Source organism: Acidovorax sp. GW101-11A03 (assembly GCF_059424825.1).
In genome coordinates this window covers 1-51,168 of sequence record NZ_JBWKZU010000039.1, presented here as the reverse complement: position 1 = coordinate 51,168, position 51,168 = coordinate 1, and the positions used below count along the sequence as shown (strand labels likewise).

The 51,168-nt window shown below is 66.4% G+C and carries 43 protein-coding genes; 26 read left to right on the top strand and 17 right to left on the bottom strand.

Annotation, left to right across the window (positions count from 1 at the left end; genetic code table 11):
- The first annotated feature begins 183 nt into the window (after positions 1-183).
- From AC07Z7_RS16540 to AC07Z7_RS16525, 4 genes are all read left to right on the top strand, one after another.
- Positions 184-1,986 carry a hypothetical protein gene (locus tag AC07Z7_RS16540; protein ID WP_494766936.1) on the top strand — a complete coding sequence of 601 codons (1,803 nt, stop codon included), beginning with the start codon at positions 184-186 and terminating at the stop codon, positions 1,984-1,986.
- 70 nt (positions 1,987-2,056) lie between these two features.
- A complete protein-coding gene (gene yghU, locus AC07Z7_RS16535) occupies positions 2,057-2,956 on the top strand; it encodes a glutathione-dependent disulfide-bond oxidoreductase (protein WP_494766935.1) in 900 nt (299 codons plus the stop codon).
- A 22-nt stretch (positions 2,957-2,978) separates the two neighbouring features.
- Entirely contained in the window at positions 2,979-3,611 is a 633-nt protein-coding gene (locus tag AC07Z7_RS16530) for a glutathione S-transferase family protein (protein ID WP_494766934.1), read from the top strand.
- Positions 3,612-3,680: 69 nt separating this feature from the next.
- A complete protein-coding gene (locus AC07Z7_RS16525; RefSeq protein ID WP_094285429.1) occupies positions 3,681-4,607 on the top strand; it encodes a LysR family transcriptional regulator in 927 nt (308 codons plus the stop codon).
- A 27-nt stretch (positions 4,608-4,634) separates the two neighbouring features.
- Here the strand turns inward: AC07Z7_RS16525 and AC07Z7_RS16520 are convergent, their stop codons facing one another.
- The gene (locus AC07Z7_RS16520; RefSeq protein ID WP_494766933.1) at positions 4,635-5,849 is read right to left on the bottom strand and encodes a D-amino acid dehydrogenase; all 1,215 of its coding nucleotides are present in this window, start codon (positions 5,847-5,849) and stop codon (positions 4,635-4,637) included.
- 329 nt (positions 5,850-6,178) lie between these two features.
- Between AC07Z7_RS16520 and AC07Z7_RS16515 the strand changes: the two genes are divergently transcribed.
- On the top strand, positions 6,179-7,069 hold the full coding sequence (locus AC07Z7_RS16515; protein ID WP_494766932.1) for an amino acid ABC transporter substrate-binding protein: 891 nt from the start codon (positions 6,179-6,181) through the stop codon (positions 7,067-7,069).
- 12 nt (positions 7,070-7,081) lie between these two features.
- Positions 7,082-7,870, top strand: coding sequence for an aspartate/glutamate racemase family protein (locus AC07Z7_RS16510; protein ID WP_494766931.1), 789 nt, complete (start codon positions 7,082-7,084; stop codon positions 7,868-7,870).
- Between the two features lie 66 nt (positions 7,871-7,936).
- Here AC07Z7_RS16510 and AC07Z7_RS16505 read toward each other — a convergent pair whose 3' ends face one another.
- Entirely contained in the window at positions 7,937-10,327 is a 2,391-nt protein-coding gene (locus tag AC07Z7_RS16505) for a sensor domain-containing diguanylate cyclase (protein ID WP_494766930.1), read from the bottom strand.
- 288 nt (positions 10,328-10,615) lie between these two features.
- On the opposite strand from AC07Z7_RS16505, the gene AC07Z7_RS16500 reads away from it, so the two are divergent.
- The 3 genes from AC07Z7_RS16500 to arsA all read left to right on the top strand — a co-directional run bounded on the left by AC07Z7_RS16500 (position 10,616) and on the right by arsA (position 14,391).
- Positions 10,616-11,512 (top strand): dienelactone hydrolase family protein, encoded by an 897-nt coding sequence (locus AC07Z7_RS16500; RefSeq protein WP_063461260.1) that lies wholly within the window; start codon positions 10,616-10,618, stop codon positions 11,510-11,512.
- A gap of 145 nt (positions 11,513-11,657) precedes the next feature.
- Complete coding sequence (locus AC07Z7_RS16495) at positions 11,658-12,512, top strand: ZIP family metal transporter (RefSeq protein WP_494766929.1); 855 nt, start codon at positions 11,658-11,660, stop codon at positions 12,510-12,512.
- Positions 12,513-12,564: 52 nt separating this feature from the next.
- Positions 12,565-14,391 (top strand): arsenical pump-driving ATPase, encoded by a 1,827-nt coding sequence (gene arsA, locus AC07Z7_RS16490; RefSeq protein ID WP_494766928.1) that lies wholly within the window; start codon positions 12,565-12,567, stop codon positions 14,389-14,391.
- A 58-nt stretch (positions 14,392-14,449) separates the two neighbouring features.
- Here arsA and AC07Z7_RS16485 read toward each other — a convergent pair whose 3' ends face one another.
- Both AC07Z7_RS16485 and AC07Z7_RS16480 read right to left on the bottom strand, forming a co-directional pair.
- Positions 14,450-15,199, bottom strand: a complete 750-nt coding sequence (locus AC07Z7_RS16485) for a LytR/AlgR family response regulator transcription factor (RefSeq protein ID WP_094285438.1) — start codon at positions 15,197-15,199, stop codon at positions 14,450-14,452.
- Complete coding sequence (locus AC07Z7_RS16480) at positions 15,196-16,464, bottom strand: sensor histidine kinase (RefSeq protein WP_494766927.1); 1,269 nt, start codon at positions 16,462-16,464, stop codon at positions 15,196-15,198. Before AC07Z7_RS16480 ends, AC07Z7_RS16485 begins: the two co-directional genes overlap by 4 nt.
- Positions 16,465-16,516: 52 nt before the next feature.
- On the opposite strand from AC07Z7_RS16480, the gene argH reads away from it, so the two are divergent.
- The 3 genes from argH to AC07Z7_RS16465 all read left to right on the top strand — a co-directional run bounded on the left by argH (position 16,517) and on the right by AC07Z7_RS16465 (position 20,715).
- The gene (argH, locus tag AC07Z7_RS16475) at positions 16,517-17,989 is read left to right on the top strand and encodes an argininosuccinate lyase (protein ID WP_494766926.1); all 1,473 of its coding nucleotides are present in this window, start codon (positions 16,517-16,519) and stop codon (positions 17,987-17,989) included.
- A 176-nt stretch (positions 17,990-18,165) separates the two neighbouring features.
- Entirely contained in the window at positions 18,166-19,158 is a 993-nt protein-coding gene (locus AC07Z7_RS16470) for a Bug family tripartite tricarboxylate transporter substrate binding protein (RefSeq protein ID WP_494766925.1), read from the top strand.
- A gap of 117 nt (positions 19,159-19,275) precedes the next feature.
- On the top strand, positions 19,276-20,715 hold the full coding sequence (locus AC07Z7_RS16465) for a diguanylate cyclase domain-containing protein (RefSeq protein WP_094285442.1): 1,440 nt from the start codon (positions 19,276-19,278) through the stop codon (positions 20,713-20,715).
- A gap of 48 nt (positions 20,716-20,763) precedes the next feature.
- Here AC07Z7_RS16465 and AC07Z7_RS16460 read toward each other — a convergent pair whose 3' ends face one another.
- Entirely contained in the window at positions 20,764-21,372 is a 609-nt protein-coding gene (locus AC07Z7_RS16460) for a hypothetical protein (protein WP_494766924.1), read from the bottom strand.
- Positions 21,373-21,649: 277 nt separating this feature from the next.
- On the opposite strand from AC07Z7_RS16460, the gene AC07Z7_RS16455 reads away from it, so the two are divergent.
- The 6 genes from AC07Z7_RS16455 to AC07Z7_RS16430 all read left to right on the top strand — a co-directional run bounded on the left by AC07Z7_RS16455 (position 21,650) and on the right by AC07Z7_RS16430 (position 34,505).
- The gene (locus AC07Z7_RS16455; RefSeq protein ID WP_494766923.1) at positions 21,650-27,634 is read left to right on the top strand and encodes an alpha-2-macroglobulin family protein; all 5,985 of its coding nucleotides are present in this window, start codon (positions 21,650-21,652) and stop codon (positions 27,632-27,634) included.
- Between the two features lie 52 nt (positions 27,635-27,686).
- The gene (locus AC07Z7_RS16450; protein WP_063461250.1) at positions 27,687-28,055 is read left to right on the top strand and encodes a hypothetical protein; all 369 of its coding nucleotides are present in this window, start codon (positions 27,687-27,689) and stop codon (positions 28,053-28,055) included.
- Positions 28,048-28,404 (top strand): hypothetical protein, encoded by a 357-nt coding sequence (locus tag AC07Z7_RS16445; protein WP_494766922.1) that lies wholly within the window; start codon positions 28,048-28,050, stop codon positions 28,402-28,404. Before AC07Z7_RS16450 ends, AC07Z7_RS16445 begins: the two co-directional genes overlap by 8 nt.
- A gap of 22 nt (positions 28,405-28,426) precedes the next feature.
- Entirely contained in the window at positions 28,427-30,748 is a 2,322-nt protein-coding gene (gene pbpC, locus AC07Z7_RS16440) for a penicillin-binding protein 1C (RefSeq protein WP_494766937.1), read from the top strand.
- An 84-nt stretch (positions 30,749-30,832) separates the two neighbouring features.
- Positions 30,833-33,115 carry a bifunctional diguanylate cyclase/phosphodiesterase gene (locus tag AC07Z7_RS16435; protein ID WP_494766921.1) on the top strand — a complete coding sequence of 761 codons (2,283 nt, stop codon included), beginning with the start codon at positions 30,833-30,835 and terminating at the stop codon, positions 33,113-33,115.
- 223 nt (positions 33,116-33,338) lie between these two features.
- Entirely contained in the window at positions 33,339-34,505 is a 1,167-nt protein-coding gene (locus AC07Z7_RS16430) for an alpha-hydroxy acid oxidase (RefSeq protein ID WP_494766920.1), read from the top strand.
- Between the two features lie 15 nt (positions 34,506-34,520).
- Here AC07Z7_RS16430 and AC07Z7_RS16425 read toward each other — a convergent pair whose 3' ends face one another.
- Positions 34,521-34,871, bottom strand: coding sequence for a c-type cytochrome (locus tag AC07Z7_RS16425; protein WP_494766919.1), 351 nt, complete (start codon positions 34,869-34,871; stop codon positions 34,521-34,523).
- Positions 34,872-35,174: 303 nt separating this feature from the next.
- Between AC07Z7_RS16425 and AC07Z7_RS16420 the strand changes: the two genes are divergently transcribed.
- The 5 genes from AC07Z7_RS16420 to AC07Z7_RS16400 all read left to right on the top strand — a co-directional run bounded on the left by AC07Z7_RS16420 (position 35,175) and on the right by AC07Z7_RS16400 (position 38,875).
- A complete protein-coding gene (locus AC07Z7_RS16420; protein WP_094285447.1) occupies positions 35,175-35,750 on the top strand; it encodes an RNA polymerase sigma factor in 576 nt (191 codons plus the stop codon).
- Positions 35,751-35,760: 10 nt separating this feature from the next.
- Positions 35,761-36,564: an anti-sigma factor gene (locus AC07Z7_RS16415; RefSeq protein ID WP_252657744.1), complete on the top strand. Its 804-nt coding sequence runs from the start codon at positions 35,761-35,763 to the stop codon at positions 36,562-36,564.
- Positions 36,565-36,689: 125 nt separating this feature from the next.
- On the top strand, positions 36,690-37,628 hold the full coding sequence (locus AC07Z7_RS16410; RefSeq protein WP_494766918.1) for a DUF3034 family protein: 939 nt from the start codon (positions 36,690-36,692) through the stop codon (positions 37,626-37,628).
- A 14-nt stretch (positions 37,629-37,642) separates the two neighbouring features.
- Complete coding sequence (locus AC07Z7_RS16405; protein WP_094285450.1) at positions 37,643-38,113, top strand: group I truncated hemoglobin; 471 nt, start codon at positions 37,643-37,645, stop codon at positions 38,111-38,113.
- Between the two features lie 6 nt (positions 38,114-38,119).
- Positions 38,120-38,875, top strand: coding sequence for a cupredoxin domain-containing protein (locus AC07Z7_RS16400; protein WP_494766917.1), 756 nt, complete (start codon positions 38,120-38,122; stop codon positions 38,873-38,875).
- Positions 38,876-38,952: 77 nt separating this feature from the next.
- Here AC07Z7_RS16400 and AC07Z7_RS16395 read toward each other — a convergent pair whose 3' ends face one another.
- From AC07Z7_RS16395 to AC07Z7_RS16360, 8 genes are all read right to left on the bottom strand, one after another.
- Positions 38,953-39,951: a c-type cytochrome gene (locus AC07Z7_RS16395; RefSeq protein ID WP_494766916.1), complete on the bottom strand. Its 999-nt coding sequence runs from the start codon at positions 39,949-39,951 to the stop codon at positions 38,953-38,955.
- A gap of 172 nt (positions 39,952-40,123) precedes the next feature.
- Positions 40,124-41,200 (bottom strand): ABC transporter substrate-binding protein, encoded by a 1,077-nt coding sequence (locus AC07Z7_RS16390; protein WP_494766915.1) that lies wholly within the window; start codon positions 41,198-41,200, stop codon positions 40,124-40,126.
- Positions 41,201-41,248: 48 nt separating this feature from the next.
- Positions 41,249-42,421: an NAD(P)/FAD-dependent oxidoreductase gene (locus AC07Z7_RS16385; RefSeq protein WP_494766914.1), complete on the bottom strand. Its 1,173-nt coding sequence runs from the start codon at positions 42,419-42,421 to the stop codon at positions 41,249-41,251.
- Positions 42,418-43,821, bottom strand: coding sequence for an FAD/NAD(P)-dependent oxidoreductase (locus AC07Z7_RS16380; protein ID WP_494766913.1), 1,404 nt, complete (start codon positions 43,819-43,821; stop codon positions 42,418-42,420). Before AC07Z7_RS16380 ends, AC07Z7_RS16385 begins: the two co-directional genes overlap by 4 nt.
- Positions 43,818-44,114 carry a (2Fe-2S)-binding protein gene (locus tag AC07Z7_RS16375; protein WP_252657750.1) on the bottom strand — a complete coding sequence of 99 codons (297 nt, stop codon included), beginning with the start codon at positions 44,112-44,114 and terminating at the stop codon, positions 43,818-43,820. The genes AC07Z7_RS16380 and AC07Z7_RS16375 overlap by 4 nt, the downstream gene beginning before the upstream one ends.
- 14 nt (positions 44,115-44,128) lie before the next feature.
- The gene (locus tag AC07Z7_RS16370; protein ID WP_440112760.1) at positions 44,129-44,923 is read right to left on the bottom strand and encodes an ABC transporter permease; all 795 of its coding nucleotides are present in this window, start codon (positions 44,921-44,923) and stop codon (positions 44,129-44,131) included.
- Between the two features lie 5 nt (positions 44,924-44,928).
- A complete protein-coding gene (locus tag AC07Z7_RS16365; RefSeq protein ID WP_494766912.1) occupies positions 44,929-45,816 on the bottom strand; it encodes an ABC transporter permease in 888 nt (295 codons plus the stop codon).
- The gene (locus AC07Z7_RS16360) at positions 45,813-46,901 is read right to left on the bottom strand and encodes an ABC transporter ATP-binding protein (protein WP_494766911.1); all 1,089 of its coding nucleotides are present in this window, start codon (positions 46,899-46,901) and stop codon (positions 45,813-45,815) included. Before AC07Z7_RS16360 ends, AC07Z7_RS16365 begins: the two co-directional genes overlap by 4 nt.
- 321 nt (positions 46,902-47,222) lie before the next feature.
- Here AC07Z7_RS16360 and AC07Z7_RS16355 point away from each other — a divergent pair, with 321 nt between their 5' ends.
- The 3 genes from AC07Z7_RS16355 to AC07Z7_RS16345 all read left to right on the top strand — a co-directional run bounded on the left by AC07Z7_RS16355 (position 47,223) and on the right by AC07Z7_RS16345 (position 49,389).
- Positions 47,223-48,083: an IclR family transcriptional regulator gene (locus tag AC07Z7_RS16355; RefSeq protein ID WP_494766910.1), complete on the top strand. Its 861-nt coding sequence runs from the start codon at positions 47,223-47,225 to the stop codon at positions 48,081-48,083.
- 261 nt (positions 48,084-48,344) lie between these two features.
- Positions 48,345-48,731, top strand: a complete 387-nt coding sequence (locus AC07Z7_RS16350; protein ID WP_494766909.1) for a TipAS antibiotic-recognition domain-containing protein — start codon at positions 48,345-48,347, stop codon at positions 48,729-48,731.
- A gap of 76 nt (positions 48,732-48,807) precedes the next feature.
- On the top strand, positions 48,808-49,389 hold the full coding sequence (locus tag AC07Z7_RS16345) for a GNAT family N-acetyltransferase (RefSeq protein ID WP_494766908.1): 582 nt from the start codon (positions 48,808-48,810) through the stop codon (positions 49,387-49,389).
- A gap of 9 nt (positions 49,390-49,398) precedes the next feature.
- Here AC07Z7_RS16345 and AC07Z7_RS16340 read toward each other — a convergent pair whose 3' ends face one another.
- The 3 genes from AC07Z7_RS16340 to AC07Z7_RS16330 all read right to left on the bottom strand — a co-directional run.
- A complete protein-coding gene (locus AC07Z7_RS16340; RefSeq protein WP_494766907.1) occupies positions 49,399-50,085 on the bottom strand; it encodes a DUF4336 domain-containing protein in 687 nt (228 codons plus the stop codon).
- 212 nt (positions 50,086-50,297) lie between these two features.
- Positions 50,298-50,795, bottom strand: a complete 498-nt coding sequence (locus AC07Z7_RS16335) for a hypothetical protein (RefSeq protein WP_494766906.1) — start codon at positions 50,793-50,795, stop codon at positions 50,298-50,300.
- A 157-nt stretch (positions 50,796-50,952) separates the two neighbouring features.
- Positions 50,953-51,168: hypothetical protein (locus AC07Z7_RS16330; RefSeq protein ID WP_494766905.1), on the bottom strand; the 216-nt coding region annotated here is incomplete at its 5' end.

The following is a 51,168-nucleotide window of genomic DNA, read 5'->3' as shown; positions in this document are numbered from 1 at the left end:
ACGTAAGATACTCATTCACCTTCGCCAAATCGGTGAAGGCTCAGTGAGCCTCACACACGGAAACTCGGACAGGCCCGTTTTCGCCAAGTACGCTTTCCTCGCAAAGTTAGTTCTGGACAGCTGACCCACTCAACAGCAATGCATCCAGCCCTTCTAGATATTAATTTCTGAAGTGATTCGCTGATGTTTAAGAAAAAACAAACGCCCGCAGCCTCCCTTTCTGTCTCTGAGGCGCCACTAATTGCCTCTCATGCCAAAGCATCGCCGGTCAAGAATATCAAGCCCAAGGTACTTCTCATGGACCTTGATCGCTCAGTCCAAGCCGTTTTGGTTGATGCTGGCATAAACACTATCGCTGGTTCACTAGGGACTCCATTTCAAGTGGAGCCATCCTCGCGGTGGATTCCTGCGAGAAATTCATCGCAGCTTGCGGGCTACGCAGAACAAGAAATCATCTTCATCGACCTCAGCTTCGATGCGGCATCGAGCGCCGTGGGTGAGAAGTATTCCGCTGAGGATGTGACGGGAATTTGGATCGAATGCACTCGAGGCCTCATTGATTCACGGGCGGTGGCCGCAATGGAGGTGCGAGACGGCTTCAACCGCATAGTGTCCACCGGAGGCGTTGTCGTCGTATTCGCATCCCCCAAAACGGGGATGACGATGAGCTATGGAAAGACGCGCGGCAGTGTATTTCGGACTGAACAAGAGCTTTCCATTGATGAGTGGTCGTTCCTCTCCGACCTCGACTACATCCGCGTTGTCGAATCGCACGGCGAAGAGATCTCTATCTGTGAAGAGCGGACTCCATTGAGCAAAGCTCTCAGTGAGTATCTTCCCGACATGCGTTTCGAATGCACTCTCGTACCAAGATATGACGAAGAGAAATGGAGGGTGTTGGCGAAAAACAAGTTTGGCGAAACGGTTGCATTAGCGAGGACCTATTCGTCAAACGGTGCAGTTCTGATCCTGCCCCAAATGCAGCACAAAGCGGGGTTCATCAAGAGATTGTTGACGGACGCTTTTCCAGAAATGTTCCCTGGCCTTTTTCCAGGGGTCGAGAAAGGCCGATGGACTCACCTGCCCGAATATGAGCTGGTCAAAGTGACGAAGTTGCAAAGCGAACGCGATGAGCTTGTCAAGCTGCATGAATCCGAAATGGAACGTATCGCGGCAGATATTTCCGCCGCTCGTGCCGAAGAAGGATGGCTGCACGATCTTTTGACTCAGACCGGTGACCCTCTCGTAGAGGCGGTCGTGATTGCTCTGCGCGAGCTAGGTTTTCAATCTGTCGTGGATATGGACAAGATTCGCGACCGCGAAGGAAAGGCGCGCCGTGAGGACCTCCAAATACAAGATTGCAGTCCAACACTCGTCGTTGACATTAAAGGGATCAACAATTTCCCCGGAGACGAGGATGCAATGCAAGCGTTCAAGCATGCGACGCTGGTTATGCGCGAGCAAAAGAGGGTCGACGTGGTTGGGCTCTCAATCATCAACCATCAACGGCATCTCCCTCCCCTGCAGCGTGACAACTCCATGCCTTTCAGAAGAGAGTTGGTTGATGTCGCAGTTGAAAATTTCCAGGGCCTTCTGACAACCTGGGATCTCTACCGGATGGTAGTCAACAAGCGCAGGAATTCATGGAAACCGGATGACGTGAAACCGGTGCTCTACGGTCATGGTCGCCTTGAGCCTGTACCCAAACACTATTGTTTGCTTGGGCGAATTGCACAAGTCTGGTCTCATGCATTTGGTGTGGATATTGAAAATTCCTCAGTGAAAGTGGGCGACGCTATTGCCCTTGAGTTCGATATTTACTTTGAGGAGACATCCGTGGCCTCCTTACAGGTCGCCAACGCTTCGAAAGCCGAAGCGGTCATTGGAGACAAAACGGGAATCCCTTGGCCCACTTCATCTGCTCGACCAAAGGTCGGCATGCGAGTGTTTGTCATTAAGGCAGCAGCGTCAACGCATGTAAGTTAAACCGGTCGCCACCCTAATTCTGCAATTGCTGAGGTTGCTGTCAGCCTCCTTTTTTACGCTTGGAGTTCCGATGTCCACACTCACCCCCTACACCCCCCCTGCCATCTGGCAATGGAACAAAGAAAACGGCGGCCAGTTCGCCAGCATTAACCGCCCCATCGCCGGGGCTACACACGATAAAGAGTTGCCCCTAGGCAAGCACCCGCTGCAGCTCTACTCGCTGGGCACGCCCAATGGCGTGAAGGTGACTGTCATGCTGGAAGAGTTGCTGGCGCTGGGCCACAGCGGGGCGGAGTACGACGCGTGGCTGATCCGCATCAACGAGGGTGAGCAGTTCGGCAGTGGGTTCGTGTCTGTGAACCCCAACTCCAAAATTCCCGCGCTGCTGGATCGCACCGACCCTGCCAACCCCGTGCGCGTGTTCGAGTCCGGCGCCATCCTGATGTATCTGTCCGAGAAGTTCGGCAGCGCCTTTTTGCCGAAGGACGGTGCGGCGCGGGCCGAGTGCCTGTCGTGGCTGTTCTGGCAGATGGGCAGTGCGCCGTTTGTGGGGGGAGGGTTTGGGCATTTTTATGCCTACGCGCCGGTCAAGATCGAGTACGCGATCGACCGCTATGCGATGGAGGCCAAGCGCCAGCTCGATGTGCTGAACCAGCGCCTGGCCGTGACCGAGTACGTGGCGGGCGATGAGTACACGGTGGCCGATATGGCGATCTGGCCTTGGTACGGCCTGATGGTGAAGGGGCAGGCCTATAACGCAGGCGAGTTTTTGCAGGTGCATGAATACACGCATGTGGTGCGCTGGGCCGAGCAAATCGCCAAGCGTCCGGCGGTGCAGCGCGGGCGCAAGGTCAACCGCGTCAATGGCGACCCGGCCAGCCAACTGCGCGAGCGGCATGACGCCAGCGACTTTGACACCAAGACGCAGGACAAGGTCGAGGCGGCAGCAGCTTCTTCGCCTGCACGTTGAGTGTTTTCTGCAAGGCATCACCATGATCACTTTGTACGACTGCGCCACGGCGCCCAGCCCGCGCCGGGCGCGCATCCTGCTGGCAGAAAAGGGTGTGGCCCACGACACCGTGCAGGTGGACCTGCGCAATGGCGAGCAACTGGGCGAGGCGTATCGCCAGATCAACCCGCAGTGCACGGTACCTGCGTTGCGCACGGAAGACGGTTTGCTGCTGACCGACAACGCTGCGATCACGGCGTATCTCGAAGCGCGCTACCCGCAGCCCGCACTGCTGGGCGAAACGCCCGCAGAAAAGGCCGAGATTGCGAGCTGGAACTGGCGCATGGAGTTCGAGGGCCTGTTGGCCATTGCCGAGGCGCTGCGCAACAGCGCGCCCGCCATGGCCAACCGGGCCTTGCCCGGCACAGTGGACTACCCGCAGATCCCGGCCCTGGCCGAGCGCGGGCTGGTGCGCGTGGGGCAGTTTTTCAATCTGTTGAATGATCGATTGGCAGGCCGCGACTTCATTGCCACCGACCGCTTCAGCGTGGCCGACATCACGGCCGTGGTGGCCGTGGACTTTGCGCGGGTGGTCAAGCACAAGCCCAGCGAGCAGCACCCGCACTTGCTGCGCTGGCGTGCGGTCATGGCGCAGCGGCCGTCGATGTCGCTCTAATCCCCGTTTTAGTCGCAATGGGTGGATGCAAGGATTGCGCATCGGGCCTGTTCCTTGCATTGTTATTTGATGCGCCTTCGCCACATAGAAGTTTTCAACGCCGTCATGCTCACCGGCAGCGTGAGCGCGGCAGCCCGCCTCATCAACGTCACGCAGCCTGCGGTCAGTCGCATCCTGGCGCATGCTGAATTGCAGCTGGGCTTTCCGCTGTTCCACCGGCTCAAGGGCAAGCTGGTGCCCACCACCGAGGCACAGACCCTGTACCCGCACATCGAGCGCCTGTTCACCCAGCTGGACGATGTCCAGCGCCTGGCCAACAGTCTCAAAAATGACCAACGTGAGGGCGAACTGCACATCCTGAGCGTGCTGGCACTGAGCTACGAGGTGCTGCCGCGCGCGCTGCGGTTCTTTCGGCAGAAGCACCCGGATGTGAAGGTCACCATTGACGCGCTGCACTCGCCCCAGATCGTCTCGGCCCTGGTGCTGCAGGAGGCGGATGTGGGCTTTGTGTTCAGCGCCATTGCCCACCCCGCGCTCACGCAAGAGCACCTGGCTGATGGGCGCATGGTGTGTGTGGCGCCTAAGGGCATGCTGGGTGCTGCGCTGGTGGCGGCGGGCGTGGTGCACCTGTCTGACCTGGCGGAGACGCCCGTGGTGCGGCTCGATGTGCGCGACCCCATCGGCACGGTGGTCAACCATGCCTGCCGTGAAGCGGGTGTGGGGCTGCAGACGGCGATCACGGTGCAGACCTACCACGCTGCGCTGGCATTGGCACACCACGGCCATGCGGTGGCGGTGGTGGACAGTTGCACGGCCGCATCGGCCGACCGCAGCAAGGTGGACGTGATGGCGCTGGCGCCCCACATTGCCGTGCCCATCAAGTCATTGCGCACCGTGAACCGGCCCAGCTCGCTGCTGGCCAGTGCCATGACGCAGTGCATGCGCCAGGCCGTGGGCGAGACCATGGCCTCTGTGGATTTGCCCGACGTGGAGTAGCGGGCAGGGTCGAGGCTGCGCGGTGGTTCAGGCGGGAGCCAGCAGCTCCGCGACCTGCGCGGCCGTGCCAAACGCCAGCGTGAAGCCCAGCGAGCCATGGCCCGTATTGAGCAGCAGGTTGGCGGGGCCGCTGGCGTGTGGGCCCACCACAGGCAGGCCGGTGGGCGTGGCGGGGCGCATGCCGGTCCAGGGGCGCAGTTCTTCAAACTGGCTGCAACCCGGGAACAAAGCGCGCGTGGCCTGGCACAGGCTTTCAATGCGTGCGGGTGGGATGCGGGCATCGTGCCCCACCAGCTCGGCCATACCAGCCACACGCAGCCGGTGGCCGATGCGTGCAAAGACCACCTTGCGGGCGGCGTCGGTCACGTTGACGCGGGGCACGGTTGCGGACGCTTCGGTGGTGTCGAGCGTGATGCTGTAGCCCTTGAGTGGATAGACCGGCAGGCGAAGCCCCAGCGTGCGGGCCACCGGGTGGCTGTGGCTGCCCAGGGCCAGCACAAACTGCCGTGCCTCTACCGCGCCGGCGCTGGTCCGCACGGCGGCGATGCGCCGGCCCTGGCGCACAAAGCCCTGTACCCGGGCGCCCAGCAGAAAGCGCACGCCGCGTGCGGCGAGCACGGCCTGCAGGCCCTGGCACAGCTTGAGGCAATCGGCTGCGCATTCGCTGGGGGTGTAGATGGCGCCCGCGATCCGGTGCTGGTAGTGCTGCAGGGCGGGTTCGATCTCGGCACAGCGCGCCGCCGACACGGCCTGCTGCTGGCTGCCCCAGGACCGCTGCAGCTCCATCTGCCGCTGGGCGGATGCCAGGCCTGCTTGCGTGTCGTACAGCACCAGCTTCCCGGTGCGGGAGAAGTCGCAGTCGATGGATTCGGACTGCAGCATGGCTTCAAGCCGGTGGCGGCTCAGCGCGGCCAGGGCCAGCAGGCGCTCGGTGCTGCGCTCGGACGTGTGTCGGTTGCAGGCGCGCAGAAACGCAAGGCCCCAGTGCCATTGGTGGGTGTCCCATTGCGGGCGCAGCTTGAGCGGGGAGCTGGGCGACAGCAACAGGCGGGGCAGCTGGCGCCAGATGCTGGCATCGGCCAGGGGCTGCACATAGCTGTAGCTGAGCTGGGCACCGTTGCCACCGCTGGCACCGGTGCCCGGCTGGGCCTGGTCGATGACGGTGACTTGCAGGCCGCGCTGCTGGAGTTCATACGCCGTGGCCAGGCCGACGATGCCTGCGCCCAATACACATACCTGCATCTTGTGGGGAATGGATGGTTGACTGATGGCAGGCCAATGTAGGGCGAGGGCTGCGCTTTGAACAATGCCAATGCCGTGCCTGCCTATGCCGGTAAGTTATGTGCTTCAGCCCCAGTCACCCCGGGCCTGCCCCTTGCATGCAGGCATGGCACAAATGGTGCGCACTGGGGCAATTTGGTGCAGTGTTGTGCACCGCAAAAGGGCCATAACTTTTCATCATGACGCACCCCCGCGAATGAATTGTTCAACGGCGCCGCGAGTTTTTACAGTGCCTCTGCGTTCTGCTTTTTCATTCACCCGTTTACCTGCTTTTTTGCAAAGGGATCCCCATGAAGCTCTCCGTCGTCACTTCTGCTGCCCTGGTGGCGGTCGGCCTGTTGGCCTGCACCGTGGCCAGTGCCGACACCCTCAAGAAGATTGCCGATACGGGCAAGATCACGCTGGCCTACCGCGAGTCGTCGGTGCCCTTCAGCTACCTGGCGGGCCCGGGCGTGCCCGTGGGGTTCTCGGTGGATATTTCCAACGCGGTGGTGGATGCGGTGAAGAAGCGCTTGAACAACCCGGCCATCAAGGTGGAGCTGCAGGCGGTGACCTCGCAGAACCGCATTCCGCTGCTGACCAACGGCACCATCGATCTGGAGTGTGGCTCCACCACCAACAACACGGCACGGGCCAAGGACGTGCAGTTCGCCATCAACCACTTCTACACCGGCACCCGGCTGCTGACCAAGAAGACCTCGGGTGTCAAAAACTACGCCGACCTGGCCAGGAAGAAGGTGGCCAGCACATCGGGCACCACCAATGCCCAGGTGATCCGCAAATACAGCCGCGACAACAACCTGGACCTGGACATCGTGCTGGGCAAGGACCATGACGACGCCGTGCTGCTGGTGGACAGTGGCCGGGCCGAGGCGTTTGCGATGGACGACATCCTGCTGTTTGGCCTGATGGGCAACCAGCGCAACCCGGCCGATTGGACGGTGGTGGGTGATTCGTTGCAGGTGGAGCCTTACGCCTGCATGCTGCGCAAGGACGACCCGCAGTTCCAGGCGCTGGTCAACGGCGTGATCGGCGGGATGATGAAGTCCGGCGAATTCGACAAGCTCTATACCAAGTGGTTCATGTCGCCCGTGCCGCCGCGCAACCAGAACCTGAACCTGGCCATGAGCAAGGAGCTGCGCGAGAACCTGGTGGCGCAGAGCGACAAGCCCGCCCAATAAGCCGGAGCGCGCATGTCTTTGGTGTCTGCAAGCCCCCCACACACACCGCAGGTGGTGGGCATTCTGGGCGGGATGGGCCCGGCTGCCGGGGCGGATTTTGTGCGCCTGTTCGTGCAGGCCTGCACAAAACGCATGGAGGTGCTGGGCATTCCGGTGCGTGATCAGGCCTACCCCGAGCACTGGCTGGCGCAGGTGCCCATCCCGGACCGCACGGCCGCGCTGAACGACACGCGCCCCGGCGCGCACCAGCCCGCAGACCCGATGCTGCAGGCCACCGGGCGGCTGGCTGCGCTGGGGGCGCGGGTGGTGGCGATTGCCTGCAACACAGCCCACGCGTGGCACGGCATCCTGCAGCAGCGGTTTCCGCAGATGGTGGTCTTGCACGGCGTGCAGGAGGTGGTGGCCGAGCTGTCGGCGCGCAAGGTGCAGGGCGTGGGGCTGCTGGCCACGCGCGGCGCCTACGACGCAGGCCTTTACCAGCGTGAGCTGGAGCGGGCGCACATTGCCTGCTCTGTGCCCGACGACCATGAACGCGAGCAGCTGATGCAGGGCATCTACGAGGGTGTGAAAGCGGGCAACTACCCGCTGGCGCGCCAGCGCTTTGAAGCCGTATCGATTGCGCTGCAGGAGCGCTACAGCGTGTCCACGCTGATCATGGGCTGTACCGAGATTCCGCTGGCGCTCTCGGAGCACCCCCGGCTGGAAGGGATCTCGCTGGTGAACCCCTCGGTGGTGCTGGCCTCGGCACTGGCCCGGCATGCCTACTGCGATACGCCCACCGAGGGCATTGCCCAGGCCTGAAGAGTTCCAGGCTGGGAGCCTTGAGAATCACTGCAGGCGGCGTGTCTCGCGCATTGGGCCCCAGTGTCAGCCCGCCTCGTCGAACACCTCCAGCCGGTTGCGGCCGCCATGTTTGGCGCGGTACAGGGCTGCGTCGGCGGCCTTCACCAGGCTGTCTGGCTGGGCTCCGGGGCGCGGCACCATGCTGGCTACGCCCGCGCTGAGCGTGACGATGGGCGCCGTGGGCGAGCGGGGATGCTGCAGGGCGGCTTCGCGCAGGCTGTCCATGCAGCGCTGGGCAGCCGTCACCGCGTCGGCCACGGTGGCGTCGGGTAGCAGCAGCACAAATTCTTCGCCGCCATAGCGGGCGGCAATTTCGTCTGCGCGGCGGATGTTGCCCTGCAGCAGCTGGGCCACGCGGCGCAGGCATTCATCGCCCGCCAGGTGGCCATAGTGGTCGTTGTAGAGCTTGAAATGGTCGATGTCGATCAGCACCACGGCCAGCGGCAGGTGGTGGCGGCCGCAGCGCATCCACTCGGCGGCCAGCCGTTCGTCAAAGCGGCGCCGGTTGCTGATGCCGGTCACGCCGTCGGTGGTGGACAGCAGGGCCAGCTTGGCGTTGGCAGCGGCCAGTTCCTGCTCCTTGCGCACCAGCTGGGTCACGTCGGTGCGCACACCGGCAATGCCGCCCTGGGGCGTGCGCCGTTCATCGGCCTGCAGCCAGCGGCCCTCGGGCAGGCGCTGCAGCACGGCCTGGTTGGCCGCGCGGTGGTCAGCCACGCGCTGGGCGACCCATTTCTCTTCGTTGCCCACGGCGTCCAGGTACTGGCCCCGCTCGGCGCCATAACGAGCAATCTGCTCGAACGTGCTGCCCGGAACGATCACCGGCGCCGAGATGGGGTAGAGCCTGCGGTACTGTGTGTTGCACACCACCAGTCTGTCGTCGGCATCGAACAGCGCGAACCCTTCGGGCAGGGATTCCACCGCGTCCTGCAGCAGCTGGCGCGCCTGCTGTGCGGCCTCCTGGGCGCTCTCCAGGGCCTGGCGCTGCTCAATGAGGTCGGTGATGTCCAGGCGCACCGCCACCACGTAGTTCTCGGGGGTGCGGGTTTCGTAGATGTTGATCCAGCGCCCGTCGGCCAGGCGCTGCACCAGGGTGGACGTGCGGCTGCCGTGCTCGGACAGGCGCTCGGCGATCCAGGCTTCCTCGCGGCCCTGGGCCGAGGGGATCAGGCCCCGCTCCACCGAGTAGCGCAGGATGTCGGCAAAGCTCTTGCCAAGATGCTCTGCGTAGTTCATGTGCGGGTACATGCGTGAGAGCTGCTGGTTGAAAAGCACCAGGCGGTCCTGCTCGTCAAAGATCTCGATGCTCACGGGCAGTGCCTCGACCGCACGCTCCAGCAGCTGCCGGATGCGCTGGTTCTCTTGCCGGGCGGCATCGACCTTGTGGCGCTGCTCGATCAGGTCGCTGATGTCCAGACGCACCACCACCGTCATGCCCGAGGGCGTGCGGCTTTCGTGCATGTGCATCCAGGCTCCATTCGGGTAGTGGCGCACCTCCGGGCCGGGCCGGTGGCCACGAAGCGCCATTTCGTGCGCCAGCCACAGCTCTTCCTGGCCGCTGGCCTCCTGGGGGATGCCATGGCGCAGGCCCGCGCGCAGTAGCTCTTCGTAGGTCTTGCCCAGCGACTCCGCCACCGGCAGGTGCGGGCGCAGGCGTGCCATCTGGTCGTTGCACAGCACCAGGCGGTCGTTCTCGTCGTAGATTTCGAGCCCGGCGGGCATGGCATTGACGGCCTCGCGCAGGCTGCGTTCGGCGCGCTCGGCATCGTGCAGCGCCTGCTTGAGGGCGCGCTCCTTGTGCACAACATCGGTGATGTCGGCGCGCAGCACCACCACGCCGCCTCCTTCGGTGAGGCGTTCGGTGATCCGCATCCAGCGGTCGCCCTCGACCTCCTGCACTTCAGGCAGCTCGGGGGCGCGATGGCGGGCCATGCGGTGGGCAAGCCAGGTGTCCACGTCGGGCCGCGCGTCCACAATGTGGCCCGAGCGTGCGGCGCGGCGCAGCACATCCTCGAACAGCGTGCCGTATTCGACGGCCATCGAGGTGCCCGTGTTCACCTCGCGGTACTGGGCGTTGCACAGCACCAGGCGGTCGTCAGCGTCGTAGATGGCCAGTCCGTCCGGCAGGATGTCGAGCGTGGCCGACAGCTGGGTACTGGCGCGCCGGGCGGCTGCCTGGGCCTCGCTGGCCGTGGCGCGCAGTGCCAACACCTGCCGCACCAGCCACCATGACAGCAATGCGCTGGCCACCAGCCCGGCCCCGGCGGCCGTGGATGCAATGCGGGTTGCGAGGTCCATGGACCGGCTGGCCAGTGCCCAGGTCAGCAGGGCCAGGCCGCCAGCACCACAAACCCCCGCCACCAGCAACGCCAGCAGGTGTCCGCGCGGCAGGGTGGGTGGCGTGGTGCGGTGCATGCGGTGGGCAGTCGCGGCGAGGGGCTGAGGGGCTGGGCTACCTGGGGGGCACGGGGTGGGTTGGTGGGGGCGCACGCGGCAGGCGCCGGGCGGTTCGAAGAAAGTCTAGCAGTGCTGCCCCAATTTCGATACCCGAAAATGCCGCCCTGCGGTAAACCCCAGCGGGGCGGTTGGTGCAGCCCGCAGGCACGCCCCGGGGGCTGCCGCCAGGCGGCCTGCAAAACCCCGCAACAAGCCCTAGACTGCGGGGCTCGTCCCTTTCTTGGCCCCCCTTTTTCGGAGAACCCCATGCTCAATGACGACCTCCACACCGACGCCCATGCCCTGCTGCCGGGCCGCACCACCGATGCGGGCGCCACCCGCCGCACCGCGCTGCAGGCGGCGCTGGGTTTGGGCTACGCGGCTGCCGCCGCACCCATCATGGCCCAGACGGCCATTGCCACACCGGCCGATGGGCTGACGGCGGGCGAGGTGAGCTTCACGGTCAATGGCTTCAAGGTGCCCGCCTACCGCGCGGCACCAGCGGGCAAGACAGGCCTGCCGGTGGTGCTGGTGATCCAGGAAATTTTTGGTGTGCATGAATACATCGCCGACACCTGCCGCCGGTTCGCCAAGGCGGGCTACCTGGCCATTGCGCCCCAGCTGTACGCGCGCCAGGGCGACCCCTCGCAGTACACCGAGATCGCCAAGCTCATGGCCGAGGTGGTTTCCAAGGTACCCGACGCCCAGGTGATGGCCGACCTGGACGGCGCCGTGCAGTGGGCCGCCGCCAACGGTGGCGACGCTGCGCGGGTGGGCATCACCGGCTTTTGCTGGGGCGGCCGCATCACCTGGCTGTATGCCGCGCATGGCCCCGTCAAGGCCGGTGTGGCCTGGTACGGGCGCCTGGTGGGCCAGGCGAGCGAACTCACGCCCAAGCACCCTGTGGACATCGCCCCCATCCTCAAGGCGCCCGTGCTGGGTCTGTATGGTGAAAAAGACACCGGCATCCCCCTTGACACGGTTGATAAGATGAAAGCTGCCCTGGCCGGTGGCTCGCCGCAGGCCAAGGCATCGGAATTTGTGGTGTACCCCGACGCGCCCCATGCCTTCCATGCCGACTACCGCGCGAGTTATCGCAAGGAAGCGGCCGAGGATGGCTGGAAGCGCGCGCTGGCCTGGTTCAAGGCGCAGGGCGTGGTCTGACCCTCCTGTGCGACCTGATCCGGCCCTGTGCCGGTGGGCCGACTGCAGCCGCCCCCCAACGGGGGCGGCTTTTTTATCGCGATTTCGGGTGTGGTTTTTTGAAAGAAAATAGGCCCTGGCGCCTGTCTATAAAGCGCAATTAGCTATGACTTTGATAGCAATCATTCTGGCCACGCTGGCCGCAGGCATTGGCAGCGTGTGGCTGGCCGCACTGCTCATGCGGCTGGGCCTGGGCGGTCGGGCCGATGGTGTGGGCCCGCAACACCTGCTCAGCCTGGCGGCAGGGGCCCTGCTGGCCACGGCCTTCATGCACCTGCTGCCCGAGGCGTTCGAGAGCCAGGCGGGCGCGCACGACCTGTTTGCCACCTTGCTGGTGGGCGTGGTGTTCTTCTTTCTGCTCGACAAGGCCGAGCTGTGGCACCACGGGCATGAGCACAGCCACTCTGCGCCTGCCGCGCAGGACTATGCCCACGGCCATGGGCATACCCACGATGCCCACCACGGCCATGGCCATGGCCATAGCCATGCGCACCACCACCATGGCCCGCGCTCGGGCGGCTGGGCTGTGTTGACGGGCGACAGCGTGCATTGTTTTGGCGACGGCATCCTGATCGCCTCGGCCTTCCTGGCCGATATCCGTTTGGGGGTGATTGCTGCCGTCTCGGTGCTGGCGCACGAGGTGCCGCACCACATGGGCGACCTGGTGGTGCTGCGCCAGACCAGCCCCAACCGCCGCATGGCCCTGGTCAAGGTGTCGCTGGCGGGCGCGGTGACGGCGCTGGGCGGGGTGGTGGGCTACTTCCTGGTGGGGCAGCTGCAGGACTTCTTGCCGTACTTCCTGGCTGTGGCGTCGAGCAGCTTTGTGTATGTGGCGCTGGCCGACCTGATTCCCCAGCTGCAAAAGCGCCTCACGGCACGCGAGACCATCGCGCAGATCGCCTGGCTGATCGCAGGCATGGTGATCGTCACGCTGGTGAGCGGGGCGGCGCACGCGCATTGACGCCCTTGACCTGGCTCAAGGCCGCGCCAGGTGGTTGTGCCATTCTGGTGAGATGACTTCCACACACGCCGCCACCGTCACCCTGGGCCTGCTCGCACAGCCCACGCGTTTTCTGTTTTTTACGGGCAAGGGCGGCGTGGGCAAGACCTCGCTGTCTACAGCTGCGGCCATTGCCTTGGCAGACGCCGGGCGGCAGGTGCTGCTGGTCAGCACCGATGCAGCCTCCAACCTCGATGAAATGCTGGGCGTGCCGCTGTCCAACCAGCCTGTGGCCGTGCCCGGGGTGCCGGGGCTGCACATGCTCAACATCGACCCCGATACGGCCGCCGAGGCCTACCGCCAGCGCGTGCTGGCGCAGCTGGAGGCCACGGCCACCAGCGACGAGCGCGCGACGGTGCGTGAGCAACTCTCGGGCGCCTGCACCACCGAGATTGCGGCGTTCGATGAATTTGCAGCGCTGCTGGCCAGCGAGGGCAGCGCCATCGGCCACGTGTTCGACCATGTGGTGTTCGACACCGCGCCCACCGGCCACACGCTGCGCCTGCTGAGCCTGCCCAAGGCCTGGACCGGATTCCTGGCGGGCAACGACCGGGGCGCCTCGTGCCTGGGCCCGCACTCGGGCCTGAAGATGCAGGAGGCCCGCTTCAACGCCGCCCTGGCCGCGTTGAGTGACCCGGCCCTGACCACCGTGGTGCTGGTCACCCGTCCCGACCCCCGCCCCATGCAGGAGGCCGCACGCACCGCGCTGGAGTTGCGTGCGCTGGGCCTGGCCAACCAGCGCCTGGCTATCAACGGCGTGTTCCATGCCAGTCGGCCGGGGAAGGACGCCGTGGCCGATGCCATCGAAGCCCTGGGCCAGCAGGCTGTGGCCCAGATGCCCGATGCGCTGGCCCAGCTGCCGCGTGACGAGGTACCCCTGCGGGCCTTTGACACCGTGGGTCTGCCCGCGCTGCGGGCCCTGCTGGGCGGCGGCGAGGTGCCGTTGAGCGCGCCCTCTGCCGCTGCGGTCGCGTCGTTGCAGGCCGAACCCCTCTCGTCCCTGGCCGATGCGCTGGCCGCCAAGGGCCACGGCCTCATCATGGTGATGGGCAAGGGCGGCGTGGGCAAGACCACCATTGCTGCTGCGCTCGCCGTGGGCCTGGTGCAGCGCGGGCACAGCGTGCACCTCACCACCACCGACCCGGCTGCCCACGTGCAAAGCCAGCTCGACGGCAGCCTGCCGGGGCTGAAAGTGGGGCGCATCGACCCGCAGGCCGAAACCCAGGCCTACATCGACAAGATCATGGCCACGCGGGGCAAGGCGCTGGACGACGCGGGCCGCGCCCTGCTGCTGGAAGACCTGCAGTCGCCCTGCACTGAAGAGGTGGCCGTGTTCCACGCCTTCAGCCGCGTGGTCAATGAAGCGCGCAGCGCCTTTGTGGTGCTGGACACGGCGCCCACCGGCCACAGCCTGCTGCTGATGGACGCCACCGGCGCCTACCACCGGCAGATGACGCAGCAGTACGAAGGCAGCGCAAACTCCAAACACATCATCACCCCGCTCATGCGGCTGCAGGACGCTGACATGACCCATGTGGTCATCGTCACGCTACCCGAAGTCACCCCCGTGAGCCAGGCGGCAGCGCTGCAGGACGACCTGCGCCGCGCCCACATCGAGCCCTGGGCCTGGGTCATCAACAAAAGCGTGGCGGCCACCGGCACCAGCGACCCGCTGCTGCAGGCCCGCCTGGTGGGCGAACAGCAGCAGGCCGCACGCATTGCCAATGGCCTCGCGCAACGTACCTATGTGCTGCGTTGGCTCACTACCCCGCCGGTGGGGGTGTTTGCATTGGGCCAACTCGCAACTGAGCGCCGACCTAAAAGTACGCGTTTGCTATAAATTAAATAGCAAAAAACGCATGATGGTCGCGCGGTGAGGCCTTAAAAGGCTATCCAACTTACCGCGCCAGCTCTTCCCGCACTGCCGCCACCTGCCTGCGCGACACCGCCAGCAGTTCGGTGGAGCCTTGCAGGCGCACGGCCCAGCCCTCGCCCTCCTCGGGGTCGTAGTGTTTCTCCAGCGCCCGCACGGCGCGGCGGGCCACCAGGGCGTTTCGGTGGATGCGCATGAAACGGGGGGCGAACTTGGCTTCGATCTCGCTGAGCGAGCCGTCCATGATGTAGCTGCGGGTGGGGGTACGCACCGTCACGTACTTTTGTTCGGCCTTGAAGTACAGCACCTCGGCCAGGGGCAGGCGCTCGGTGCGGCCCCGGTCCTGGATCAGCAGGGTTTCGCCTTCGGGCACGCTGGGCGCAGCCACTGGTGCTGGGGCGCGGGCATTGCGCTGCACCTTGGCAAGCGCCTGCTGCAGGCGCTCACGGCGCACGGGCTTGGTGAGGTAGTCCACGGCGTCCAGTTCGAACGCGCTCACCGCGTGGTCGGCATGGGCCGTCACAAACACCACCGCCGGGGGCTGGGGCAGGGCCTGCAGCGCATGCGCCAGCGACAGGCCGTCCTGCCCCGGCATGTGGATGTCCAGCAGCACCAGGTCAAACGCCCGCCCGCCCGTGGGGCCAAGCTGCGCCAGCGCCTCGCCCGCATTGGCCGCTTCGGCCACCGTGATGCGCTGGGTGTCCGTGCAGTCGGACAGCAAGGTGCGCAGGCGGCTGCGGGCCAGGGCTTCGTCGTCAACGATGAGGATGTTCATGGGCGGTCAAAGGGTGGGTGGTCGTCCAGGGGCGCATGCTCGTCAGGTGCGGGCACCGCGCCCCGGCGCAGCGGTGGCGCCCCCCGGCGCACGGGGTGCCGTGCGCGGGAGGGGGGGCCGGGGTTCTTTTTGGGCTCGGGCGCCGGCAGCGAGATGCGCACCTGGTAGAGGCCGTCCTGCACGCCCGCCGTGAATTCGCCCTGCACGTCGTGCAGCAGTGCCAGCCGCGCACGCACATTGGCCAGCGCAATGCCATGCCCCTTGCTGCTGCTCGCACCGCCGTCGTCCGGCGCGCCATGGCGGCCATCCTTGGGGGGCAGGGTGTTGGTGATGCGCACCACCACGCGGCTGCCGCGCAGCTCGGTCAGCACCCGCAGCTTGCCGCCGCGCGCACTGGGCTCCACGCCGTGTTTGACGGCGTTCTCGACCAGCGGCTGCAGCAGCAGCGGAGGCAGGCGGGCGGCGTCGGTGCGTGGGTCCAGGTTCCACTGCACCTGCAGGCGCTTGCCAAACCGTACCTCTTCAATGGCCAGGTAGCGGCGCGCGAGCGTGATCTCTTCGGCCAACGTGACCGATTCGCCTTGCTCCACCAGGGCCACGCGGAACAGGTCGGAGAGGTCTTCCAGCAGCGATTCGGCCTTGGCCGGTTCTTCGCGCACCAGGGCGATGGCGCTGTTGAGGGTGTTGAACAGGAAGTGTGGACGGATGCGCGACTGCAGCTCGGTCAGGCGCGCCGTGGTGGCTGCCGGGGTGCGTCCCCGTGCGCGCAGCACCAGCGCGGCCACCAGCATGGCGGCCAGCAGGGCGCCCGTGGCGGCACTGGCCAGCCAGGGGGGCGACGCAGCCATGCCCACCAGCGCCAGCATGCCGCACCCGTAAGCGCCGGCCAGCGCCCCCAGCAGCACACCTGCCGCATATTGCTGCGCGGTGGACAGGCGCTGCAGCACGGTCTTGAGGCTGCAGGCCGTGATCAGCCACACCAGCGTGGCGGGCAGTGCGCCGCCCGTGAGCAGCGCCAGACTGGCCAGCCACTGCAGCGGGCTGCTGGCGCCATACATGGCCCCTACGCCCACCACCGCTTCCACAAACAGCACAGCACGCAGCACCACACCGACCTGGCAGGCATCAAACACCAGGGCCCGACCGCGCGGCGGCTGCCCGCCTGGCCCGGCGCCCGCAGCGGCCCGCACGCTGCGCGCGGACCGTTCCGGAGGGGCAGAATCCGGCAGCGGGGGCTGGGTCGATAAAATTTGCGTGTTTTGCATTGCGGCGCCCGGGTAGTCCGGGTGTCTGAACTTCCGGATTATTGCCCTCCTTATGTCCAAAGCCCAAGCCACCAGCGCTGACTCTGCGCCGTCCCACAACCAGCTCGACACCAAGGCCCAGGCCTGGTCGGCGCTGTTCTCCGAGCCTATGAGCGACCTGGTCAAGCGCTACACCTCCAGCGTGTTCTTCGACAAGCGCCTGTGGCAGGCCGACATTGCGGGCAGTCTGGCGCATGCCGAGATGCTGGCGGCCCAGGGGGTGATCAGTGCCGAAGACCACGTGTCCATTCAGCGCGGCATGGCGCAGATCAAGCAGGAGATCGAATCCGGCGCCTTTGAATGGAAGCTGGATCTGGAAGACGTGCACCTGAACATCGAAGCCCGCCTGACGCAGCTGGTGGGCGACGCGGGCAAGCGCCTGCACACCGGCCGCAGCCGCAACGACCAGGTGGCCACCGACGTGCGCCTGTGGCTGCGCGGCGAGATTGATCTGATTGGCGACCTGCTGAAAGAGCTGCAGGTCTCGCTGGTGGATGTGGCCGAACAGAACGTGGACGTGATCCTGCCCGGCTTCACCCACCTGCAGGTGGCCCAGCCGGTGAGCTTTGGTCACCACATGCTGGCCTATGTAGAGATGTTCAAGCGCGACGCCGAGCGCATGGCCGACGTGCGCCGCCGCACCAATGTGCTGCCGCTGGGCAGCGCGGCCTTGGCCGGCACCACCTACCCGCTGGACCGCGAGCGCGTGGCAAAAACCCTGGGCATGGAGGGCGTGTGCCAGAACAGCCTGGACGCCGTGAGCGACCGCGACTTCGCGATCGAATTCACCGCCGCGGCCAGCCTGTGCATGGTGCACGTGAGCCGCCTGTCCGAAGAACTCATCATCTGGATGAGTCAGAACTTCGGCTTCATCAAGATTGCGGACCGCTTCACCACGGGCTCGTCGATCATGCCGCAGAAGAAGAACCCCGACGTGCCCGAACTGGCGCGCGGCAAGACCGGCCGCGTGGTCGGCCACCTGATGGGCCTGATCACGCTGATGAAGGGCCAGCCCCTGGCCTACAACAAGGACAACCAGGAAGACAAGGAGCCGCTGTTTGACACGGTGGATACGCTCAAGGACACACTGCGCATCTTCGCCGAGATGGTGGGCGGTCAGTTGAACCCCGCCACGGGCAAGAAGGAAGGCGGCATTACTGTCAACGCGCCCGCTATGGAGCAGGCCGCGCTCAAGGGCTATGCCACGGCGACAGACCTGGCCGACTACCTGGTCAAGAAGGGGCTGCCCTTCCGTGACGCGCACGAGACGGTGGCCCATGCAGTGAAGGCGGCCACCACGCACGCCTGCGACCTGTCAGAGCTGCCCCTGGCCGTGCTGCAGGGCTTCCACCCGGCCATCGAGAAAGACGTGTACGAGTGCCTGAGCCTGCGTGGTTCGCTCAACGCGCGCAACACGCTGGGCGGCACCGCGCCTGCGCAGGTGCGCGCCCAGCTGGCCCGCCACCGCGCACGCCTGGAAAAATGAGTCAACCCCCTGAGGCGCTGCGCGCCATCCCCCTTCTCTCGAATTGCTGTGCAATTCGGGAAGGGGGACGCAGCCAGCGCGGCGGGGCGGCCCTTGCGCGGCTGCCGCTGGCCTGAACCGTGCTTGTTGTACGGTCGCGCCCCGCAAACACCCCATTCAAATCAACGAGTTCCGCCATGACAAAGACTTCCCGCCGCAATCTGCTGTCCCGCCTGGTGCGCACTGGAGCCTTTGTGGGCGCTGCGCTGGCCGTGGGCCTGGCATCGGCCCAGTCGGCCAAGCCCATCCGCCTGCTGGTGGGTTTCCCGCCCGGTGGCGGCACCGACGCCATTGCGCGCACGCTGGCCGAAAAACTCAAGGACGTGCTGGGCCAGCCTGTGGTGGTCGAGAACCGACCCGGCGCGGGCGGCCAGATCGCCGCGCAGGCGCTCAAGGCCTCGGCGCCCGATGGCACCACGCTGTTCCTCACGCACGACCACACCATCTCCATCCTGCCCCAGGTGGTGAAAAACCCCGGCTTCGACCCCGCGCACGACTTCGTGGCCGTGGGCGGTTTTGCCACCTTTGTGAATGCGTTTGCCGTCTCGGGCGGTACGCCTGCGAAGTCGTTCACCGAGTACGTGGGCTGGCTTAAGGCGTCGGGTGGTGGCAAGGGCGCGGTGGGCATTCCCGCCCCGGCGTCCACGCCCGAGTTCCTGGTCAAGCTGATCGGGCAGAAGTACCAGCTGGACCTGGTCTCGGCGCCTTACCGGGGCAGTGCACCCATGATGGCTGACATGCTGGGCAACCAGATTGGTGCGGGCGTGGCCTCGGTGCAGGACTTCATGGAGAACCACAAGGCCGGCAAGGTGCGTGTGGTGGGCGTGCTGGGCACCAAGCGCCAGGCTGCCATGCCCGACGTGCCCACGTTTGACGAAATGGGCCTCAAGGGCTTTGAAGACCTGCCGTACTACGGCATCTATGCGCCCACCGGCACGCCGCAGAAGTTCATTACCGACTTCTCCAGCGCACTGGCCAAGGTGGTGGCCCAGCCCGATGTGCGCGACCACCTTACGGCCATGGGCCTCACGGTGGGCCATATGTCGCCCCAGCAACTGGCTGCGCGCGAGAAGGCCTACACCGAGGCCTGGGCGCGCATCATCAAGACCAGCGGCTTCGTGGCGCAGTAAGCAGGCGGGGCGGCAAGCCCCGCGCAAGCCGTGTTCGCTTATGCTGTGCCCGGCTTCCGCGCTCCGGGCGTAGTCTCGGTGTGCATGGGGCCGTTTTTTTGCACTCCTTCTTCCCCCATGCCCACCAGCCGCCTTCCTTCCAACTGGATCCAGCATCGGTACCTGCCCCTGGTGGTGGGGGCATGCAGCGGCGCGCTGGCTGCGCTGCTGGCCTGGGTGGTCATCGACATCTCGCACACCAAGGCGCGGGCCGAGATCGCGGCCCAGGCGCAAAGCCATTTGCTGCAGATCCGTGACCGGCTGGACCGGCAACTGCAAAGTACCCTGTCGGTGCCCGAAACGGTGGCCGCCTTCATCGCCGCGCAGGGCAGCATGGCGCCCGAGATTTTTGCCACCGTGGTCGGTCGCCTGCTGGAGCACCAGCGCAACATCCGCAATCTGGCGCTGGCGCCCGACAACGTGATCGCCGATGTGTATCCGCGCGTGGGCAACGAGCGAGCCATTGGTCTGCGTTACCTCGACAACCCCCAGCAGCGCGGGGCGGTGGAGCGGGCCATCCAGTCCCGCCGCACGGTGGTGGCGGGCCCCATCCCCCTGGTGCAGGGCGGGCTGGGCATCATCAGCCGCACGCCGGTGTTCCTGGCCCACCCGCCCGAGCGGCCGCCCGTGGGTGGGCCGCAGTACTGGGGCATTGTGTCGCTCACGGTCAATGCCGACACCTTGTTTGCCGATGTGGGGCTCAACACGGAGCAGATGGGTTTCCAGGTGGCGGCGCGGGGCCTGGACGCCATGGGGGCGCAGGGCGCGGTGTTCATTGGCCGCCCCCAGTTGTTTGACGAGGCGCCTGCCACGCTCGATGTGCCGCTGCCCGGGGGCGGCAGCTGGATCCTGGGGGCGGTGCCCAGCGGCGGCTGGGCGGCAGCGGGCCGTGCGCCCACGCTGGTGGTGATGCTGGCCTATGCATTTGCGCTGGTGCTGGGCCTGCTCAGTGCGCGGCTGGTGCGGGCCCACCAGCAGGTGCTGGCCCTGGCCAGCCACGACCGCCTCACGGGGCTGCCCAACCGGCGCCTGTTTGAAGACCGCCTCTCGCAGGCGGCTTTGGCGGCCTACCGCGACCACCGTGCCGGTGCGCTGTTGCTGGTGGATCTGGACGGCTTCAAGGCCGTGAACGACAGCCAGGGCCATGGCAGTGGCGACCAGGTGCTGGTCCGTGTCGCGCAGCGCCTGTCGGGTCTGGCGCGTGCTAACGACACGGCGGCCCGGCTGGGTGGGGATGAGTTTGCCCTGGTGCTCAACGCGGTGGATTCACCCGATGCGGCCATGGAGATGGCCCACAAGGTGCTGGCAGCACTGGTGGCGCCTATCGGGCTCGACAACGGTCAGCATGTGCTGATTGGCGCCAGCATCGGGGTGGCGCTGTTCCAGGGCCCGGCGGTGGAGGCGCTGCCTGCGCTGATGGACCGCGCCGATCGCGCGCTCTACGCCAGCAAACACGGCGGCAAGGGGCTGGCCACGCTGGCTGATTCCCCGGGGGGCGCCGCAGCGCAGCCGGGCTGACCCACGCGGGGCAGGGGGCCTGCAGGTCTTTTCCCCCTTGGTTTGTTTTCAGTGCAGGGCCGCTTGCGGCTCTGCCCGGGGCGTGCCACCCAGGCCATGCCCCATTTTTTTGCCCGCCTCGGGCGGTGGCAGCACGGCGGGCAGGCCCAGCGCCTGGATGGCCAGTTCGCGGTGCCAGCCCTGGATGTGGTGCAGGTGGTGCTCTTCGTTTTTCTCCACGGCCTTGTGGGCAGCCTTCAGCGTCTGGCCCACGTCGCCCACCGCCACCCGGGCCACCCGGCCCAACAACTCCCATTGGGCATGGTTGCTGGTTTCGGTGTGCAGCACACATTCGCAGGCCACCAGCTGGGCGGTGTCCGGGTCGCAAGTGCGCTGGGCCGTCCCGATGGCCTGCACCCATGTGTCGCCCAGCTGCCGCGTCACGGCCCGCGCGGCGGTGGGGGCATCCGGGTCCAGGCCCAGCGCGTCGCACATGCGGCGCACCACGCCCTGGTGCGCCTGGCTGTCCCGCAGGTAGCCTTGCCATTCCTTCTTCAGGGCCGGGAGGTGGGCGCAGGCGAGGGCGGCACGGTACACCCGCTCGCCCACCTGTTCGGTCTCCATCATCTGCAGCACCAGCTCGTCCAGTTGGTGGCTGTCGTAATGCACGCGGTTCATGGCATCTCCTTACAGTGGATTGGCGTGGGCCGCGCTGGGCTGGGCGAGGGCCGCGCAACGCAGCAGCTTGGAACAGGTTTTTTGCCAGTGTGCGCACTTTGGGCGGGCCTGTCCATGGGGGACAAAGCCCGATGGCAGCCTGGCCGTCGGCATACGTAAGCGCTTGCAACGCTGCGCTGGCGGCGGTGCCGTTTTGTTACGCTCGCAGGTCGTGCAATTCCCCTTCCCCGCGCGGGGCCACTGGGGACGTCCGCCCTGGTTCCTTCGGAGGGGAAAAATGAACAAAAAACAATGGATGCTGGCGGCCAGCCTGTCGCTGGTGGCCTGGGGGGCGCAGGCCCTGCAGATCAGCAGCTTTTCGCCGCAGGGCGAAGTGGCGCAGGTGCGCCAGGTGGTGGCCAAGTTTGATGCCGCAGCCGTCAACTTTGGCGATCCCAAGGCTCCGGCGCCACTGACCCTGAGCTGCAGCGACGCCAGCGCGGCCAAAGGCACGGGCCGCTGGACGGGCGAGCGTGAATGGGTGTTCGACTTCGAGCGCGACCTGCCGCCCGGCGTGCGCTGCACCGCCACCGTCAAACCAGGGTTCAAATCGGCCCTTGGGGCTGATCTGGCGGGCGTTAAAAGCTATCAATTCAATAGCGGTGGGCCGTTTGTGCAGGTCATCCGCCCCAACACCTACGAACAGATCGACGAAGAGCAGTTTTTTGTGCTGCAGCTCAATGGGCCTGCCACCACGTCCAGCGTCCAGTCCAATGTCTGGTGCACGATGGAAGGCGTGGGCGAGCGCGTGCCGGTGCGTTTGATCGAAGGCGCGCAGCGTGCCGAGATACTAAAAACGCTGGGGCTGGAGAAAAGCGCGGCCAAGGAGCCACTGCAGTACGCCACGCTGGCCTGCAACCGGCGCTTCACCTCGGGTTCGCGCATGCAGATCGTGTTTGGCAAGGGCGTGGCCACGCCCAGCGGCGTGGCCAACACGGTGGAAAAGCGCTTCGACTTCAAGGTGCGCGAGCCGTTTTCGGCCGAGTTCAGCTGCGAACGCGAAAACGCCCAGGCCGCCTGCCTGCCCATCCGCCCGCTGCAGCTGTCCTTCAACACGCCGGTGCCGCGCAGCCTGGCCACGGCCATCCGCCTCAAGTCGGCCAAGGAAACCCTCAAGCCCCAGACCGATGGCGGCATCGAAAGCCAGAAGGGCGATGCGCTGGTCAACAGCGTGCAGTTTGCCGCGCCCCTGGCCGAAAACACGGCGTTCACGCTGGAGCTGCCCAAGGACTTCAAGGACGCCTCGGGCCGCCCGCTGCGCAATGCCGAGAGTTTCCCGCTCAAGGTGTCCACCGGCGGCATGCCGCCCCTGGCCAAGTTTGCGGCGGCGCCGTTTGGCATCGTCGAGCGTTTTGCCGAAGGCCCCGCGTCGGACAAGCCCCCCGCATTGCTGCCGGTGACCTTGCGCAATGTGGAAGCCGCCCTGCGCGTGCAGGGCCTGCAGCCGGGCACCCCCGGTGCGGCCGCCCCTGCGGGCAAGGTGAGCACGCTCCAGCCCGGCACCGACGCCGAGATCATTGCCTGGTTCCGCAAGGTCAAGCGCTATGACAACTACCTGGTGGACCGCAAGCAGGCGCGCCAGGACGTGACCGGCCCACTGCCCAAGGTGCTGGACGACGACCGCAGCCATGTGCAGAGCCGCATGGTGTCGCTGCTGGCAGGCAAGGGGGGCGTGAAGACGCTGGACCTGCCCAAACCCGCGAACAACGACCCGCGCCCGTTCGAGGTGGTAGGCATCCCGCTGCCGCCCGGCTTCCATGTGGTAGAGATCGCGTCGCAAAAGCTCGGCGCCTCGCTGCTGGACGACCGCCACGGCGAGGGCCGCACGATGTATGTGCGCACCTCGGCGCTGGTGACCAACCTGGGCGTGCACTTCAAGCTGGGCCGCGAGAACGCCATGGCCTGGGTGACCACGCTGGACAAGGGCCAGCCCGTGCAGGGCGCCCAGGTGCGCGTGTCCGACTGCCGGGGCAACGAGGTGGGCAGCGCCACCACCGACGCCCAGGGCGTGGCCCGGATCGACGGGCTGTCGTCCCAGGCGCCCACCTGCAGCGGCGACGACTGGACCCAGGCCTACTTTGTGAGCGCGCGCTCCAAGGGGGCCGACGGGGTGGAGGACATGGCCTTCACCTGGAGCGACTGGCAGCGTGGCATCGAACCCTGGCGCTTCAACGTGCCCACCCACACCGGTCCGCGCCCCACCGAGCGGGCCCACACCATCTTCGACCGCACGCTGTTCCGTGCGGGCGAAACCGTGTCGATGAAGCACCTGCTGCGCACCGAAACCCGCAGGGGGTTTGGCCTGCCCGACGCGCGGCCTGAAACCCTGGTCATCACCCACCTGGGCAGCGGCCAGCAGTTCACCCAGCCGCTGGCCTGGCGGGGCACCGCCACCGGTGGCCTCAGTGCCCAGAGCAGTTTTGCCATTCCGCCCGCCGCCAAGCTGGGTGTGTACCAGGTGGAGTTGCGCAACGATGCGGACAATGAACGCAGCTTCGGCTCGGGCGAGTTCCGGGTCGAGGAGTTCCGCCTGCCGGTGCTGGAGGGCCGCATTGCGCCCGCCGACAAGAAGGCGCTGGTACGAGTCCGCTCGGTGCCCACCGATGTGCAGATCAACTACGTGGCCGGTGGCGGCGCAGCCCACCTGCCGGTGCGCGTGTCGGCCATGGTGCGCGGCAAGACCCTGCAGTACAGCGACTACGAGGCGTTCAGCTTTTACCCGCCGCGCAAGCGCCATGCGTCCAATGCCAGCAGCGACGATGAAGAAGCCACTGCCAGCCAGGACGCTCGCGTGATTGCCGACAAGCTGCCGCTCACCCTCAACAAGGACGGCGCGGGCAAGCTCACCATCGACAACGTGCCCCAGGCGCGCCAGCCGCAGGAACTGGTGATGGAAGCCACCTACGCCGATCCCAACGGTGAGGTGCAGACCCTCCGCAGCGTGCAGGCCCTGTGGCCTGCGGGCGTGGTGGCAGGCATCAAGACCGAGGGCTGGGTGTCGGCCCGCCAAAAGATCCGCTTTCAGGCGCTGGCGCTGCAGCACGCGGGCAAACCCGCACCCGACACCGCGCTCCAGGTGCAGGCCATTGCGCGCATCACCACCACCACCCGCAAGCGCATGGTGGGGGGCTTCTACAGCTACGACAACCAGACCGAAACCAAGGACCTGGGCACGCTGTGCAGCGGCAAGGCCGACGCACGCGGTCTGCTGCTGTGCGAATCCAAGCTCGATGAACCCGGCGAGGTGGAGCTGGTGGTGACGGCCACCGACAAGGACGGCAACACCAGCGTGGCGGCCTCGTCGGTGTGGGTCACACGCCAGGGCGAGCTGTGGTTTGGTGGCGAAGACCACGACCGCATCGACCTGCTGCCCGAGAAGAAGAGCTACCAGCCGGGCGAGACCGCCAAATTCCAGGTGCGCATGCCGTTCCGCTACGCCACGGCGCTGGTGGCGGTGGAGCGCGAAGGCATCATCGACACGCAGGTGGTGCAGCTCAATGGGCAAGACCCCACGGTGAGCCTCAAGATCCAGCCCGAGTGGGGTCCGAACGTTTACGTGAGCGTGCTGGCCCTGCGCGGCCGCCTGCGCGAAGTGCCGTGGTACAGCTTCTTCACCTGGGGTTTCAAGTCGCCGCGCGAATGGTGGACATCCTTCTGGTACGAAGGCCGTGAATACCAGGCGCCCACCGCGCTGGTGGACCTCTCCAAGCCCGCCTACCGCCTGGGCCTGGCCGAGATCCGCGTGGGCACGCAGGCCCACCAGATCGATGTGAAGGTGCAGGCCGACAAGGAAAGCTATGCCGTGCGCGGCAAGGCGCAGGTCACCATCACCGCCACGCTGCCGGGCGGCAAGCCCGCCGCGAATGCCGAAGTGGCCGTGGCCGCCGTGGACCAGGCGCTGCTGGAGCTGATGCCCAACAACAGCTGGAACCTGCTCGAAGCCATGCTCCAGCGCCGCAGCTGGGGCGTGGAGACATCGACCGCGCAGATGGAAATCATCGGCCGCCGCCACTACGGCAAGAAGGCCGTGCCCGCAGGCGGTGGCGGCGGCAAGGCGCAGACGCGCGAGCTGCTCGACACGCTGCTGCTGTGGCAGCCCGCCATCCAGCTCGACGCCAACGGCCAGGCCAAGGTGACGGTGCCGCTCAACGATGCACTCACCACCTTCAAGATCGTGGCCGTGGCCGATGCGTCCACCGGACTGTTCGGCACCGGCAGCACCAGCATCCGCGCCACGCAGGATTTGCAGATCATCAGCGGCCTGCCGCCCCTGGTGCGCGAGGACGACCAGTTCCGCGCCCAGCTCACGCTGCGCAACACCACCAAGGCCGCGATGAAGGTCGAGGTGGCCCCACGCGCCACCCTGCTGGACCTGAAGCCTCAGACGGTGGACATCCCCGCCGGTGAATCGCGCGAGGTGGCGTGGACGGTGACCGCACCCGCCCAGCTCGCGCAGACCCGCGCCCAGGCCATCCTGTGGGAGATCGAAGCCAAGGACACCGTGAGCGGCGCGCGCGACGCGCTCAAGGCCAGCCAGAAGCTGATCCCGGCCGTGCCGCTCACCGTGCAGCAGGCTACGCTGGTGCAGGTCGATGGCAGCTTCAACCTGGATGTGAACCCGCCCGCCGATGCGCTGCTTGGGCGCGGCGGCCTGAAGATGTCGCTGCAGCCCAAGCTGGCCGAAGGCCTGCCCGGCGTGCGCGACTGGTGGGCGCGCTACCCCTTTGCCTGCCTGGAGCAAAAGACCAGCAAGGCCGTGGGCCTGCGCGACGGTGCGCTGTGGCAGACCGTGGTGGCGCAACTGCCCACCTACCTGGACAGCGATGGCCTGGCCAACTACTTCCCGCCGCGCGATGGCGACAGCAACCGGGGCAGCGACACGCTCACGGCCTACGTGCTGGCTGCCACGCACGAGGCGGCCGCCATCAACCCCGCGTTTGCGCTGCCCGACGACGTGCGCGCACCCATGGAGCGCGGTCTGATCGCCTTCATCGAAGGCCGCATCGAGCGCAGCTTCTGGAGCCCGCGCAAGGACCTGGACATGCGCAAACTCGCCGCCATCGAGGCGCTGTCGCGCTACGGCAAGGCCCAGGGCCGCATGGTGAGCAGCATCACCATCGCGCCCAACCAGTGGCCCACGCATGCGGTGATCGACTGGGTGAATGTCCTGAAGCGCGTGGCCGACGTGCCCCAGCGCGACCAGCGCCTGGCAGAGGCCCAGCAGATCCTGCGCGCGCGCCTGTCGTTCCAGGGCACCAAGCTCATCTTCAGCACCGAGCAGGACGACTACTGGTGGTGGCTGATGCAAAACGGCGATGTGAACACCGCGCGCCTGATGCTGGCCGTGATGGACGACCCGGCCTGGAAGGACGACATGGGTCGCCTGGCCAACGGCTTCATCAGCCGCCAGCAGGCGGGTGCCTGGCATACCACCACGGCCAACCTGTGGGGCGGCCTGGCGCTGGAAAAATTCAGTGCCAAGTTCGAGGCCGTGCCGGTGTCCGGCACCACCAAGGCAAGCATGGGTGGCAATGCTGCCAGCGTGGACTGGAGCAAGGTCGAGCGCGTGAAGACCAGCGACCTGACCGGTGCGCCCCACCAGGTCACCTGGTTTGGTGCGCCCGCATCGCCGGGCAACCTGAAGAACAACGGCATGTTCCTGCCCTGGAGCAAAACAGGTGGCAAGGAGCAGCTCGCCGTCACGCACCAGGGTCCCGGCAAGCCGTGGCTCACGCTGCAGTCGGTGGCGGCTGTGCAGCTCAAGGCGCCGTTTGCAGCGGGCTATGCCATCACCAAGACCATCACGCCGGTAGAGCAGGCCAACAAGTCGCTGCCCGCAGGCCAGTACACACGCGGCGACGTGTTGCGTGTGACGCTGGAGGTGAACGCCAGCGCCGACATGACCTGGGTGGCCATCACCGACCCGATCCCGGGCGGTGCCACCATCCTGGGCAGCGGCCTGGGCCGCGATTCCGCCATCGCCACGCAGGGCGAAAAGGCGCGCACCGGCCCCGGCTGGCCCGCGTTCGAGGAGCGCAGCTTCGAGTCCTTCCGCAGCTACTACGAGTACCTGCCCAAGGGCACGGTCAAGATGGAATACACCGTGCGCCTGAACAACGTGGGTGACTTTGCGCTGCCGCCAAGCCGGGTCGAGGCGATGTACGCGCCCGAGATGTTTGGCGAGTTCCCCAACGCTCGGGTGAAAGTGGAGGCGGCCCGGTAGGCCGCAGCGCCATGCATCCTCCTGTGACGAGCCTGCCTGATTGCAGTCCGCCATGAGTCTCAGTGTTTTTGTCGAGCTGCGGTTCTGGCTGCTGGTGGTGTTTTCGCTGGTGCTGCCAGCGGGCATCTACGCGCTGCTGCTGGCCACTCGATCCATCTCGCGCATGGCGGTGCTGGGTTTTGGCGTGGCGCTGGTGCTGATTGCGGGGGTGGATGTGTACCTGCTTCAGTCGCTCGCGTCCCTGGCCAAGACCACGCCGTCGCTGGCGGACGACGCGGTGTTCATCTCCGAGCTGTCCATTGCACTGTACGTGCTGCCCGTGGTGTTTGGCGGCATCGGCGTCAACCTGATGTCGCATGTGCTGCTGCGCCACCTGAGCGAGGCGGAAACCCGGTTTGACCGGGAGCACCCCGATGATTGAACGGCGGCCATTCCCCTTCTTGCGCCCCGCGTGGTGCGCGGTGCTGGCGGGTGCCCCGCTGGCCGCCCACGCCCATGGGCAGGAGGTGCTGGCCATGGCCTACGCCCAGGTTGCTGTAGTGGTGGTGTGCTTGCTGCTGGCGTGGTGGGTGCCCCCGCTGCGCGGGGCGCGCTGGTTGGCAGTGCTGGGCTGCGCAGCCGGGGTGGTGGTGGCCTGGGCACGGGTACTGGATCTGCCCCGCCAGTCCCACGCGGCCGAGATCATGGCCTGGCTGGTGCTCGCGCCGATGCTGGGCGCCGCTGGGGCTGTGGCCTGGGCGCGAATTCGCAGGGGCCGCGATGGCCGCTGAGTCGGTGCGTGCTGTGCGCTGCATGTGCTCGCGGCTGCGGCATGCCCTGGGTGTGCAACTGTTGGTAGCTATATTTTTTGTAGCTATCACGGCAAGTCCAGCGCGCGCAATCCCCACTTTTGATGAGGTACGTGCTGATTTCAAGCCTTCCGACACCGTGCTGCTCTCGCGCGAAGGCGAGGTGCTGCAGCGCCTGCGCACCGACCCCACGGTGCGGCGTGGCCAGTGGGTGCCGCTGGCTGACATCTCGCCCGCGTTGCGCCAGGCGCTGGTGCTGAGCGAGGACAAGCGTTTTTTTGAACACAGCGGCGTGGACTGGCGCGCCGCATCGGCCGCCGCCTGGGGCAACCTGTGGAACCAGCGCACGCGCGGTGCCAGCACCATCACCATGCAGCTGGCCGGGCTCCTGGATGGTGACTGGCGCCAAGGCCCGGGCGGGCGCACCGTGGTGCAAAAGCTGGGGCAGACGGTGGCGGCCCAGGTGCTGGACCGGCGCTGGCGCAAGGACCAGATCCTGGAGGCCTACCTCAACCTTGTGCCGTTTCGCAGCGAGCTGGTGGGCATCGATGCGCTCAGCCGCACGCTGTTTGGCAAGGCTGCGCATGGCCTGGACGACCGCGAAGCGGCGGTGGCCGCTGCCCTGGTGCGCGCGCCCAATGCGCGGCCTGCGCTGGTGGCGCAGCGCGCTTGCGGCGTGCTGCGCGATATGCAGCGGGGCGCCCGCATCGACTGCGATGCGCTCGACCTGTTCACCACCGCCGCGCTGCAGCGCCGCGCGTTTGACGCGAGCGAAGGCGTGGCCCCGCACTTTGCGCGCCACCTGCTGCGCCAGCGTTTTGGCAAGGACGCTGCGGTGCCCGAGCGTGTGCTGAGCACGCTGCGCGCGCCCCTGCAGCGTTTTGCCATGCAGACCCTGCAGCAGCACCTGCGCGAGCTGCGCGGGCGCAATGTGGAAGACGGTGCGGTGCTGGTGCTCGACAACGCCACGGGTGCGGTGCTGGCCTGGGTGGGCTCATCGGGCCAGCTCAGCCAGGCGAGCGAGGTGGACGGCGTGCTGGCGCTGCGCCAGCCAGGCTCCACGCTCAAGCCCTTTCTGTACGGGCAGGCAATTGCGGAGCGCCGCCTCACGGCCGCGTCGCTGGTAGACGACTCGCCCGCGCACATCGCCACGGCGGGCGGGCTCTACATCCCGCAGAACTACGACCGGCAGTTCAAGGGCTGGGTGTCGGTGCGCACAGCGCTGGCGGCCTCGCTCAACGTGCCGGCGGTGCGCACGCTGGTCATGGTCACGCCCGACGCGTTCCACCGCCAGCTGGGCGCCATGGGTCTGCCGCTGCGCGAAAGTGGCGACTATTTTGGCTACAGCCTGGCGCTGGGCAGCCCCGAGGTGCCGCTGCTGCACCTGACCAATGCGTTCCGCACGCTGGCCAACGGCGGGCGGCTCAGCCCGGTGGCGCTGGCTGCGCTTGGACCGGGGCGGGCTCCCGCTTTCACTGCGGCCCTGGACCCGCGAGCGGCCTTCATCGTGGGCGACATCCTCTCGGACGGCAATGCGCGTGCGCGCACCTTCGGCACCGACAGCGTGCTGGCCACGCGCTTCTGGACGGCGGTGAAAACCGGCACCAGCAAGGACATGCGCGACAACTGGGCCGTGGGCTGGTCGGAGCGCTACACCGTGGGCGTATGGGTGGGCAACGCCAGTGGTGCGGCCATGCACGACGTGAGCGGCACCAGCGGCGCGGCGCCCATCTGGGCGGCGGTGATGGGCTTCTTGCACGCCCGCGAGCCCAGCCGTGCGCCCAAGGCCCCGGCGGGCCTGCTCCAGGCCGGGGTGCGGTTTGGCCCGGGGCCCGTGGCCGGTGGCATGCCGGGCGGTGCGCCCGAGCCCCGCGCGCCGCTGGAGGCCGCGCGCAGCGAATGGTTTCTGCAAGGCACGCAGCAAGCCTTGTTTGCTATTGATTCAATAGCTGAAAAGGCATACCCATCGCGCGCAGAAGGCCAAAAAGGCTTCAAAAAATCGCCCACCCAGGTGGTGGACACGCCTTCCGCCCCCGCCCGCATCACCGCGCCCGCGCCCGGCACCATCATTGCGCTGGACCCGGACATCCCCCCCGCGCGCCAGCGCCTGCAGTTCACGGCCACGGGCGACGGGCTGCTCTGGCGCATGGACGGCAAGCCGCTGGGCCGGGGCCCGCGTGTGGCCTGGCTGCCCTGGCCGGGGCGGCATGTGGTGCAGATCACCGACGCGCGCGGGCAGGTGCTGGACGAGATCCGCATCGAGGTGCGCGGAGCGGGCGTGGCGGCGGGGGCTGTGGCGCCCCCGATAAGGGCTGCTGCGCATTGACGCGCCCAAAGCCGAGGAATACGGTGTGATTTACCCATTCAGCGTCCCAATACGGGTCGCCTAAAATGGTTACAAGTTATTTCTATGCCTTTTTTGCGCCAGTTCTTTTCGCATCGCCTGATCTGGCTTGCTGTGTTGGTCTCCCTGGGGATCGGTGTGCTGTTTGCACGTTCGATCTGGACCATCCGCCAGGACGAGTGGAACTACGCCGCGCAGACCAATGCCAATCTGGTGCAGACCCTGGAGCAGGGCCTGGGCTGGGTGCTCGAGTCGTTTGACAAATCCCTGGAGGGCGTGGCCCGCGAAGTGGCGCGCTCCGAGGTGTGGGACCTGCCCCCCGAGCTGCGCGCACGGGTGGTGTTCGACAACTCCTTGCGCTCCCGGGGCGCTGGGGATGTGCTGGTGCTCGACGCCCAGGGCAACATCGTGCTGGATTCAGGCTCGCTCACGCCGCGCAAGGCCAATCTGGCGGACCGGGACTACTTCCTGGCGTTCCAGAAGGACGGGCACCAGGGCCTGTACATCGGCAAGCCTGTGCCTTCGCGCATCACGGGGCTCAACATCCTGCCCCTGTCGAGGGCCTACTTCCATGCCGACGGCAGCTTTGCGGGCGTGGTGGTGGGGGCCGTGCGGCTGAGCTACTTCAATGAGCTCTTCGGTGCCCTGGACATGGGCCCCAGCAGTGGTGTGAACCTGTTCCGCAACGATGGCGTGGTGATCTCGCGCTTCCCTTATGGCGACATGGACGTGGGCAAGACGATTGCCGGGTCGCCCAACATGCTGCGCTTTCAGAAGGAGGGCAATGGCTCCTTCGTGGGCACGGCGGCGCTCGATGGTGTCGAGCGCCTGTACTCCTTCCGGCAGGTGGGCGAGTTCCCGCTGATCATCAATGTGGCCCAGGCCACCAGCACCATCCTGGGCAAGTGGTACAGCAGCTCCCTGTGGCTGGGCGGTTTCGCGCTGCTGCTGATGGCCGCCTGTCTGGGGCTGGCCCTGCTGTTTGTGCGCGAGCTGACCCTGCGCCAGCAGGTGGCCGCCCGGCTCAGCGAGGCCGAACACGATGTGCGCACCATCCTCAACAACATGCCGTCGATGATCGGCTACTGGGACGCGCATCTGCTCAACCGTTTTGCCAACAAGGCCCATTTCGAGTGGTTCGGCATCCAGCCCGATCGGCTGCGCGGCATGCACTTCAGCGAGCTGGTGGGGCCCGAGCGTTTTGCCGTGAACAAGCCATTTCTGGACCGCGCCCTGCAGGGCGAGCCGCAGCTGTTCGAGAGCACCCTGCTCGATGTGCATGGCGTGTCGCGCCACATCATCGTCTCGTACGTGCCTGACACCGAAGCGGGTGCCGTGCGCGGCATTTTTGTGCAGACCACCGACATCTCCGAGCGCAAGCGCATGGAGGACGAACTGTTTGACGAGAAAGAGCGCGTGCGCCTCACGCTGCAGTCGATTGGCGATGCCGTGGTCTGCTCGGACGCCCGGGGCTCGGTGACCTACCTCAACCCGGCGGCCGAGCGCCTGACCGGCTGGCAGGCTTTTGATGCGGCGGGCCACAACGTGGACGAGGTGGTGTGCCTGCGCAGCCCCGACAACGACGCGCTGCTGCCCAGCCCCCTGCGCACGGCCATCCAGCAAGCGGCCGTGATGGAGGCCGTGCGGGGCGTGGTGGAGCATCGGGGCAGCGGCCAGCGTTTTCAGGTGGAGGAAACCGCCAGTCCCATCACCGACCGCCATGGTGCCGTGAGGGGCGCGGTGGCCGTGCTGCGCGATGTGACCGAGGCCGTGGCCATGGCCGAGCGCATGGCGCACCTGGCGCAGTACGACGCACTCACCGACCTGCCCAACCGCGTGCTCCTGCACGACCGCGCCCAGCTGGCCATTGCCCAGGCGCGGCGCGATGGCAAGTCGCTGGCCGTGATGTACCTGGACCTGGATGGTTTCAAGGAGGTCAACGACCGCCTGGGCCACGATGTGGGCGATGAGCTGCTGGTGCAGTTTGCCCAGCGCCTGAAGGCCGCCGTGCGCGCGTCCGACACCGTGTGCCGCCAGGGCGGTGACGAATTTGTGGTGCTGCTGCCCGGCCTGGAGGGCGCCGAGCCCGCGCGGGGTGTGGCGCGCAAGATCCTCGCCTCGTGCGACGCGCCCTTCGAACTGGCGGGCGAGCCTGTGCGCGTGGGGCTCAGCGGTGGCATTGCGCTGTTCCCGCAGCATGGCGACACTTTCGATGCGCTCTCGCGCCACGCCGACAGCGCCATGTACGCCGCCAAGCGCGGTGGCCGCATGCGCTTCATGCTCTACCGGGGCCCGGATGTGCAGCCCGAGGTGGTGCTACCCGAAGTGGCGGTGGGCGCCGAGGGGTGAGGGGCGCGTAGTGGGCAGTGGTTGCGATTTGCTATCTATTTGGTAGCAACAAGCGCTTGTCCATTGGGCGGTAACGGCATTTTTTGCTTGATAAAGCGCCGCCGCTGTGCCACATCCCGGGCGCGGCGCTGGAAATTTGTTGCAGCCCCTCGAAATAATTTTGATGGCTGGCCGATGCCCCAGCGCCTACCATCTGGCGCAATTCCCATCCTGGAGAGCCTGCGTGCCTGACCTGTCCAAAATCACCTGCATCGAAGACCTGCGTGCCATCGCCCAGCGCCGCGTGCCGCGCATGTTCTATGACTACGCCGATTCAGGCTCGTACACCGAGGGCACCTACCGCGCCAACGAAAGCGACTTCCAGCGCATCAAGCTGCGCCAGCGCGTGGCCGTGAACATGGAAGGCCGCAGCACGCGCACCACCATGGTCGGCCAGGACGTGGCCATGCCCGTGGCCATTGCGCCCACCGGCCTCACCGGCATGCAGCACGCCGATGGCGAGATCCTGGGCGCCAAGGCAGCCAAGGCGTTTGGCATCCCGTTCACGCTCTCGACCATGAGCATCTGCTCCATCGAAGACATTGCCGAGCACACGGGCCGCCACCCGTTCTGGTTCCAGGTCTACGTGATGCGCGACCGCGACTTCATCGAGCGCCTGATCGACCGCGCCAAGGCCGCCAACTGCTCGGCGCTGCAGCTCACGCTGGATTTGCAGATCCTGGGCCAGCGCCACAAGGACATCAAGAACGGCCTGTCGGCCCCGCCCAAGCCGACTATCGCCAACCTCATCAACCTGGCCACCAAGCCGCGCTGGTGCCTGGGCATGCTGGGCACGAAGCGCCGCAGCTTCGGCAACATCGTGGGCCATGCCAAGGGCGTGGGCGACTTGTCGTCGCTGTCGTCGTGGACGGCCGAGCAGTTCGACCCGCAGCTCAACTGGGGCGATGTGGAATGGATCAAGAAGCGCTGGGGCGGCAAGCTGATCCTCAAAGGCATCATGGACGCCGAAGACGCGCGCCTGGCCGTCAACAGCGGTGCCGATGCGCTCATCGTCAGCAACCACGGCGGCCGCCAGCTCGACGGTGCGCCGTCCTCCATCGCCGCGCTGCCCGGCATTGCGGCCGCGGTGGGCAAGGACATCGAGGTGTGGATGGACGGCGGCATCCGCAGCGGGCAGGACGTGCTCAAGGCCCGCGCGCTGGGCGCGCAGGGCACGCTGATCGGGCGCAGCTTCCTGTACGGCCTGGGCGCTTTTGGCGAGGCCGGCGTGACCCGTGCGCTGCAGATCATCCAGAAGGAGCTGGACATCACCATGGCGTTCTGCGGCCACACCAACATCAACAACGTGGATTCGTCGATCCTGCTGCCGGGTACGTTCCCCACCGCCTGAGCCGGGGGCAGGCTGTTACCGGGCGGCGGATTCCGGCGACGGCAGGCGTTTGAGCGTGGCCAGGTAGGCCACCACGTCCTCGCGGTCGCGCGCCTGGTCGAGCTGGTAGTCCATGCCCTGGCCGGGAATCAGCGCCTCGGGGTCGCGCAGCCAGGCCTTGAGCGTGGCACGCGTCCACAGAATCCTGCTTGCGCTCAGCGCGGGCGAATAGTCGAAGTCCTTCAATGCCCCCGCGCGGCGCCCCACCACGCCCCGGTGCGCGGGGCCGTCGCCATGCTGGTCGGCGCTGTGGCAGCTGCTGCAGTGTGCGGCATACAGCGCGGCGCCACGCGCTACCGACTGGGCGGCTGCAGGGCTGTGGGCCATCCATAGCAGGGTGGCTGCTATGGCAACACAATGAACAGGGGGCAGTGGGCGGGGCAGGGGCATGGCGGGGAGCGACGGGTGGAAAGCGCCTTGGGCGCGAGCAGGCGAACCCTTGCAATACGGCCCCTCCAGCCATCTGGATTCATTCGGTCCTGCCCGGGGGGGCCGATCCGGGGGCACCGGTTTCCGGCGCCGGGTCGCTGTTTGTGCCCCTACTACATCCAAAGTGCCCGCTGTGGCGTATTCACCTACGGCAAAGCCCCGCAGGCGCTGCCGAACCGACCAATCCCAGAGAATGGGCGCATGAGCACCCTCCACCCAGACAGTGAACTGATGGACCTCCTTGACCGCATCGCCGCGCAGGACGATTCCGCGCTGAAAAGGCTGTACGAGCGCACCTCGTCACAGCTTTTTGGCCTGGCCTTGCGCATCGTCCGCAACCGGGACGCGGCCGAGGACGTGCTGCAGGAGGCGTTCTTGACCATCTGGCGCAGCGCGGGCAGCTACCGCGCGTCGCTCAGCCCGCCCATGGCCTGGATGGGCCTGATCGTGCGCAGCCGGGCGCTGGATGCCCTGCGCAAGCGCAGCTCCGACCGGGCCGATCTGATGAACGAGCTGGACGATGACATGGCGCAAACGCTGGAAGGCGACTCGCCCAACCCCATGGACGCCGCCGACGCCAGCGAGCAGGCCTTTGCCCTGCACCACTGCCTGGGCAAGCTGGAGAGCAAACAGCGCGAAGTGGTGAGCCTGGCCTACCTGCGCGACCAGAGCCACGGCGAGCTGGCCGAGCAGCTCAAGCTGCCGCTGGGCACCGTCAAGACCTGGATTCGCCGGGGGCTGGAGCAACTGCGTGCCTGCATGGCGCGCTATGCCTGAGGTCGTCGCCATGAACATCACCCAACACCCTGATCTGCTCGACCGCCTGGCCGCCAGCTACGCGCTGGGCACGCTGCGCGGTGGCGCCCGCCGCCGCTTCGAGACCCTGGCCCGCGAGCACGCCACCGTGCGCGCTGCGGCCCTGGTGTGGCAGACCCGCTGGTCGGGCCTGACCGAGCTGCAACCGCAGGTGGCGCCGTCGCCTGCTGTGTGGACGCGCATCGACAACCTGGTGCGGGCCGGCCAGCTGGAGCAGGCCATGTTGGCCGCCCGGCAGGCCGCCCCCGCACACACACCCGCGCCAGCCCCCGGCGGCTGGTGGCGCAACCTGCTGTTGTGGCGCGGTGCCGCCGCTGCCGGTGCCATCGCCACACTGGCGGCGGTGGTGGTGGGTGTGCAGGTCAACGGCGGCCTGCGCGCCACCACGGGCGCGCAGATTGCTGCCCTGCAGCAGCAACTGCAGGCCACGCCCCAGATCCAGTACGTGGCCGTGCTGGCCGACGACAAGGCCGCTGCCTCGATGCTCGTCACCTTCGATCCCAAAAACAACCAGCTGGTGCTGCAGCGCGTGGGGGGCTTCCAGGAGGGGGCGGACAAATCCCTGCAGCTGTGGGCGCTGCCGCCTGCGGGGGGGCCGCGTTCGCTGGGGGTGCTGGGGCAGGACAAACTGCTGACGCTGGTGGCGGGCGAGGCCGATGTGCGCCAGGTGCCAGCGCTCGCCATCAGCCTGGAGCCCAAGGGGGGCGTGCCCAGTGAGACAGGGCCCACCGGGCCGGTGCTGTTCAAGGGCGAGCTGATCCAGCGGATGCTGTGAGGGCCTGAGCCGCAGGTTGCAGCGGCTTTTCAACAATTTTTCGGGGTCCGTGAATCCGCTTTGGTCTCGGGGGCGTATGTAGAAGGCAACATCTTCTTACAACCGTCCATTCACTGGAGACTGCGATGAAACACAGGCCCCCACCCATCCTTCTTGCTGTGGCCGCGCTGGCCCTTGCCAGCGGCCCGGCCCGGGCCGATACCGGCAAGCTGCTGCTCACCGGCGGCGTCAGCACCATCGCCGGATCGGCGGGTGGCGGGCTCACCCCCTGGGCTGTCATTGGAAGCAACGCCACCGAAGGCGAGATGGGTGTGAGCGCCCATGCCACCCGCGCCGCCACGCAGGACTATGGCCTGACCGGCTATGGCGTGGCCCTGGGCCTGCACGACCGCCTGGAGCTGTCGCTGGCGCGGCAGGACTTTGATGCCTCGCCCGCCATCGCGCTCAACGGCATTGCACCGTTTGGTGTCACGCCGGGCCAGCACATCAAGATGGATGTGCTGGGCATCAAGCTCAGGGTGGCGGGTGACGCCGTGCTCGACAGCGACAGCTGGATGCCGCAGATTGCGGTGGGGCTGGAGCACAAGCGGGTGCGCCCGGGCTCGATCGGGTCGGTGCTGGACTTTCTGGGCACCAAAACCAGCGGCACCGATGTGTATGTGAGTGCGACCAAGCTGCTGCTGGCGCAGAGCGTGCTCGTCAACGGCACGCTGCGCTACACCAACGCCAACCAGAACGGCCTGCTGGGTTTTGGCTCGGCGGCCCCCGGCAAGAACAGCCGCAGCCTGCAACCCGAGTTCTCGGTGGCGTACCTGGTCAGCAAGAACCTCGCGGTGGGCGCCGAGTACCGCTTCAAGCCCAACAACCTGCAGGCGCTGGGCGCCGCCGCAGGCCTGGGCGCCGCGCTGCGCGAGGACGACTGGAAGGACATCTTTGTGGCCTGGGCGCCCAGCAAGAACCTGTCGCTCACGCTGGCCTATGTGGACCTGGGCCGCATCGTGCCCGGCATCACCAACAACCGCCGCCAGACCGGGTACTACCTGTCGGCCCAAGTCGCATTCTGAGCGAGGAGATTGTCATGACGCACCACCGTACCCTCATCGCCCTTGCCATCGCCACTGCCATTGCTATGGGGGGCTTGCTGGCCCCGCCCGCGTTTGCCCAGGGCACCGCCGCCATGGCCACGGCCCCTGCAGGCCTGTACCAGGCGCTGGGCGAGAAACCCGGCATCACCCGCCTGATGGACGACTTTGTGAACCGTGTGGTCAAAGATCCACGCATTGGCGGCCACTTCAAGGATGTCAAACCCGCTGCCCTCAAGGAGAGCCTGACCGACCAGATCTGCCAGCTCAGTGGCGGCCCTTGCAAATATGAAGGCGCTGACATGAAATCAGCCCATGCCGACATGGACATCAACAAGGGCCACTTCAACGCCCTGGTCGAGGTGCTGCAAAGCGCCATGGATGCCCAGGGCATACCCTTCGCCCAGCAAAACCGCTTGCTGGCCCTGCTGGCGCCCATGCACCGGGACGTGATCACCATTCGTTGAACCACCATGAGAAATACTCTTGTTTTGATAGCTATCAGCGCTTTGTGGACAGGCGCTAGCGCCGGAAATGTCCAGATCCAGGTGCTGGACCGCGAAGGCAAGCCCGTGCCCGACGCCGTGGTGGTGATCTACCCCGGCAATACAGCGGGTACGCCGCCCAGCCTGCTGCAGGCCAGCCCCACCATCGAGCAGGAAAAAATGCGCTTTGTGCCTGCGGTGACGGTGGTGTCTGCAGGCACCACGGTGCGCTTTACCAACCAGGACCGGTGGGACCACCATGTGCGCGGCAATCCCACCGGCGTGGCCCCGGCCGCCGCGCCCGGTGCAGCAGCCAGCACCAATTTCGAGTTGCGCCTGGCGGGCAAGACCGATGGCAAGCCCGCCAATTTTGCCGATGTGAAGCTCGACGCGCCCGGTGTGGTGCTGCTGGGCTGCCACCTGCACGGCTCCATGCGCGGCCATGTGTTTGTGACGGACTCGGCCTGGTCGCTCAAGACCGACAACGACGGGATTGCGCGCTTCCCCTCCGTGCCCGACGGCGCCGCCCAGGTGCGCGTGTGGCACGCCGAACAGCTGGTGGACCTGCCGCGCAAGGCCTTGAACGTGGTGCCCGGCCCGGTGCTCGACACCGTGCAGCTCAGCGTGGTGCCCCGCGTGCGCCGCGCCCCACCGGCCACCCCCGGCAACACCCCGGGCGGGCCCATGGGGGCCTACAGCCAGGCGCCAACACAAGGCGCCCACGCCCACCATCGCGGCAGCTGACCCACCACCACGGCGGGTGGTCCACCGGGTGGTAGGTCAGCGGGCTGCTGTCTCGTCCGGGGTTTGCCCGCTGGGGTTCAGCCCGGCAGTTTGAGCCCGCCCGGGCCTGACGGCACGGTGTTGGCGCTGCTCTTGGTGCCCTGGGCCGGGGGCTGGGGGATGGCACTGCCCACCTCCTGCTTCACGCTGCCCACCGGGGCATTCAGGTACAGGTACAGCGCCTGTGCATCCACATCGCTGAGCTGGCCCAGTGACTCGAAGGGCATCACCTGGATGGGCGTGCCATCGGGCCGCTTGCCGGTGCGTAGCATGGCGACAAAGCTCGCGGCGTTGGGATAGCGCGCCAGGGCGCTGTCGGCGCTGTGGGACCCCGGGCGGATGTCGGAGGCCGCAGGCCAGTCGGGCGGGCCACCGGGGATCTTGCCACCCGACAGGTCTGCACCATGGCAGCCGATGCACATGTTGGCCACATACTGGCCGTTGGCCAGCGTCACGCCCGCAGGCACGGGGCGCGAGGGTGCGAGCTGGTGGTCGATGCGTGCAGCCGCGTCAGGGATCACGCCCAGGCCATACAGCACCCAGGCGGGGCGGGGCAGATCCACCACGGCCTGCTGCGTGCTCTCCTGGGGCGGCAGCTGGCGGATGTACGACACCAGTGCGTTCAGGTCTTCATTGGTGAGGCGGTTGTAGTCTTCGCTGGGCATCACCATCACGGGGCGGCCATTGGGCTTGACGCCATGGCGGATCACGCTGTTCCAGTCTTCGGGCTGGTAGCGGCCCACCACGCCCGCAGACGTGATGTTGGGCCCGGCGATGCGCGTACCCTTGCCATCGTTCACAAACTCGCGGCCCGTGCCCTGGGCTCCATGGCAGTCGGTGCAGCCGCGCGAGGCATACAGGTAGCGGCCACGCTCGATGGTCTGCGCATCGGTGGTGTAGGCCACGGGGCGCGGCTTGATGTCGATGTAGCGGTTGCGCCGCTGTTCGGCCAGGTACAGGCCGCTGGCGGCGGTGGCGGCCACGATCATGCCCAGCAGCATTGCGCCGCCTGCAGTCCATTTGATCCAGCGTTTCATGGTGGTATCCCTCTTCTTCGATTCAACGACCCAATTGCCGTGTTCAGGCGGCGGATTCTGAATTCGAAGAAGTGGTTTGGCGCACCCCCAGGCCGCAGGGTGTGGAGGGGCCGGTGACATTTGTCACAAATGGCCCGCCGGTGTGAGCAGATGTTGCCCGCCCACACCGCTCTCAGCGCTCGATGGTCTTGTTCCAGCGCGTGTTCCAGGCGGGGCGGTTGGCGTTCACGCTGTCCCAGTCCAGGGTCACGGCGTTTTTCATCCATTGGGTGATCTTGGCCACCTGCTCGGCGCCTTCGCCCACGGCGGGCGCCTTGGGGTTGGTGGGGATCTGCGCGCCAAACTGCAGCACGTTGGCCTGGGCCAGCGGGCTCAGCAGGAACTCGGCGAGCTTTTGTGCCAGCTCGGGTTCGCTGTTCTTGGCGATCACGCACTGGCCTGTCATCAGCACCACCGAGCCCTCCTTGGGCTGTGCGTATTCCACCGGGATGCCCTTGGATTTGAGCGCCGCCACGGCCGTGGGCGTGAGCGGGAACAGTGCGGCCTCGCCCGTCTGCACCATCTCGGAAATCTTGGCAGAGCTTGGGATGTACTCCAGCACATTGGGGCCAATCGTCTTGGCCCAGTTGGCAAAGCCCGGCTCCACGTTCTTGTCGTTGCCACCCTGGATGCGGTTGAACATCAAGAAGCCGTGCAGACCGAACGACGACGAAGGCATGGACTGGAACACCACCTTGCCCTTGTACTTGGGGTCGGCAAAGTCCATCCACGAGGTGGGCACGGCCCAGCCCTTTTCCGCAAACATCTTGGTGTTGTAGGCAATGCCGGTCATGCCCAGGCTCACGCCGCTGGCCAGGTCGTCCTTGAAACGGGCTGCGGGGTAGATGTCGTTCAGGTGTGGGTTGGGCTTTTGCTTTTCGCACAGGCCCATGCCCATGGCGCGCACCATGATGCCGTCGTCGAGGAACATCACATGCATCTGCGGCTTGTCCTTGTTGGCCTGGGCTTTGGCCAGGATGTCTGACGAGGTGCCGGGCACCACCACGACCTTCACGCCATGCAGCTTTTCAAACGCCGGGAACACGTACTGCGTATACGCCTTCTCCATGGTGCCGCCGTTCATGCCGATGTACAGCGTCTTGGTTTGTGCCACGGCGCTGCCGCTGGCGGCCAGGGCCGTGGCAGCAGCCGCTGCGGCCAGCAGGCCACGGCGCAGGGAAACAACGTTCGAGCAGAAAGCGAAGTTCATGGTGATTGCCTTTCAGGTGGGTCAGGGGGAAATACAAGATCGGCTGGCTCAGTGGGCCTGCACTGGGGTTGTCGGGGTGTTGTGAGCGGCGGGCACGGGTGGTTCGTCGAAACGTGCGAGAGAAAACGCGTCGATGGGTGTGCTGGTCTGCCCGTCACGCGCCAGTTCGGCCAGCACCTCGCCCACGGCAGGGCCAATCTGAAAGCCCGCGCCCGCGAAGCCAAAGCCGTGGATCAGGCCCGGTGTGGTGCGGCTTTGGCACAGCACGGGCTGGCGGTCGGGCAGGTAGCCCTCGGTGCCGCTCCAGGTGCGGATGAAATGCGCGTGCTTGAGCGCGGGCAGCAGTTCGATGGCCTGCTGCGTGAGCGATGCAATCGCGCCGCGCTCCGAGCGCGCGCGGTCAGCATCCAGCCAGAAGCCCGAGCCGCCGCCCAGCACCAGGTTGCCGCGCGCCACCTGGCGGCAGTAGATGCCACCGCCTTCGACGCCCAGGCTCCATTGCATGAAGTAGGGCAGGGGCTCGGTGACCATCATGGCCGGGTGGCCCGAGCGCAGCGGTACGGCTTCGCCAAATTGCGCAGCCAGGGCACCGGCCCAGGCGCCTGCGCAGTTGAGCACCACGGGCGCCTGCACCTGCAGCGCGGTGCCCGATTGCAGCGTGAACTGCTGGCCACTGTGTTCGATGCGCGTGAGGGGTGAGCGCTCAAAGATTTGTGCGCCCGCGCGTTGGGCTGCCAGCGCAAAGGCGGGCGACACCAGGCGCGGGTTGGCTTGCCCGTCGTCGGCGCACAGCGAACCGCCCACGGCCTTGCCACCCAGCCACGGGCATTGCGCACGCAGGCGTTCGCCAGAGATCAGCGAGATTCCCAGGTCAAAGTCGCGGCTCAGGTCTGCGTAGTGCTCCAGCGATGCCAAGTCCGCCTCGCTGCGCGCGATCTTGAAATGCCCGGTGCGCTGGTATTCGCCGTCGGTGCCGATCAGCTCGGGCAGCCGCGCCCAGATCTGGTGGGCACGCTGCGCCAGCGGCAGCTGGCTCAACGGGCGGCCCTGGCGGCGCACACCGCCGTAGTTCACGCCGCTGGAGCGCGAGCCACACAGGTCGCGCTCCAGCAGCACCACGTCCACGCCCTTGCGGCGCAACGCCAAGGCTGCTGATGCGCCCACGATGCCGCCGCCCACGATGGCGACGTCGGTTTTGACAATGCGGGTGGTGCTGCTCATGCGGAGGCTCCCGCATCTGCTGAGGGCCGCGTCTGCAGGTGGATCGGTATCGGCTTGATGGGCGCCTGCCCGCGCAGGCGGCCTACCAGCTCCACAGGTTTGCCGGTGGCCTGGGCCAGGATCTCGGCGGCGGCCACGCCGCAGCTGCGGCCCTGGCAGCGGCCCATGCCCACACGGGTGAGCGCCTTCAGCCGGTTGATCTCGTCAGCGCCGGTGTTGCGCACGCAGGCGCGCAGCTCGCCCGCCGTGATGTTCTCGCAGCGGCACACCACCAGCGCATCGGGCGCGTGCGCGGCCCAGTCGGTAGGGAAGGGAAAGGCGCGCTCCAGCCCTTGGCGAAACTTCATCAGATGGCTGAGCTGGCCCTGCAGCGCCAGCATGCGTGCGGTGTCCACGGCTACGCCGTGGTCCTGCAGCAGCGCCAGCGCCGCCAGTTCGCCCGCCCACTCCGCTGCATCGGCACCCATGATGTCCGCGCCGTCGCCCGCCAGATACACACCCGGCACGCTGCTGCGGCCTTCGGCATCCCGCTCGGGCAGGTGGGCACGGTGCAGGGGGGCCCAGGCAAAGCGGCAGCCCAGCAGGTCGGCCAGCTGGGTCTCGGAGCGCAGTGCGTAGCCAAAGCCCACGGCGTCGCAGGCCAGCGTGTGCTCGCGCCCGGCGCTATCGGCCCACACCACACCTGCCACGCGCTGGTCGCCCAACACGCGCACGGGGCGGATGCCGCTGTGGATTGGGATGCCGTGCGTGCGCAGCCAGGCCACGTAGTACACACCTTTGGCAAAAACCGCAGGCTGCGTGAGCATGGCGGGCACGGCGGCCAATTGGTCGGTGAGCCGCGCGGTGTCGAGCACTGCAGCCACGCTGGCTCCGGCCTTGGCGTATTGGTAGGCCACCAGGTAGAGTAGCGGGCCCGTGCCCATCAGCACCACACGGCTGCCAATCGCACAGCCCTGGAACTTGAGCGCCACCTGCGCGCCGCCTAGCGTGTACACGCCCGGCAGCGTCCAGCCCGGGATGGGCAGCACCCGGTCGGTGGCGCCGCTGGCAACGATGAGCTGGCGATAGGGCACGGTGCGCGTGGTTTGCGTGGGGCCGTGCAGCACATCGAGCAAGCCGCCCTGGGCGTTCCACACCAGGCTGTCGGGCCGGTAGTCGATCTTGGCATGCAGGCCATCGAGCGTGTTGTGCACGGCGGTGGCGCGCGCGGCCTCGGTGCCATACAGCGTGGCTGCGGCGCGTGTGAAATGTGCGGGTGGTCGGCGATAGATCTGCCCGCCGCCGCGCGCGGCTTCGTCGATCAGCACGGGACGCACGCTGTGGGCGGCCAGCGTCTGCGCGGCGCGGATTCCGGCAGGGCCTGCGCCCACGATCACGGGTTGCAAGGTGGGGGGCGTCATGCCGGTCCTCCGGTCGTGAGGTCCATGCCCTCCGTCACGAAGGTGGTGCAGGCACGCAGCCGGTCGCCACTTGCCGCCATCACCCAGCAGTCCTGGCAAGCGCCCATCAAACAGAAGCCTGCGCGGGGCTCGTGGCTGAATTCATTGCGGCGCAGCTGCGCGCGCTGGGTCAGGATGGCGGTCAGCACCGTGTCGCCTTCCAGCGCAAGGGCAGGCTGACCGTCAATGGCGAAATGCACGGGCGCTCGGTTCTTTTCAGCCATGCGGTGCAGCAAGGCGGGGCTTGAATTCATGTTTTCAAAGGGCATCATTTCCGTCCCACCAGCACACGGTCGAGCCCGTAGACACGGTCCAGCAGCACCATGGCAAAGGCCGTGACTGCCACCATCAGCGCCGACACGGCGGCCATCAGCGGGTCGATGGACTCGGTGGCATACATGTACATGCGAACCGGCAGCGTCACCGTGCTGGGCGAGGTGACAAAGATCGACATGGTCACTTCGTCAAAGCTGTTGATGAAGGCCAGCATCCACCCGCCTGTGACGCCGGGCAGGATCATCGGTAGCGTGATGCGTGTGAACACCGTGGCCTGACTGGCACCCAGTGACAGGGCGGCATGCTCGGCACTGCGATCGAACCCCACCAGCGCCGCCACCACCAGCCGCAGCGTGTAGGGCGTGACGATGAGCGCATGCGCAAACACCAGCCAGCCAAAGCTGCCCGTGCCGCCGATCAGCGCAAACAGTCGCAGCAGGGCCACGCCCAGCACCAGATGCGGAATGATGAGTGGCGACAAGAACAAGCCGTTGAGGAAGCCGCGCCCCGGAAAGTCGTAGCGCGTGATGGCAATGCCCGCTGGCACGGCCAGCACTGTGGCCAGCGTGGCCGATGCCAGCGCCAGCCACAGGCTGTTCCAGAAAGACTGAACGAAATCCGAATGTTCGAACACCGCCTTGAACCAGCGCAGCGAGAACTCGGTGGTGGGCAGGGTCAGCGTGTTGTGCGGCGTGAAGGCCACTATGCACACCACCAGCAAGGGGGCGAGCATGAAGGCGATGACGAGCGCGTTGAACGCGAGGGCGAGGGGGCCGTTCTTCTGCATCTTGGTTATCCCAAAGATTTCTTGTAGCGGCCTTCGACCAGCCGGTTGTAGCTCAGCATGACAACGAGGTTGGCCACCAGCAGCGTGAGCGCGATGGCGGCGCCCAGCGGCCAGTTCAGCTCATGCAGGTACTCGTCGTACACCACCGTGGCCACCATCTTCAGGCGCCGACCGCCCAGCAGGCCGGGGATCGCGAACGAGCTGGCTGCCAGGCCGAACACGATAAGGCTGCCGGACAGGATGCCGGGCAGCACCTGCGGCAACACGATGCGCCGCAGCGTGGTGAAGGGTGTGGCCTGCAGCGATAGGGCGGCGTTCTCCACGCCCGGGTCCAGCTTCTGCAGCGAGGTCCACACGGGGATCACCATGAAGGGCAGCATCACATGCACCAGCGCAATCACCACCGCAATCTCGGTGTAGAGCATCTTCACGGGGCCGATGCCCACCAGGCCAAAGGCCGCGTTCACCAATCCTTCAGGGCCCAGCAGCATGCTCCAGCCAAAGGCGCGCACCACCACCGACACCAGCAGCGGTGCCAGCACTACCAGCAGCAGGATGGAGCGCCACGGGTTGCCCATGCGGCTCAGGATGTAGGCCTCGGGTGCGCCAATCAGCACGCAGATCAGCGTGACCAACCCCGCAATCCAGAACGTGCGCCAGAAGATCGCGTGGTAGTACGAGTCGGCAAACACATGGCCGTAGTGCTCCAGCGTGAACTCGCCCGCCTTCACGCCCGTGGCCGGGTCGAAGGCGTTGAACGAGAGCACGGCCGTGAGGCCCAGTGGCGCCAGCAGCAGCACGGTGAACAGCAGCAGCGCCGGGCCGGACAGCCACCAGGGCAGGGCCTTTTTGCCCAGCAACGGGTGGGGCGTTGTTGTCGTGGCGCTTGTCATGGCGTGGCCTCGGCGTCGGCCATGGCGGCTTCATCGGCGGGAAGCAGGCGCATGGAGTGGTCGGGCCAGTCCAGGCCCGTGCGCTCGCCTTCTTCCAGTGCGCTGCGGCCATCATTGGGCGCCAGCACCATCAGGTCGCCCATGGCCGTGCCCACGCGGTACAGCCACTGGCTGCCCAGAAAGAAACGCTCGCGCACTTCGCCGTCGATGCGGCCCTGCGCTGCGGGCACCAGTTGCAGCTTTTCGGGCCGCACGCTCAGCAGCACGGCCGCACCGGGGCGGAACTGCGCGCCTTCCACGCGCACTTCGATGGGCCCGGCGCCCACATGGGTGTGTGTGGCATTGGCCGTGGTCACCTGGCCCGGCACCAGGTTGGCCTTGCCCACAAAGGTGGAAATGAAGCGCGTGCGCGGGTGTTCGTACACCCGGTGAGGGTGGTCAATCTGGGTGGCGCGGCCCGCCTCCATCACCACCACGCGGTCGCTGATGGACATGGCCTCGCTCTGGTCGTGGGTCACCATCACCGTGGTAGTGCCCACCTTGCGCTGGATCTGGCGCAGCTCGAACTGCATCTCCTCGCGCAGCTTGGCGTCGAGGTTGGACAGGGGTTCGTCCAGCAGCAGCACGGGCGGCTCGATGACCAGCGCACGCGCCAGGGCCACCCGCTGGCGCTGCCCGCCCGACAGCTCGCGCGGGTAGCGGCCCGCGTGTTTCTCCAGGTGCACCAGGCCCAGGGCCTGGGCGACGCGCTCCTTGCGCTCGGCCTTGGGCACCTTGCGCATCTCCAGCCCAAAACTCACGTTGTCGGCCACCGTCATGTGCGGGAAGAGCGCGTAGCTCTGGAACACGATGCCCAGCCCGCGCGTGTTGGCCTTGGCGTGGGTGATGTCGCGCCCGGCCAGTGCGATGCGGCCGCTGCTCACCGCCTCGAAGCCCGCCACTATCTGCAAGGTGGTGGTCTTGCCGCAGCCCGAGGGGCCGAGCAGGGAGACGAACTCGCCTTTTTCCACCGAAAGGTTCATGGACTGCACCGCACAGGTGCTGCCATAGAACTTGGTCACATCCGTGAGCTGGAGGAAGGACATGCGTGGGCCTTTCTTTCTGCCTGTTTGTCTATCGATCTGTTCTTGCGGGGCCAGCCGCCCGTCTTCTGCAAAAAAGCGCGGGCCACTGCGGTGTATCGGAACGCCGGGCGCCTTGTATTCCAGTGCGTGGGGCCGGGTGCACCGCTGTGGTGCGCCTGCTTGCATGAAATAGAACGTAACCGGCTTTGTTAATTCACTCTATTGCAATATGCGAACCAGGTTCAGTCGGGTATTCCATTAAACAGAATTTTTCTTCAATTTATTCCGATTGATGGAATATTAAGAATAGAATACAAGCCATCTATTCCGCAGGAGTGACGCATGGAAGCAGCATCCGCAGGCACGGGCGGCGTACCCCGGGTCTTTGCCCTCATCCGCGCCCTGGTGGCCGTGCAGGCCGAGGGCGGCCGAGTCACCCAATTGGCGCGTGCCATTGGCCTGACGCAGGGCACCACGCACCGTTTGCTGCAATCGCTGGTCGCCGAGGGCATGGTCGAGCAGGATGAGCGCAGCAAGCTCTACCGCCTGTCCACCGAGTTCTTTGCACTGGCCGCCAAGGCGGGTAACCCCGGCGACCTGCGCAGCATCTGCCGGCCCGCGCTGCTGCGCCTGAGCGCCAGCCTGGGCGACAGCATCTTCCTCTTGGTGCGCAGCGGGTTCGACGCGATCTGCCTGGACCGCAGCGAAGGGCCGTTTCCCATCCGCTCGTTCACCGGCGACATCGGCGGCCGCGTGGCGCTGGGGGTGGGGCAGGGCGCGCTGTCCATCCTGGCCTTTTTGCCCGAGGCCGAGCGTGAAGAAGTGATCCGCTTCAACCTCTCGCGCGTGCGCGAGTACGGCGTGTACGACGAGGTCTACCTGCGTACCGAGATCGAGCGCGTGCGCCAGACCGGCTATGCGGCGCGCAACACTGGCCTGCTCGAAGGCATGGCTGGCGTGGGCGTGCCCGTGCTCGACCGCGAAGGCCGCGCCGTGGCCGCGCTGAGCGTGGGCACCATCTCCGCCCGCCTCAACGAAGACCGCCTGCCCACGGTGGTGGAGCTGCTCAAGCGCGAAGCGGCCGCCATCGGCCCGCGCATCCACCCCTTCGACGCCACCCTGCGCCGCCCCGCACAAAGCCTGGCCGGGCAGCCGTCCGAGCAACTGCTGGCGCCGCCCGGCGTCGCCAACCCTTCGGTGTGAGGGCGCGTGCGTGCTGCATCTGACGTGCGTTTCACTGCGGTGATGGATGGGATGTGACCTGCTGTTCCATTGCGCAGACTGCCCGCCCAGCCGCCGCAAAAAAAAGGCGCCAAATTCCTGGGGTGTGGTGCCGATAGAACGCTGCACTACCAAGGTGGCTTTGCGTCGCTATAGTCCGCGCTTTCCTGTGCGCAGGCAGCTCCACCCGCAGGTGGAGCACATTGCGGCACTGCCACCCTTGCATCGAGCCAACGCGACACCATGAGCCTGCAGCAAACCACCCCCGAGTACCTCGACCAATGCCGCGCCGCACAGCGTGCCGAACAAGAGCGATCCCTGGCCACCACCGACAACTGGGCGCATGTGGACAAACCGAAGGTGCATGCCGACTTCGACGCCTTTTACAAAGAGCTGGCGCCCCTGATCGATGCCAATGCCCCTGAGTCCGAGACGATTCAGGCACTGATGGAAAAACACTTTGCCATCGTTGCCCGGTTCTACGTGCCATCGCGCGATGCTTACGTGGGCACCGTGCTGTTCTATGCCGACAACGCCGATATGAAGGCGTTTCACAACACCTACCACCCGCGCATGGTGGAGTTTCTGGGCGACGCCGCGTACACCTACGCGCTGCAGAACCTGCAATAGCGCTCTTTGGCTGCCCATGCAACCACACCCCACTCCCTCGCGGCCCCTTACCTGCGCCCTTGAATCATTCCCGCCTGTGTGCGGCGCACTGGCCGAAGCGCTGAAGGACGACGCGTTCTACCAGGCAGTCACCATCGACCATGTGGGCGACCCCGCTCTGCGGCACCGCGTGTTGGCCCACTACTTTGTGCTGGCGCTGGACGAAGCCCGCGCGGTGGGTGAGGTGCATCTGGCCGGTGATGATGGCGCGGCCCTGTGGCTCACCCCCGATGCCCCAGCCAGCCGCCGCGCCTTGCATAGCGAGCGCCGTACCCAGGCGCTGTCGAGCCTGCTCGGGCCCGCTGGGTTCGGCCACTACCAGCACATCGGCGCCGCCATGGAGGCGCAGGTGCCCGCCGACCTGCACGGCGCGTGGTACCTCTCCATCCTGGGTGTGCGCCCCGCTGCGCAGGGCCAGGGGCTGGCGCAGCGGCTGCTGCAGCCAACGCTGGCGCGCGCAGACCAGGCGCGTGCCACCTGCTATCTGGAAACCTTCAACCCGCTCAGCCTGCCGTTTTACCGGCGCCTGGGGTTTGTGCGTGTGGTCGAGTGTGTGGAGCCCGTCTCTGGTCGCCCCTACTGGCTGATGGCGCGCGAGGCCGTGCAGTCGCAGTCCTGACGCCTGCGGTCAGAACACCGCCAGCGCCCGGGCCACCTGCGCGCGCGCATCGGTGTCGATGATGCAGTTGTGGGCCACCACCACCCGCGCAAAGGGCCAGCGCAGCAAACGCTCAGCACTGCGGGCCGCCGCAGCCCGGTCCCGCACCAGAGCGCGCACCGTGAGCGGCATGGCGAGCTTGCTGCGCACTCCGGTCAGCGTGGCATACACCCGTGTGGACCAGGGCAGATCGCCCGCCATCCACTGCAGCAGGTCCGTCACGACGAGCGTGGCTGACGGCCGGTGAAACCACACCGACTCATTGCCCGCCGGAATGCCCTCGAATGCAAAGTGCTCCAGGTCTGGCAGCCATTCAGGCAGGTCGCTCGCAGGCAGCACGCGCAATGTTGCGGCCAGATCTGGCCGTTTTTGCGCCAGCCCTTGCGGGCCGTACACCACCGCGCCCGGGAAGGCTGCGGCAGCGGGAGCCAGAAACAGGTGGTGCATCTTGTTGGGCGCCACGATAAAGGCCACGTTGCCGAGGTCTTGCACCTGGCGCAATAACGCGCTGCCGGGCGGCATCGGAATGGGCGAGTGGATCAAAAGCTTGCGCCCTGGCAGCTGCACCACCGTCATGCGCGTGGTGATGGGAAGGCCGTTGGCCTTGAAGGCGTGGGTGGCGTGCCAGAGGTGGGTGTCGAGGGGTTCAAGTTGCATGGCGCGGGATGGTGCCCGGGCGAGGGGGTGGGGTCTTGAACGAAGGCGACATGCGATGCTGGGTGCTGTCCAGCCATAGATTTCATCTTTTCCTGAGAAGTCACAGGCAGTCGTACTTGCTGGCAAAGGTCTGTCTTTGACTTCATCCCACCAGATAGGGCAGTCGGCTGTCCTTTGCCCCTTGGCACAACTGTGCTCTACGCCACCTTTTCTTAAGGCCAGCGGCGTTTGATTGCGATTACCGCCCATGTGATTGCAAAGACCATTACTGCAGTAATCCATGCAGCGCTTTGAAAAAGCGCATCCTGTTGCTGCGAGCTATCTGTTATCCCTCGAAGCACTGTATTTCGAAGTGTGGGAATTTCCAGGATGGCGATTCCGGGCCATACCAAAAGGTAGTTGAGTATTCCGCCACCAATCAGTGATAAGGCACTGTCGTTCATAGAGGATTGCCAGCCCTTGTAAATAGCACGGACCAGCAGGTAAAAGGCGCCACCGCACGCGCTCGCAACTATCGTGGCATGAAGCAGAATGGATGTTGCATTGAGCCAAGAACTGAATCCAACGGTTTCTGAAAGTTGCCAGGATGGTTCTTTGCTACCTTGATCCGATGATTCTTGAGAAATTGACCTCCCAATCATTGCGCCGCACTTAAAGCAAGTCTTCGCTGAATCAATAGGTAGTTCTGTCGAGCATTTAGGGCAAAGCATGTTTGGTAGTTTTTAGAGCGGACAGGGGGTACTTGAGGGTGCCGACTTCACTTTATAGATGTCCGTCGATCTGAGATTCTGTGGTTTGCTTCATGGAGCTTGCAGGTATGACAGTGTGAGGCCTACCCATGCAGCCGACGGAGCGGCTAGCCTTGGCTTAGTAGCTGTCGTCGGCATGCATATTAGTATGTGCCAGATACACCGATCCAAAGTAATTCACCGCTCTTTGCTTCATTTCCACGGCTGTTCCTGATCCGGTAGCAAAAGCTAGATGCGTTCCGGGTAATTCGCCTCTTGGGATTCTCTGCACGAATACCGCTGCGATGTGATTGAGCAAGCTTGAAGCCCAGACAATAGTCGCATGAAGCAAAGC

Coding starts and splice junctions, on each gene's coding strand:
- AC07Z7_RS16485 (WP_094285438.1), bottom strand. CDS start 15,199: ATGAACATCCTCATCGTTGACGACGAAGCCCTGGCCCGCAGCCGCCTG.
- arsA (WP_494766928.1), top strand. CDS start 12,565: ATGACTTCCACACACGCCGCCACCGTCACCCTGGGCCTGCTCGCACAG.
- AC07Z7_RS16350 (WP_494766909.1), top strand. CDS start 48,345: ATGAGCCTGCAGCAAACCACCCCCGAGTACCTCGACCAATGCCGCGCC.
- AC07Z7_RS16410 (WP_494766918.1), top strand. CDS start 36,690: ATGAAACACAGGCCCCCACCCATCCTTCTTGCTGTGGCCGCGCTGGCC.
- AC07Z7_RS16465 (WP_094285442.1), top strand. CDS start 19,276: ATGCCCACCAGCCGCCTTCCTTCCAACTGGATCCAGCATCGGTACCTG.
- AC07Z7_RS16520 (WP_494766933.1), bottom strand. CDS start 5,849: ATGCAGGTATGTGTATTGGGCGCAGGCATCGTCGGCCTGGCCACGGCG.
- yghU (WP_494766935.1), top strand. CDS start 2,057: ATGTCCACACTCACCCCCTACACCCCCCCTGCCATCTGGCAATGGAAC.
- AC07Z7_RS16495 (WP_494766929.1), top strand. CDS start 11,658: ATGACTTTGATAGCAATCATTCTGGCCACGCTGGCCGCAGGCATTGGC.
- AC07Z7_RS16525 (WP_094285429.1), top strand. CDS start 3,681: ATGCGCCTTCGCCACATAGAAGTTTTCAACGCCGTCATGCTCACCGGC.
- AC07Z7_RS16425 (WP_494766919.1), bottom strand. CDS start 34,871: ATGGCCCACAGCCCTGCAGCCGCCCAGTCGGTAGCGCGTGGCGCCGCG.
- AC07Z7_RS16450 (WP_063461250.1), top strand. CDS start 27,687: ATGAGTCTCAGTGTTTTTGTCGAGCTGCGGTTCTGGCTGCTGGTGGTG.
- AC07Z7_RS16445 (WP_494766922.1), top strand. CDS start 28,048: ATGATTGAACGGCGGCCATTCCCCTTCTTGCGCCCCGCGTGGTGCGCG.
- AC07Z7_RS16515 (WP_494766932.1), top strand. CDS start 6,179: ATGAAGCTCTCCGTCGTCACTTCTGCTGCCCTGGTGGCGGTCGGCCTG.
- AC07Z7_RS16530 (WP_494766934.1), top strand. CDS start 2,979: ATGATCACTTTGTACGACTGCGCCACGGCGCCCAGCCCGCGCCGGGCG.
- AC07Z7_RS16370 (WP_440112760.1), bottom strand. CDS start 44,923: ATGCAGAAGAACGGCCCCCTCGCCCTCGCGTTCAACGCGCTCGTCATC.
- AC07Z7_RS16470 (WP_494766925.1), top strand. CDS start 18,166: ATGACAAAGACTTCCCGCCGCAATCTGCTGTCCCGCCTGGTGCGCACT.
- AC07Z7_RS16405 (WP_094285450.1), top strand. CDS start 37,643: ATGACGCACCACCGTACCCTCATCGCCCTTGCCATCGCCACTGCCATT.
- AC07Z7_RS16375 (WP_252657750.1), bottom strand. CDS start 44,114: ATGAATTCAAGCCCCGCCTTGCTGCACCGCATGGCTGAAAAGAACCGA.
- AC07Z7_RS16355 (WP_494766910.1), top strand. CDS start 47,223: ATGGAAGCAGCATCCGCAGGCACGGGCGGCGTACCCCGGGTCTTTGCC.
- AC07Z7_RS16505 (WP_494766930.1), bottom strand. CDS start 10,327: ATGCACCGCACCACGCCACCCACCCTGCCGCGCGGACACCTGCTGGCG.
- AC07Z7_RS16340 (WP_494766907.1), bottom strand. CDS start 50,085: ATGCAACTTGAACCCCTCGACACCCACCTCTGGCACGCCACCCACGCC.
- AC07Z7_RS16395 (WP_494766916.1), bottom strand. CDS start 39,951: ATGAAACGCTGGATCAAATGGACTGCAGGCGGCGCAATGCTGCTGGGC.
- pbpC (WP_494766937.1), top strand. CDS start 28,427: ATGTGCTCGCGGCTGCGGCATGCCCTGGGTGTGCAACTGTTGGTAGCT.
- AC07Z7_RS16510 (WP_494766931.1), top strand. CDS start 7,082: ATGTCTTTGGTGTCTGCAAGCCCCCCACACACACCGCAGGTGGTGGGC.
- AC07Z7_RS16385 (WP_494766914.1), bottom strand. CDS start 42,421: ATGAGCAGCACCACCCGCATTGTCAAAACCGACGTCGCCATCGTGGGC.
- AC07Z7_RS16460 (WP_494766924.1), bottom strand. CDS start 21,372: ATGAACCGCGTGCATTACGACAGCCACCAACTGGACGAGCTGGTGCTG.
- AC07Z7_RS16540 (WP_494766936.1), top strand. CDS start 184: ATGTTTAAGAAAAAACAAACGCCCGCAGCCTCCCTTTCTGTCTCTGAG.
- AC07Z7_RS16360 (WP_494766911.1), bottom strand. CDS start 46,901: ATGTCCTTCCTCCAGCTCACGGATGTGACCAAGTTCTATGGCAGCACC.
- AC07Z7_RS16380 (WP_494766913.1), bottom strand. CDS start 43,821: ATGACGCCCCCCACCTTGCAACCCGTGATCGTGGGCGCAGGCCCTGCC.
- AC07Z7_RS16335 (WP_494766906.1), bottom strand. CDS start 50,795: ATGCTTTGCCCTAAATGCTCGACAGAACTACCTATTGATTCAGCGAAG.
- AC07Z7_RS16365 (WP_494766912.1), bottom strand. CDS start 45,816: ATGACAAGCGCCACGACAACAACGCCCCACCCGTTGCTGGGCAAAAAG.
- AC07Z7_RS16480 (WP_494766927.1), bottom strand. CDS start 16,464: ATGCAAAACACGCAAATTTTATCGACCCAGCCCCCGCTGCCGGATTCT.
- AC07Z7_RS16420 (WP_094285447.1), top strand. CDS start 35,175: ATGAGCACCCTCCACCCAGACAGTGAACTGATGGACCTCCTTGACCGC.
- AC07Z7_RS16415 (WP_252657744.1), top strand. CDS start 35,761: ATGAACATCACCCAACACCCTGATCTGCTCGACCGCCTGGCCGCCAGC.
- AC07Z7_RS16500 (WP_063461260.1), top strand. CDS start 10,616: ATGCTCAATGACGACCTCCACACCGACGCCCATGCCCTGCTGCCGGGC.
- AC07Z7_RS16435 (WP_494766921.1), top strand. CDS start 30,833: ATGCCTTTTTTGCGCCAGTTCTTTTCGCATCGCCTGATCTGGCTTGCT.
- AC07Z7_RS16455 (WP_494766923.1), top strand. CDS start 21,650: ATGAACAAAAAACAATGGATGCTGGCGGCCAGCCTGTCGCTGGTGGCC.
- AC07Z7_RS16400 (WP_494766917.1), top strand. CDS start 38,120: ATGAGAAATACTCTTGTTTTGATAGCTATCAGCGCTTTGTGGACAGGC.
- argH (WP_494766926.1), top strand. CDS start 16,517: ATGTCCAAAGCCCAAGCCACCAGCGCTGACTCTGCGCCGTCCCACAAC.
- AC07Z7_RS16390 (WP_494766915.1), bottom strand. CDS start 41,200: ATGAACTTCGCTTTCTGCTCGAACGTTGTTTCCCTGCGCCGTGGCCTG.